Raw genomic sequence first — 50,331 nt, 5'->3', positions numbered from 1 at the left:
GCTCCGCCTTCTTGCCCCCACCGACACGCCGAAACCCCGACGTCTTGACACCAGCCCGCCCAGCCTAACTACACGGCATTGGGGCTAGTCTCTGGCTTGAGGACTAAAGGGGAAGCCATGCGATTCGCTGGAACGGACAGCTGGATGATTCGTGAGGACATCGGATGGGCGCCGACCGCGGTCCTCTACATCCGTGACGCGCTGGGATTGCCGACTGACCGGCCGTTCCATGTGCCGCGCGTGGCGTACCCCGTGCCGGCATCCTGTGAAGGCGACGGTCCGGTTGCCGCGGAGCTGGCCGAGGATTGGGCGGCCTGGTTCGCCGACGTGCTGGCCCATGACGAATCTGTTGCCACGGACCCGCGCGAATTCCTCGGCGTGTCCGGATACTCCCCGGCCTTCCAGCACGCCGTCGAGGATAGGCTCGACGCCGCGTACGCCTGTGCCGACAACCTCAAGGGCCGGTACATCGACGACTTCTTGCGGGAGTCTCACGAGCAACGGCTGCTGCTCAACCGGCTGGTGAAATCCGTGGAGAAGTCGGTTCGGCACCGGGCGGCACCGTTCGACCTTCGGCTGGTCACAATAACGGTGGAGGGGTCCTGGCTGCGGAGGGTTGGACGGCAGTTCGTGCTGATGAGCACCGAGCTGCGGCATGACCCGGAACGGCTGTCTGAGTCCCTTGGCCCCATCCTGACCGAACTGGCGTCGACTCGGTGATCGCTCGACCATGCCGTGTTGGCCACCAACAAGCCCGTCGCCGTCATCATGGGCATGGAATCGGCCGAATTTGGGTGATGGGAATGCGAGCGGACGATGAAGCCCATGCAACGGCCGTGGCGCGCTTGGAATCGCACTTACGCCAAGGAAGGCCCACGCAAGCGGACGGACTTCTACCAGAGGACGCGGATGCCGGGCAAGGTGGAAAAGGCGGCATCCGCGCTGACCAGTGGCAGCGCCTCGATCATGCACTGGGCGGCAATCATCCGGTCGAACGGGTCCCGGTGCTGCCAGTCCAGCGACCCGGCGGCCAAGGCATGTTCGGCCGTGATGTCCATTGTCTGGACGCCCATCCGTGCCAAGTGGCGCGTGTAGCCCCGGACCAGCACGTCGGCCTGCGGCAACTTGCCAATCCGCGCCTTGGTGGCAATCTCCCAGGCCGATGCGGCCGAGGCCGTGAGTTCCGTCCGGCGGTCCGCGAGCACGGTTGCCATCCCAGGCGAAAGCCTGGACGGATCCGTCAACATCCACAGCAGCACATGGGTGTCGATCACGAGCCGCTGCGTGGTCACTGCTGCCACGCGGCCAACTCGTCCGCCGGCAGAGCATCGAAGAACGAGGCCGGGAGATCGTAGGGAACGAATCCCCACTCACGCGCCGGGTTCTCGTCGATGGGTGTCAGCCGGGCCACCGGCGTTTTCCCGCGGGTGATGATGAGTTCCGCACCCTTTTCGACCTCGGACAGTAACGCCGAGAGATGCGTCTTGGCCTCTTGCACCTTCACTTGCCTCACCATTTTCTCAGTCTATGCCGACCAACCAGGGTTGACCAGGTTCTGATTTCCACCATCGCCGCCGGGCGGGCGCCTACCGGTGCAGCGGCTCGGGCGTCCTGGTGGTGACGGTGCGCTTGGCCGGGCCGAGCTGCAGGAAGAAAGCGGCCACGATGACCACGACCAGCAGCGCGATGGCGAACCGCAGGCCCGCCAGCGTGTTGCCCGTGGCGCTCTCGGCGAAGCCCATGGCCGTCGGGCCGAAGAACCCGCCCGTGATGCCGACCGTGTTCATCAGTGCCAGGCCGGTGGCCAGCGTGACGCCGCTCAGGCGCGTGCCGAGGACGGAGAACATGATCGGCTGGATCACGAACCAGAACAGTCCGGCCAAGGCGAAGCTGACCAGACCCACGATGGGGCCGCCCACCACGCCCAGGGTGGTGCCGATCGCCATGGCGAGCAGGCCGGCGACGACCAGGCCCTTCGTGCGGGACGGCGTCGTGGCGCGCGGGGTGATCAGCAGGGCGCCGATCGCGCCGAAGAACCACGGGATGGCGGCCAGCATGACGGTCCGGTCGCGGAAGATGCCCAGGAACGAGTGCGTGCCCGAGGCCGCGACGGCGTCCTCCTGCTCAGCGGCGAGCCGGGTCTCGATCTCGGTCGCCTCCGCGGCGGACAGCCACTTGGCGTCGCGCGGCCGGTTCGGCCGGGCAAGTCAAGCGGTTCCGCAGATCAGGGCGGTGTTGCCGCCCAACACCCCCCCTGAGCTGCGGAAACGAGCGCCAGAGTGATCCGGGCGGGGAACGGCACTGCCCGGATCTGCGGAACCGCGCCACCCCCAGGCGACAACAGTGGGTTCTGTCGTCGGATTCCGCCCTCGAGCGAGCCTGACACACACCGAGGGAGTGGGTGTTCCCGGGCCCTCAGCGCGGCAACCGAAGGTTGCTTCCACACTGGCACTCACATGGATAGCCACTTTCTTCTATTGTGGCCAGTGTCGCCACTCACCGACGGACGGCGAAGAGCCAGTGCAACCGGCCCGCGTCTTGGAGCGGGGTCGTGTTCGCGTTGGGGGCGCTCGAGGATCAGCCGGGAATGCGGTCGACGTCGCGCCGGTGTGCGACGTCGACGACGATGACCGTCCGTTGGTCGTCGTCGATGCGATAGATCACCCGGTAGGTGCCCCGGCGTGCACTGTGGCGATCCTCGAGTGGTTTGTGGAGCCGTTTCCCGGCGTGATGCGAAGGGTGTAACGGCCTGAGCCGGTATTCACGCGCCAATCCTGCGACGCTGCATCGCTGCCGTCAGATCGGCTTCGGATTCAACCTGCCCGGCAGCCATTTCGGCGTCGGAGGCGGCCATCCGCTGCCTCGTTTCGGGGTCCGAGAGGATGGCGAGGGTCTCCTCGAGGGACTCCAGGTCCTCCGGGGCCAGGAGTATGGCCGACGGTTTGCCGTGAACGGTCAGGGTGATCCGCTCATGATGGCGGCTGACCCGATTGACGACCTCCGACAAGTGGGCCTTGATCTCGGCCAATGACATGGACACGTCCATGGTCATAAGTCTGACCCTAATTCTCCGGAGCGTCCACGGGGTTCGCCAGGTTACAGGACTTCGATGCGGGCGCCGTGGCCGCCGGACCGGGCGAGCCGGACGTCCCGGGTCAGCAGTGGACACTCGAGTGCCTCGGCCAGGGCGATGTAGGCGGCGTCATAGGCAGAAACGGCCGAGCGGAGCTGGAGGGCGCGCCGCCGCAGCGCGTCGGCGGACGGCCACCGTTGGATGGAAAGATCGTCGAAGTCGGTCAGCAGGTCATGGGCCCTGGCCGCGCCCATGTGTCCGCCCAAGGTCAGCCCCCTCAGCGCGGACACCACCTCGTAGTCCAGCAGGGTCGGCGCATGCAGGTCCTCTCCGGCCAGCCGTTCCCGCAGCGCGTCGGTCCCCGGCACGGCGGATAGCGCGTCGACGACCGCTGCCGCATCCACGACGATCATGTCCCGTCCCGCGCGTCCTCGCGCTCGGCCCGGGCGTCGGCCAGCACGCCAACAGCCGATGCGGTGGCCCCTTCCGTGCGCCGGGCCGCCCGCTCCAGGACGTTTGCCACCGTCGGGCGGGCCACTTCCCGGGACAGCAGGTCCAGCAGATAGCTGTTCAACGATTCGCCCCGCGCCGCGGCTCGCGCCTTCAGCTCACGGCGAGCTTCGTCTGGCACATTCCTGATCTGCAACAACACACCCATATATTCAGACTAGAGCAATTTATATGCAGAGTGAATGTATCGGTTCTCATCCGGCCACGCGGCGGGCCGTCTGTTCGAGGATCTCCCGGCAGGCCAGGATGGCCGGGCGGCTCAAGCTGGCCCGCCGGGCCGACGTGAACACCGTGCGACGGGGGAGCCCGGGCAATTCCAGCAGCGTCAGCGCCGGGGGACGTCCCGTCCACACCAGGTCCGGCATCAGGGCCACGGCGTTGCCGGATTCGATCAGCCGGATCTGCGCCTGCAGGTCGGCCGTCTCATAGCGGACGTCCGGTTCGAACCCGGCCTGCCGGCAGGCCTGCTCGGCCCAGTGCCGGGACGCCGCCCCGCGCGGCTCCATGACCCACGGCAGCGTGGCCGTGTCCTCGATCCTGGTGGCCTGGCTGGCGAGCGGAACGGCCAGCCGGATCGCATCGGTGGTCAGCGTGACCCGGTCCAGCTCCGGGTGGTGCGGCGCCGCATGACCCGGGTACTGCTCGGCCACCACCAGGTCGAAGTCGCGGGCCCACGTGTCGTGCAACGCCGTCTCGGGCTCGCGCTGGGTCATCTCGATCCGCACGTCCGGGTAATCCCGGGCCATGGACGTAAGCATGTCCGGCAACAGCGCGAGCGCCGCGGACTGGAACACCGCCAGGCGGACCGTGCCCGTCACGGTGGTCAGCGACGCGGACAGGTCGGCCTCCGCCCGTTCCAGCGTCTCGAGGATCTCCGCCGTATGCGCCACGAGGATCTCCGCCTGCGGGGTCAGCTGCACGCGCCGGCCCGACTTGCGCAGCAGCTCGACGCCGGCCTCCTTCTCCAGCAGGGTGAGCTGTTGGGACACCGCCGACGGGCTGTACTGCAGGGCGGCGGCCACGTCGGCCAGGGTCCCGCGGACCTGTAATTCGCGCAACAGGCGCAGGCGTCTGACGTCCAGCACGGCCGCCTCCAAAACATGAGTAAAAGTGAACAATATTGGTCAAAAAACATCGCTTTTACTAATTGAACAGCGGTTCCATACTGGAAGCAAGAACGGCGCCCGCCGACCAGCCAGCCCCAGTAGAAATGAACGCCACCGCCGCCATGACAAGCACCGCCAGCACCACTCCCGCCGCCAACATCCCCGTCCCCGGCGACGCCCTCGCCGAAGACACCATCGCCCTCGTCCGGCACTGGCTCACCGAGGCCGCCAAGATTCCCGTGGACGTCTCCGCCCAGCGCCTGGCCGGCGTGCTGAAGGATCCCAACGGGCTGGACTTCACGGTGGGCTTCGTCGACGGCGTCGTCCGTCCCGAGGATTTGCGGGTCGCCGGGCGCAACCTGGCCGCGCTGGCGCCCAAGGTGCCCGCGTTCCTGCCCTGGTACATGCGCGGGGCCGTCCGGCTCGGCGGCGTCATGGCGCCCGTGCTGCCGCGGCTCGTCATCCCGATCGCCCGCAGGGTGCTGCGCGACATGGTCGGCCACCTCATCGTGGACGCCACCGAGGCGAAGCTGGGGCCTGCCATCGCCAAGGTCCGGCAGACCGGCGTCGACCTCAACATCAACCTGCTCGGCGAGGCGGTGCTGGGCGAGCACGAGGCGGCCCGCCGGCTCGAGGGCACGCTGAAGCTGCTGGCGCGCGACGACGTCGACTACGTCTCCATCAAGGAGTCCTCCACGGTCGCCCCGCACTCCGCATGGGCGTTCGACGACGCCGTCACCCACATCGTGGAGAAGCTCACGCCGCTGTACACGCTGGCCAACTCCTTCACCAAGCCCAAGTTCATCAACCTGGACATGGAGGAGTACAAGGACCTCGGCATGACCCTCGCCGTGTTCAAGCGCATCCTCGACAAGCCGGAGTTCCTCACGCTGGAGGCCGGCATCGTGCTGCAGGCGTACCTGCCGGACACGCTCGCCGCCATGATCGACCTGCAGGAGTGGGCCGCCGCACGCCGGGCCCGCGGCGGCGCGCCCGTCAAGGTCCGCGTCGTCAAGGGCGCCAACCTGCCCATGGAGCAGGTCGAGGCGTCCATCCACGCCTGGCCGCTGGCCACGTGGGGCACCAAGCAGGACTCCGACACGAACTACAAGCGCATCATCAACTACGCGCTCACGTCCGAACACATCGACGCCGTGCACATCGGCGTGGCCGGCCACAACCTGTTCGACGTGGCGCACGCCTGGCTGCTGGCGAAGTCCCGCGGCCTGGACCCGGCCGCCGGCGGGCTGGAATTCGAGATGCTTCTCGGCATGGCGACGGGGCAGGCCGAGGCCGTGCGCCGCGACGTCGGCAAGCTGTTGCTCTACACCCCGGTGGTCCACCCCGGCGAGTTCGACGTCGCCATCGCGTACCTGATCCGCCGGCTGGAGGAGGGCGCCAGCTCCGAGAACTTCATGTCCGCCGTGTTCGAACTCTCCGCCAATGAAGCGCTGTTCGAGCGGGAGAAGAACCGTTTCCTGGCGTCGCTGGCCGCCATGGACGACGCCGTGCCGTCGCCCAATCGTGTGCAGGACCGGACGGTTGCACCGTCACCGACTGGTTCGTCTCCGGCTGCGCCTGACGGTTTCGCGAACACGCCCGACACCGACCCGGCCCTGGCCGCCAACCGGGCGTGGGGCCGCGACATCCTGGCCCGCATCCCGTCCTCCACGCTCGGCAACGACCTGGTGGAGGCGTCCCGCGTGCCGACCCTGGACGCGCTGAACGGCCTGGTGGAATCGGCCGTCACCGCCGGCCGAGCGTGGGGCGCCCTGTCCGGCGCCGCGCGTGCCGCCGTGCTGCACCGGGCCGGCGACGCACTGGAGGCGCACCGCGCCGCGCTCATCGAGGTCATGGCGGCGGAGACCGGCAAGACCATCGACCAGGGTGATCCCGAGGTCAGTGAGGCCATCGACTTCGCCCACTACTACGCCGAACGCGCCAAGGACCTGGACACGGTGGACGGTGCGTCGTTCGTGCCGGCCGGGCTGACCGTAGTCACCCCGCCGTGGAACTTCCCGGTCGCGATCCCCGCCGGGTCGACGCTGGCAGCGTTGGCCGCGGGCTCCGCCGTCGTCATCAAACCGGCCACCCAGGCGCGCCGCAGCGGCTCGCTCATGGTGGAGGCGCTGTGGGAGGCCGGCGTGCCGCGCGACGTGCTCACGCTGGTCCAGCTGGAGGAACGCCAGCTGGGGCAGGCGCTGGTGTCCCACCCGGCCGTCGAGCGCGTCATCCTCACCGGCGGCTACGAGACGGCCGAACTGTTCCGCAGCTTCCGCCCGGACCTGCCGCTGCTGGCCGAGACGTCCGGCAAGAACGCCATCATCGTCACGCCCAGCGCCGACCTGGACCTGGCCGCCAAGGACGTCGTCCAGTCCGCGTTCGGCCATGCCGGGCAGAAGTGCTCCGCCGCGTCGCTGGTCATCATGGTCGGATCTGTGGCGACGTCGGCCCGGTTCCGCAACCAGCTCATCGACGCCGCGTCCAGCCTGTTCGTTGGGTACCCGTCGACCGCGACGACGCAGATGGGGCCGATCATCGAACCGGCCGCCGGCAAACTGCACCACGCGCTGACCACCCTCGGCGACGGCGAGGCGTGGGCCATCGAGCCGCGCCAGCTCGACGCCACCGGGAAACTGTGGTCCCCCGGCGTGCGCACCGGCGTCGCGGCCGGCTCTCACTTCCACCTGACCGAGTTCTTCGGCCCCGTGCTCGGCGTCATGACGGCCGCGACCCTGGACGAGGCGATCGCCATGGTCAACGCGATCGACTACGGGCTCACGTCCGGACTGCACTCACTGGATTCGGCGGAGATCGGGCTGTGGCTGGACACCGTCCAGGCCGGCAACCTGTACGTGAACCGCGGCATCACCGGCGCGATCGTCCAGCGCCAGCCGTTCGGCGGCTGGAAGAAGTCGGCCGTGGGCGCCGGCACCAAGGCCGGCGGGCCGAACTACCTGGTCGGTTTGGGCCACTGGACGTCCACGGAATCCACCGCGACGGCGCCCCTCGGCGCTGACGCCGCGCGCCTGCTGGCCGAGTCCGGCCTCGTCGGGACGGAGCGCGCCTTCCTGGAGCGCTCGCTACGCAGTGACGCCGCCGCCTGGGCGTCCGAGTTCGGCGTGGCCAAGGACGTCTCGGGGCTCACCGCCGAGCGCAACGTGTTCCGGTACCTGCCGCTGAACCCGCTGGTCCGCCTGGCCGAGGGCGAATCGGCCTCCAGGCTGCTGCGCGTGCTCGGCGCCGCCCTGCTGGCCGGTTCGACGCCGCAGGTGTCCACCGCGGCGGCGCTGCCCGCCGGCGTGGCGACGCTGCTGTCCGGGCGCGGCATCAGCGTCACCGTGGAGAGCGACGCCGAGTGGCTGGCTTCGGCGCGACGCTTCGGCGCCGGGCGCATCCGCCTGGTCGGCGGCGACGCGTCCGCACTGTATGAGGCCACTGCCGGCCGGCCCGACCTGGCCATCTACCACGGCGAGGTCACCGAGGCCGGGCGCATCGAGATACTGCCGTTCCTGCACGAGCAGGCCGTCAGCATCACGGCGCACCGCTTCGGCACCCCGAACCACCTCTCGGATGGGCTGATCTGACCCGGTGGTCGAGCCTNCGGTGGTCGAGCCTGGGCCCACGGCCGCGAGGGGCCCCGCCCGAGCTTGCGAGGGTGGGGAGCGGCTGGGGAGCGAGACCCCGATTTCGACGGGCTCAATCACCGCCCCGGTGGTCGAGCCTGTCGAGACCTTGATTTCGACAGGCTCAATCACCGCCCCCGGTGGCCCATCGGATACCTTTAGGGCTATGAAGTATGCCGACTCCGTCCTCGACCTGATCGGGAACACCCCGCTGGTCAAACTCAACAAGGTCACCGCGGGGATCGAGGCCACCATCCTGGTGAAACTCGAGTACCTCAACCCGGGCGGGTCGGCGAAGGACCGGATCGCGGTCAAGATGCTCGATGAGGCCGCCAAGGAGGGCAAGATCGCCCCGGGCGGCACGGTCGTGGAACCCACCAGCGGCAACACCGGCGTCGCGATGGCCATGGTGGCCCAGCAGCGCGGCTACAAGTGCGTGTTCGTCGTCCCGGACAAGGTCGGCGAGGACAAGCGAGCCGTGCTGCAGGCCTACGGCGCCGAGGTCGTCGTCACCCCGACGGCCGTCGCCGCGGACAGCCCGCAGTCCTACTACGGCGTCTCGGACCGGCTCGTGAAGGAGATCCCGGGCGCGTACAAGCCGGACCAGTTCTCCAACCAGAACGGGCCGCTGAGCCACTACGAGACGACCGGCCCGGAAATCTGGCGGGACACCGACGGGTTGGTCACCCACTTCGTGGCCGGCGTCGGCACCGGCGGCACCATCACCGGCACGGGCCGCTACCTGCGCGACGTGTCCAAGGAGAGACCGCAGGGCGAAGTGCGCATCATCGGCGCCGACCCGGAAGGCTCCGTCTACTCCGGCGGCACCGGCCGGCCCTACCTGGTCGAGGGCGTCGGCGAGGACATGTGGCCGGCCGCCTATGACCCAAGCGTCCCGCACCAGGTCATCGCCGTCAGCGACAACGACAGCTTCGCCATGACCCGCCGGCTCGCCCGCGAGGAGGGCCTGCTCGTCGGCGGATCGTCCGGCATGGCCGTGGTGGCCGCGCTGGAAGCGGCGAAGGGGCTGGGACCGGACGCCGTCGTCGTCGTTCTCCTGCCGGACAGCGGACGCGGCTACCTGGCGAAGATCTTCAATGACAAGTGGATGCAGTCGTACGGGTTCCTGAAGGTCACCGACGAGCCCGCCATCGGCGACGTGCTCAAGGCCAAGACCGGGCAGTTACCGGACCTGGTGCACATCCACCCGAACGAGACCGTCCGCGACGTCATCAACCTGATGTCCGAATACGGCGTCTCGCAGATCCCCGTGCTCACGGCTGAGCCGCCGGTGGTCATGGGCGAGGTCATCGGGTCCGTGGACGAACGCACCCTCACCGGCAAGCTGTTCCGTGGCGAGGCGAAGCTGACCGACACGATCACCGAGCACATGCAGCCGGCGCTGCCCATCATCGGCTCGCTGGAACCCATCTCCGCCGCGCGCGTCAAGCTGCAGAACGTGGACGCGCTGATGGTCACCTTCGTGGGCGCGCCCGTGGGCGTGCTGACCCGCCACGACCTGCTGAACTACCTCAACGACTAGCGGTGATCGAGCGAGCGGTGATCGAGCCTGTCGAGATCTCGACAGGCTCGATCACCGCAGGCTCGGGTTTCGACAGGCTCGGGTTTCGACAGGCTCAACCACCGGATTACCAAGGAGACACGATGACCCAGGGCTTCAACACGCGCGCCATCCACGCCGGCCAGGAGCCGGACCCCACCACGGGTTCGGTCGTGCCGCCGCTGTACCAGACGTCCACGTTCGCCCAGGACGGGATCGGCGTGCTGCGCAACGGCTACGAGTACGGCCGCGGCACCAACCCGACGCGCGATTCGCTGCAGACACAGCTGGCCGCGCTGGAGGGCGGCGACTTCGGCTTCAGCTTTGCCTCGGGGCTGGCCGCCGAGGACGCGCTCATCCGGGCGCTGCTGGTGCCCGGCGATCACATCGTCATGGGCAACGACGTCTACGGCGGCACGTACCGGCTGATCAACCGCGTCCTGTCGGTGTGGGGGATCAGCAACGCCGCCGTGGACATGGCCGACGACGGCGCCGTGCGTGCCGCCGTCGCCGCCGGTGGCGCCGGGGGTGCGACCCGGATGATCTGGGTCGAGACGCCGTCGAACCCGATGATGAAGATCACCGACATCGCCGCGCTGGCGCAGATCGCCCGCGAGGCCGGCGCCCTGCTGGTGGTGGACAACACGTTCGCCTCCCCGTACCTGCAGAACCCGCTCGCGTTGGGGGCCGACGTCGTCGTCCACTCCACCACCAAGTACATCGGCGGGCACTCGGACGCCTCCGGCGGCGCGATCGTCCTCTCCGACGCCGCCATGGCCGAGAAGATCGGGTTCGTGCAGTTCGCGGTGGGCGCCGTATCCGCGCCGATGGAGGCGTGGCTGACCACGCGCGGGCTCAAGACGCTCGGCGTGCGCATGGACCGGCACTCTTCCAATGCGCAGGAGATCGCCGAATGGCTGCTGACCCGGCCCGAGGTGGAGCGCGTGCTGTACCCGGGCCTGCCGGACCACCCCGGCCACGAGCTGGCCGCGCGGCAGATGAAGCGCTTCGGCGGCATGATCTCCGTCCAGTTCAAGGGCGGGGAGGCGGCGGCGCGCAAGGTGGCCGAGTCCACGCACGTGTTCACCCTGGCCGAGTCGCTGGGCGGCATCGAATCGCTGATGAACTATCCGTCGGAGATGACGCACGCATCCGTGAAGGGCACCGAGCTGGCCGTTCCGGTGAACCTGGTCCGGCTCTCCGTCGGGCTGGAGGACGTGGCGGACCTGATCGCGGACCTGGACCAGGCGCTCAACCGGCTCTAGCCTCAGGTGGAGCGCTGGTACGCCCGGAACGCCCGGGTCGCCACCCACGTCATGACGAGCGCCAAGGCGGCCAGCAGGCCCAGGTGCCACCAGATCGAGGCCCAGTCCGGCGCGGCCGACAACGCCTGCCGGCCCACGATCACCGACCACTCGAACGGGTTGTAGGCGGCCACGTTCTGCACCCACTGCGGGGACAGCTTGGTGTTCATGATGGCCGAGCTGAGGAACATCAGCGGCAGCGTGAGCAGCTGCGAGATGCCGATCAGCGCCTGCTGTTGGCGCAGCAGCAGCGCCACCGCGTTGGACAACGCCCCGAAGACGGCCGTCAGCAGCACGGCGGCCAGCAGCAACAGCAGCAGGCCGGACACGCCGCCGTGGAACCGGGCGCCGGTCAGCCACGCGATGCCGATCACCATGAGCGTCTGCACCACCGTCGTCATGCCCTGGTACAGCAGCGAGGACACCATGAGGGCGCCGCGGTTGGTGGGCGAGGTCAGGAACCTGTCCATCACGCCGCGATCCATGTCCTGGATGTACGTGGTGCCGGCCCACGCGCTGGCGAACAGCGCCATCATCATGACGACGCCGGGCGTGAGGAACTCCAGGTAATTGCCACCTGCGCCGAAGCCCGGGATGTCCACCACGGACTTGAACAGCTGGCCGAACAGCAGCAGCCACATGATCGGCTGGACGAGGTTCATGACCAGGAACACCGGCATGCGCCAGATGCCCCGCAACGAGCGCCCGGTCAGGATGGCGGTGTGCGTGATCGCGGTGCTCATCGCGCCACCTCCGCAAGATCCCCGGCACGCTCCGCGACCGCTTGGCCGGCCTGCGCACTGGCGAACGTGTGCCCGGTGTGGCGCAGGTAGACGTCGTCGAGGCTGGGGCGGGCGACGGCGGCGGAGACGACGCCGACGCCCGCCGTCTCCAGCGCGGCCAGCACGTGCGGCAACGCGCGGGCGCCGTTGTCGGCGCGGGCCCGCAGCACGTCGTCGTCCATGACGATGTCGCGCAGGGTCCCCAGCCGCGCCAGCGCCTCTTGTGCGCGCACGACTGTCTCGGTTACGGCGGCAGCCGGCCGGGCCGCCGCCGTGTCCAGTTCGATCACGACGGAGTCGCCGTGGAGCTCGTTCTTCAGCTCCTCGGGGGATCCGCCGGCCACGATCCGGCCGTGGTCGACGATGGCCAGGCGGGCGGCCAGCTTGTCGGCCTCCTCCAGGTAGTGGGTGGTGAGCAGGATGGTCATCCGCTCGTCGCGGGCCATGCGCTCGATCTCCGCCCACATCTCGGCGCGGGCCTGCGGGTCGAGTCCCGTGGTGGGCTCGTCCAGGAACAGCACCTGGGGGCGGTGCATGAGCCCCATGGCGACGTCGAGCTTGCGGGCCATGCCGCCGGAGTAGCCCCGGACCAGGCGGCGGGCCGCGTCGGTGAGGGCGAACCGGTCCAGCAGTTCGCCGGCGCGGGCCTTCGCGTCGCGGGCGCCCATACCCTGCAGGCGTCCGGCCAGGACCAGGTTCTCCCGTCCGGTGTCCATGGGGTCGGTCACCGGTCTCTGGGCGACGAACCCGATGGCGCGGCGCACCCGCTCGGGGTGGCGCTGGACGTCGATCCCGGCCACCGTGGCCGTGCCGGAGTCGGCGCGGGAGAGCGTGGCGAGGATCTTCACGGTGGTGGACTTGCCGGCGCCGTTCGGGCCGAGCAGGGCGAACACGCTGCCGGTGGCGGCGGTGAAGCCCAGCCCGTCCAGCGCCTTGACGGGCGGCCGGCCGCGGCCGCCGCCGTAACTCTTGTGCAGGTCCACGGCCGCCAGGGCCGTGTCGCTGCCTGACTCGATGATGGTGCTGCCCATGGTGGGCTCCTTGCTGTTGGCCCGGCCGTCGGCCGGGGTTGCCCCGCGCCGGAAACGGGCGTGCAAGTACCATGGAAGTGGGCCTTGAGGCAGCTGTGCACGCAGATCCCGTTCGCGGGAGCGTCTCTTGGTTACGTGGTCCGGGTGTTGGCGCATCCGGGCCACACTTTTATCCGGTCTTCGTCTCGGGTGCCGGATGGGCTTCGAACAGTTGGGCCGCCTCCTTCCCGAAGTAGGTGCCGACGTTGTTGAAGAGTTCCTCGATGCTGTGGCCCTCGCCGGCGAGCCGGTGCATGCGCTCCCACATGGCGAATCCGCCGACGGTCCCGGCCGCGATCCGTGCGGCCAGGTCGGCCACATAGGCGCGTTCCGCGGTGAGCATGGCCCGGTAGTAGTCGGACTCGATCATGAACAGTTCCGGGAAGGTCTCGAGCCCTTGGGCTTTCCGTTCGGCCACCATGAGGGCCAATTCCTCATCCAGGGCGGCGACGCGGGCGGTCAGCAGCCGCAACGCCTCGGCCGGTGGCAGCATGGGCAGCAGGGACAGCCCCGCCTCGAACTGCGGGTATTCCTTGGCCGGCGTGGACAGCAGCTCGCTGAGCCAGGACACGCTTTCGACGCGGCCGGCATCGGTGATCTCGTACACGATGCGCTCCGGCCGGTTGCCCTCGCGTTCCACCCGGTTGTGGGCGATGAGCCCGCGTTTTTCCAACTGCTTGATGACGGCATACAACGATCCGTAGTTGAGCCGGATGCTGTCTTCCTTGCGCCGTTCCCGCAGCGTCGAGGTGATCTGGTACGGGTACATGGGCCGCTCCCACAGGGAGGCCAGCACTGCCAGCGCCAGCGGGTTCGACATCTTCCGGGACATGCTCACCTCCAAGTACTTTATTCAGAGTACTCGTGCGCGGATAGAGGGGCAAGAGGTTCCTGGTCTCCCGTGCGCCGTGGCCGAGTCCGACGTTCCGCGCTGGAAGACCCGCACCGGCGGGCTCGTCACCCCAGCCGCGGCCTGCGGTCCCCGCGGGACGGCGAGCCGTCCCCGGGCAGTGCGCCAGAACGCCATCGACGACAACCGCGACCACGCCATGGCACAGCCGCGCTGGCGGCAGGTGCGGATCTCCCAGGGCGTGCTTGCACACCAAGGCGACCGTGCCGTCGTCGTCCGGTGATTGAGCCTGTCGAAATCACGGGGGTCTCGACGGGGCTCGACCACCGCCGGCGGGGGATTCAGTGGGTGCGCGGTGCGGGGACGCCCTGGCGGGTGCCGGCATCGTAGCGGTACACCGGCCGGCCGCCGATGAACACGGTCAGGGCCCGCTGCATGACGTCGAGCGGGTCGCCGCTCCAGAGCACCAGGTCGGCGTCCTTGCCCACAGCGAGGGAGCCGATACGGTCGGCCAGACCCAGCACCTTGGCGGGGTTGATGGTGATGGCCCGCAGCGCCGTGGCCCGGTCCAGTCCTTCCTTGACGGCGAACGTGGCCTGGTGCACCAGGAAATTGATGGGCACGACGGGATGGTCGGTGATGAGGGAGATCTCCACGCCCGCGGCCGCCAGCTTGCCCGGGTTGGCCAGCGACCGGCCGCGCAACTCCGGCTTCGACTTCGTCGTGAACAGCGGCCCGATCAGCACCGGGATGCCGCGGCCGGCCAGCACGTCGGCGATTCTGTGCGCCTCGGTGCCGTGGTCGATGACCAGCTCGTAGCCGAACTCGTCGGCCAGGCGCAGCGCCGTGGCGACGTCGTCCGTGCGGTGGCAGTGCTGGCGCCACGGGATCTCGCGCCGCAGCACCATGGCCAGGGCCTCCAGGTGCGGGTCGCGGGGCCGCGGCTCCGGCTTCGCCAGCCAGTCCTGGGCCTCCATGAACGCGTTTCGGATGACCAGTGCGGTGCCCAGCCGCGTCGACGGGGTCTGTTTCTTCTCCCCGTACACGCTTTTCGGGTTCTCGCCAAGCGCAGACTTCACACCGCTGGGGGAGCGCAGCACCATCTCCTCCATGTACCGGCCGTGCGTGTGCATGGCCACGGCCTGCCCGCCGATCGGGTTGCCGGAGCCCGGGTTCACGTTCACGGTCGTGATGCCGCCGGCCAGGGCGTCGTCGAAGCCCGGGTCCATGGGGTCGACGGCGTCGATCGCGCGCACGCCGGCCATGGCCGGGTTCGTCATCTCATTGACGTCGCTCGCCGACTCCAGCTCACCCTCCGGGTCCATGCCCAGGTGCACGTGCGCGTCGATGAACCCGGGCAGCAGCCATTGTCCGCCGGCGTCGAGCACCTCCGCGCCAGCCGGGGCCTGCACGGACGCGCCCAGGGCCAGGATCTTGCCGCCCTCCACCAACACGGTCCCGTCGAACGGGGCGCCCTCGATCGGCACCACGTGGGCGTTCGTGATGGCCAGCACGCGCCGTTTCGCGGCCGCGGCGGCGTCCCGGATGGCGGCGCTGATGTGCGCGGCATCGGCGGCCGTGACCGGGCGCGGGATGGGACGGCGGGGTGGCAGTGGGGGTGTCATGATGGCCTTTCGATCGATGCGTGCGCGGGGCGCGCTGCTTCCCAACCTAGCCCACCGCAAATCGCCGGCCCGTAGCGCCGCGCGGCCCGTACGCTGGGCCATGAAGCGCAAGATCGCACTCATCACGGGCGTCGGCCGATTGGCCGGGATCGCCCGCCGCCTGGCCGCGGACGGCTGGGACCTGGCCCTGGCCTACTGGCAGGACTATGACGCCCACATGCCGTGGGGTGTGCGGCCCGACGACGTATCGTCCCTGGTCGGGGAACGGTCGGTGTGCGCGTGCGCACCTACCAGGCGGATTTCACCGACCCCGGAGGCGCCGGCGACCTCATGGCCCGGGTCAATGCGGACATGGGCCCGCTGCAGGGCATGGTGCTCTCGCACGCCGAATCCGTCGATTCAACCCTCCTGGACACGTCGCTGGACAGCTTCGAGCGGCACTTCGCCGTCAATGCGCGCGCCGCATGGCAGCTGATCGCCGCGTTCGCGCGGCAGGTGACGGACGACGGCGGCGCGATCGTCGCGCTGACCAGTGACCACACGGCGTTCAACCTCCCGTACGGCGCGTCCAAGGGTGCGCTCGACAGGATCGTGATCGCTGCCGCCCGGGAACTTGGCGGGCGGGCCATCAGCGCCAACGTGCTCAACCCGGGCCCGATCGACACCGGCTGGATGGACGCGGCGACGCGCGACAACCTGGCCGCCAGGCACCCGGGCGGGCGGCCGGGCACCCCGGCGGATGTGGCCCCGGTGGTCGCGTTCCTGCTCTCGCCCGGCGGCCGATGGGTCAGCGGCCAGCTCATCAAGGCCGACGGCGGCTTCTCGGCGTAGCCGGGCCCCGGCGCAATTCCCCAGATAATTCGCGTTGGGGCCGCCGGAACCTGCATCATCTGGGGAATTGACGGACAGGCAAGGCGACGTCGGCCGCGGGGAGCAGATCCGCGCCCGCCTGCGACAATGAACCCATGACGCGCGGAGTGTTGCGGATCTTCCTGGGGGCCGCACCCGGGGTGGGGAAGACCTACGCCATGCTCGAGGAGGGGCATGTGCAGGCGGGCGCCGGCGTGGACGTCGTGGCCGGCATCGTCATGGACCACGGGCGTGGGCCCATCCGGGCACTGGCCGCCGGGCTGGAACGGGTACCCACGGCCACGGTGGACCATCGCGGCGCCACCTTCGAGGAGCTGGACGTGGCCGCGCTGCTGCGCCGCCGGCCCGCCCTGGCCCTGGTGGACGAGTACGCGCACTCCAACGTCCCCGGCGTGCACAACGCCAAGCGGTGGCAGGACGTCGAGGAACTGCTGGCCGCCGGCATCGACGTGTACTCGACCGTCAACGTCCAGCATCTGGCATCCCTGGGCGACGTCGTGGAAACCATCACCGGCGTCCGGCAGCAGGAGACCGTGCCGGACGACGTCGTGCGCCGGGCGGACCAGATCGAACTCGTCGACATCCCGCCGGAGCTGCTGCGCCAGCGGCTGGCCGACGGGCTCGTGTACCGGCCCGACCGGGTCGATGCGGCCATGGCCAACTACTTCCGCCTGGGCAACCTGACGGCGCTGCGCGAGCTGGCGCTGCTGTGGCTGGCCGACCGGGTCGAGGAGGGCGTGGCCCGGTACCGGCAGACGCACGGCATCGAGGCCAGCTGGCCCACGCGGGAACGCGTCGTGGTCGGGTTGACCGGCGGCGCCGAGGGGGAGGTGCTGCTGCGCCGGGCCGCGCGCATCCTCAGCCGGGTCAGCGGCGGGGAATTGCTGGCCGTGCACGTGCCGCGCTCCGACGGCGTGGCCGGCGATGCGCCGCAGGCCCTCGAATCGCAACGCCAGCTCGTCACCGACCTGGGCGGCACCTACCATTCGGTCGGCGGAGACGACCCGGCCGCCGCGCTGCTCGACTTCGCCCGCAGCGTCGGGGCCACGCAGATCGTCATCGGCCTGTCCCGGCGCCGGGCGCTGCCCGGTGTCCTGTCCGGGGTCCTGGCCGGCCCCGGCATCGGCTCCCGCGTGGTGCGCGACGCCGGCGACATCGACGTGCACATGGTCCCGCACCCGCTGGCCGGTTCCGGGCTGCCGCGCCGCGCCCGCGCCACCCGGAACGCCCGGCGCCTGGTGGCCGGGTTCGGGCTGTCGATCGTGCTGCCCGCGCTCATGCAGGCGGCCGCCGGCGGCCTCACCCTGCCGCTGGCCATGCTGCTGCAGTTCGCCGCCGCCATCGCCGTCGCGCTGGTCGGCGGATTGTGGCCGGCGATCGTCGCGGCCGTGTGGAGCAGTATGCTGTTGAACTACTATTCCGCCCCTCCGGTGGGCACGTTGACCATCTCGGACCCGCAGAACCTGCTGGCGCTGGGCATCTTCCTGGTCGTGTCGGTGGCCGTGGCGCTTGCCGTGGACCGCTCGGCGCGGCGCTCGCGGGAGGCGGCCCGGGCGGGGGCCGAGGCGGCCACGCTGAGCGAGCTGGCGCGCGGCATCCTGGCCTCGCAGGACACCGTGCAGGTGTTCCTGGAAACCGTGCGCGAGCACTTCGGCATGCGCGCCGTGGCGTTGTTCGCCCGCCAGGACGGCGACGCGCCCGCCTGGCGGCTGGAGGCCGCGGCCGGGGAGGACCCGCCATCCTCCCCGGCCGCCGCGGACACGCTCGAGGACGTGTCAGAGCACTGGGTGCTGGGATTGGCCGGGCCGATCCTGCCCGCCAGCGACCGGCGGCTGCTCGGCGCGTTCGGCGCCCACCTGATGGCGCTGGAGCAGCGCGAGGCGTTGGACGCCAGCCGGCGGCAGAACCGCCAGCTGGCCCAGGACAACACGATCCGCACCTCCGTGCTGCGGGCCGTCTCGCACGACCTGCGCACGCCCCTGGCCGGCATCAAGCTGGCCGTGAGCAGCCTGCGCCAGGACGACGTCGAATTCGCCCCGTCCGAGGAGGCCGAGTTGCTGGCCACGATCGAACACTACGCGGACCGCATGGACGCGCTGGTGGGCAACCTGCTCGACATGTCCCGGCTGAGCGCCGACCTGGTGTCGCCGGTGCTCGGGCCCGTGCGGTGGGCGGACGTGCTGCCGGAGGCGCTGCGCGGCGTGCCGGGGGACCGGATCCGGCGGGACCTGCCGGCCAACATGCCGCCGGTGGAGGCGGACGCCGGCATGCTGGAACGCGTCATCGCGAACGTCGTGGAGAACGCGCTGAAATACGCGCCGGACTCGGAGATCGTGCTGGTCGGCTCGGTCGGCGGCACCGGCAGCGCCACGATCGACGGGCGCCCGGCCAGCGAGCTGCGCATCGTGGACCACGGCAAGGGCGTGCCGGCACGCAACGTGGTGGCCATGTTCCAACCCTTCCAACGACTCGACGACGTCTCGTACGGCCCGCAGGGCGGCACCGGCGTGGGGCTCGGGCTGGCCGTGGCGAAGGGGTTCACCGAGGCGATGGGCGGGGCTTTGGAAGCGGAGACGACGCCGGGCGGCGGGCTGACCATGATGATCCGGCTGGCGCTGTCCACCGGCGTGACGGGTCGGAGGGAGGCATGAGCACGGTGCTGGTGGTCGACGACGAACCGCAGATCCTGCGTGCGCTGCAGATCAACCTGCACGCCCACGGCTACCAGGTCATTGCGGCCCCCGACGGGACCACGGCGTTGCGCGCGGCGCAGACGCAAGCCGTTGACGTCGTCGTGCTTGACCTTGGCCTGCCGGACATGGACGGGCTCGACGTCATCGCCGGGCTGCGCGGGTGGACGAGCGTGCCGATCATCGTGCTGTCCGCCCGGCACGGCTCGCACGACAAGGTCGAGGCGCTCGACGCCGGCGCCGATGACTACGTGACGAAGCCGTTCGGGCTCGACGAACTGCTGGCGCGGCTGCGGGCGGCGACGCGGCGATCCGGTGCGCATGCCGTGGAGTCCCCGACCGTGACGACGGCCGAGTTCGAGGTGGACCTGGCGAACAAGCGGGTCACGCGCAACGGCTCGCCCGTCCGGATGACGCCCACCGAGTGGGGGATCCTGGAGCTGCTGGTGCGCAATCCGGGCCGGCTGGTCAGCCAGCAGCAGTTGCTGACCGAGGTGTGGGGGCCGGCGTACGCGCGGGAATCGCACTACCTGCGCGTGTATATGGCACAGCTGCGCCGCAAGCTCGAGAGTGACCCGGCCGAGCCGCGGCACCTGTTGACCGAGCCCGGCATGGGGTACCGGTTCCAGCCATAGGCTTTTCTTGACTAGTCATAAAATGACTAGTAGTGTCTTGGTCATGGCAAAGCGTTCCCCTCTGGCCTTGGCGGTGCTGGCCCTCCTCTCCGAGGCACCTATGCACCCGTACCGCATGCAGCAGCTGCTCACGCTGCGCGGCAAGGACCAGGTGGTGAACGTCAGCCAGCGCGCCAGCCTGTATGCCACGATCGACCGGTTGACCCGGGACGGCCTGGTCGAGGTGCGCGAAACCATCCGCGAGGGCCACCGGCCCGAACGGTCGGTGTACCAGATCACCGATGCCGGTCGGTCCGCCGCGCATGGCTGGATGGTGGAGATGCTGTCCTCGCCGCGGCCCGACTTCCCCGAGTTCCATGCGGCGCTGTCGCACCTGCCACTGCTGGAGCCCGCCGAGGCGACCGAGCTGCTGCGCCGGCGGCACCGGCACCTGGCCGCGGCCATCGAAGGGATGCGGGGCCAGCTCGCCGCGGAGCGGGACACGCTGCCACGGCTGTTGCTGCTGGACAACGAGCTGATCCTGGCGGTCCACGAGACCGAACTGCGCTGGCTCGACACCGTCCTGGCCGACCTGGGCTCGGGGGCAATGACCTGGACCCCGGAAACGTTGGCCGACCTGTCCCGAAAATTTGACCCGCCGGCCACCTGACCGGCGCCCACACCACCCACAAGGATCCGCATGAAATCGTCTGCCCCACCCGTCGGCAGAGCACGCTCGTTCGCCCTGGTCTCACTGTTCCTGGCATCGTTCATGGAACTGCTGGACGCCACGATCGTCAACGTGGCGCTACCTGACATCGAACAATCCCTCGGCGCCAAGAACGCCGAACTGCAGTGGATGGTCGCCTCCTACACGCTGGCGCTGGCCATCGGCCTGATCACCGGATCCCGGCTGGGCGACGTCTACGGCCGCAAACGGTTGTTCATCGCCGGCCTCGTGGTGTTCACCGCGTCCTCCGTGCTGTGCGGGCTCGCCATGAACCCGGAGATGCTGATCGCCTCCCGCGCGTTGCAGGGGTTCGCCTCCGCCGCCATGATCCCGCAGGTGCTCTCCAGCCTGCAGGTCATGTACAAGCCGGCCGAACGTGCCGGTGCCATGGCCGGCTATTCCGCGCTGGCCGGCGTGGCCGCCGTGTCCGGGCCCATCCTGGGCGCCGTGCTGACCGACGCCGACCTGTTCGGCTGGGGCTGGCGGACCATCTTCTTCGTCAACGTGCCCGTCGGCGTGTTCGCCGTGCTGTGCGCAGGCAAGTTCGTGCCCGAATCCCGGGCGCCCCAGCGGCACAAACTGGACCCGTTCGGCGTCGTCCTCCTGGCCGTGGGCATGCTGGCCATCCTGTACCCGCTGACCATGGGCCGCGAGGAGAACTGGCCGCTGTGGACGTTCCTCATGCTGGGCTTCGGCCTGCTGGTGCTGGTCGGGTTCGTGCTGCTGCAGCGCCGCGAGGAGCGCCGTGGCGGGGAGCCGCTGGTGCCCATCTCGCTGTTCCGCAGCAGGTCGTTCGCCGCCGGCATCGCGATGATGTTCCTGTTCTTCATCCCCATGCACGGGTTCTTCCTCATCCAGACGCTGTTCCTGCAGGTCGGCCTCGATTACCCGATCCTGAAGGCGGGCCTGACCATGCTCCCGTTCTCGCTCATGGTGCCCGTGCTGGCCGGGCTGTCCGCGGCGATCCTGGCGAAGAAGATCGGCCGGGTGGTGTTGCAGCTGGGGCCGCTGGTCGTCGCGGCCGGCTTCGTGGTCATCATCGCGACCGTGCACGCCAACGGCGGGGCGGTCACGCCGTGGCACCTCATCGCCGGGTTGGCGCTCAGCGGCGCGGGGTTCGGCATGGTGGTGGCGCCCGTGGGCATCTTCGTGCTCTCCGAGGTCCCGGTGAAATTCGCCGGCCCCGCCTCCGGGCTGTTCAATACGACCGGGCAGTTGGCCGGGGCGCTGGGCGTGGCCGTCGTGGGCACGCTGTTCTTCAACGGGATTTCCGCCAGCACCGCGCACGGCAAGGCCGGCGTGTTCATCGACGGGTTTTCCTCCACCATGTGGCTGATGGCCGGCGGCATGGTGCTGGCCGCGCTCGCCGCCAGCTTCCTGCCGCGGTGGGCGTCCGAGGTCGAGGCGCCCGAGGCGGAGCTGGAGCCCTCACTGTCCGTCTAGCGTCCCCAACTGTGACGCGGTAGGTGCTGAGAATCCGCGGATTTCCAGCACTTACCGCGTCACAGTTGGATTCGGCGAAGGGCGGTGAGGACCGGCACGACGGCGGCGCTCGCCCATGCTTGCGGGCGGCACGATGAGGGGTAGGGGACGGGGACGCCGGAATCCGCCGGCTCGCCCGAGAACAGCTCCGGCAGGCGGTAACCGAACGACTCGGCGGCGTCCAGCAACCCGGCGGCCAGGCGCCGGGCGGCATCCGGGTATCCCTCGGCCAGCAGGCCCCGGATCGCGATCGCCGTATCGTGCGCCCACACCGACCCGCAGTGGTAGCGCAGCGGCCAGTAGCCGCCGTTGTCCGACGCCAGCGTCCGCAGCCCGTGCCCGGAAAAGAGCGCCGGGGACATGAGCCGCTGCGCCACGGACCGGGCCTGCCCGGCGTCCAGGATGCCGGTGCCCAGCACGTGCCCCATGTTGCTGGCCAGCCCGTCCACCCGCTTCCCGTCCCCGTCCAGGGCCAGCGCCAAGTACGGCCCGGAGGCGTCGTCGCACCAGAAAGACGCATGGAACCTCTCGGCCAGCCGGGCGGCCCAGGACCGCCAGCCCGCGGCGCCCGGCCTGCCGAACTCGTCCAGCAGGGAGGCGCCCGCCAGCGCGGCCTGGTACGCGTACGCCTGCACCTCCACGAGCGCCACCGGGCCCTCGGCGCGCCGCCCGTCACGGAACCGGATCGCCGCACCCGAATCCTTCCAGCCCTGGTTGGCCAGCCCGGTCCCGGACGCGTCGAAGTACTTGAGGAAACCGTCGCCGTGGTCGCGCAGCCAGGCCAGCGCCCGTCGGCAGGCCCCTATCAGGGCGCCGACCTCGTCACGCGCCATGCCGGCCAGGAACGCCTCGTGCAGCGTGATGATCCACAGCGGTGTCGCGTCGATCGTGCCGTAATACACCTCCGGCACATGCAGCCCGGCACCGGAATTCTCGCCCGGCAGCGTCAAGGCCGTGCGCCGCACCTCGTGCAGGATCTTCCCGGGCTGTTCGCCTGTCAACGGGTCGACGGCGGCGCCCTGGTAGTCGGCCAGCACGCGCAGGGTGCCGGCCGCCAGCGACGGGTCCACGGGCAGCAGCAGCCGGGCCGCCCACAGCGCGTCCCGGCCGAACAGGGTCAGGTACCAGGGCGCCCCGGCGGCCAGGAACGTGCGCGGACCGGTTGCCTGTGCGGGCGTGCGTCCGGGCACGGGTTCCAGCCGAAACGCGGTGACGTCGTCCAGGGCCCGGCGGGCCAGCCGCAGCGCCCGGCGGTCCGGGATCCCCGCCGCCAGCGAATCCGCCGTGACAGCGGGCCGGGGGCTCGAGGCCGCCCGCATCTTGGCCAGCGAGTCGGCCAGGTCCAGGGACACGGCCACGCCCGCCGGCCGGCCCGGCTCCACGGTGAGCCGCCAGCGTGCCGCGACGCCGCCGTCGTCCGTCACCGACAACCGGGCGCCGGGGGCGGCCAGCGTTACTGCCAGCCCCGCGCCGTCGTCCCACCGCCAGCCGCCGGGGGCCGGCGCCCCGGGCACGAGGGCGGCGGTTGCGCCGTTGCGCACCACGGATTGCCCGGCCAGGTCCGCGGCGAGCAGCAGGGCAAGTTCGACGACGACGGGTCCGTCCAGATCCGACGACAGGGTGAACGCCTCCCGCCACCGGGTCCCGTCGACGCTGCGCCGCCGGTCGAGCCGCAGCAGCGGGTCCTGCTCGGCACCCTGGCGCGACCGGATGACGTACGCGTAGTGCGCCGCCGTGGACGAGGCCGCCACGGCACCGAGCGGCTCGGGCGCCTCGCCATCGACCAGGATCCGGGCGCGGCACAGCACGCGGACGTCGCCGAAGTGCACGCCGGTCACGCCGCGGCCGGTGATATTGCCGTCCCGGCCGGACCAACATTGCAACGGGGCGCACAGGGTGACGTCGAGGTCGTGCAGCAGCGGCTGCCGGGGCACGGAGTCCATGGCACGAGCGTACGGACCGCACCCGGTCGGCTTCCAGTACCGTGGAGGGGTGAACCACTACCAGCGGCCCACGCGGGGCACGGTCCTGGCCGTCTGCCGTGTGCACCAGCTGTTGCCGTTTTCCGGCAGTCCCGGCGTGACGGCGATCGACAAGCGTCCCGTCGACGGGCCGGTCAGGGTGCTGCCGCTGGGCCTGTTCGGCGACGTGCAGGCCGACAGGGAGAACCACGGCGGCAGTGACCAGGCCGTGTACGCCTACTCGCAGGACGACGCCGACTACTGGGCCGGGGAACTCGGCCGCGACATCCCGCCCGGGCTGTTCGGCGAGAACCTGCGCATCGACGGGATCGACGCCACCGGCGCGGTGATCGGCGAGCGGTGGCGGATCGGCGCCGACGTGTTGCTGGAGGTCACCTCGCCGCGGGTCCCGTGCGCCACCTTCGCCCACCGCATGGGCGAACCGCAGTGGGTGCGCCGGTTCACCGAGATCGGCCTGGTCGGCACATATCTACGGGTGCTCGAACGCGGCACGCTGGCGGCCGGGGACCCGATCGTCGTGGAGCACCGGCCCGCGCACGGCATCACCGTGGGGAAGTTCTTCTCCGCCCCGACCGTGGCCGATGTGCGCACGCTGCAGGGCCTGCATGACGCCGGCGAACTCACCCTGGCCGGGCACTACTGGCCGTATTTCGAACGGATACTGCGCCGGGACGCCTGAAGGCCGGGATGCGGGCGGCCTGAACGCCGGGCACGGTCGCCAACCTGTACCCCTGTTGCCGTCGCCACGGTGGCCCTAGGATCGAGGGAGTCGCACCGACAAGCGGACCCCCACGGTCACCTCGAAAGGACCCACCATGGCCGACGCGTCACCCGGATCAGCAATTCACAGGACGCCACCTGCGCCCCAACCGCATGACCGGACGGGGTTGGGCACGTGAGCGAGCACGCAACCTCGACGGTCGGCGACAGGGTCGCCTACGATCGCTTTGGCGCCGGACCGGCATTGATCTTCATTGCCGGGGCCGGGCCGTTTCGGGCGATCGATCCGTGGACCACGGAAACGGCGCAGGTGGCCGCCCGCCACGGCATCACGGCCATCGTCTACGACCGGTTGGGCCGTGGCGAGAGCCGGGTCGACGGACGGATTGACCTGGACCGTGAGCTGGCCGCCGTCGCGGCCCTGGTCGAGGCGGCCGGCGGCAGCGCCGTGCTGTGCGGGCATTCCTCCGGCTGCTCCATCGCCCTGGCCGCGGCCGCATCCGGGCTGCCCGTCGACGGGCTGGCCTTGTGGGAGGCGCCGCTGGGTCCCGAGGGCGGGGGCGCGCGTGAATGGGCGGACGAGGTGGACCGCCGGATCAGCGCCGGTGATCTCGAGGGCGCCCTGGTCCACTACATGAAGGACATGCCGCCGGAGTTCCTGGCGAACGCACGTACGTCGCCGGTCTTCCCGACCATGGTGTCCCAGGTGGTCAGTCACCGGCCCGACGCCGAGTCGCTCGCCTGGGCGGAATCGGCGCCCCTCGCGGAGCTGTTCTCGGGGATCAACGTGCCCGTGCAGGTGATGACGGGTGAAGAGACGTACCCCGTCATGCTGACTGCCGCGGAGGCGATCGTCGCGGCGATCCCCGGCGCCACGCACAAGCGGATGCCGGGGGCGAACCACACGTGGGATCCGGTTCCGATGGCGGCCGAGCTGGCCGCGTTCGTGAAGGCGCCCCGGTAGCCTCGTCCGGCGCCTGTGGCCAACCTCACCCGTGATCGCCGAGCGAAGTGCGCGGGGGACTGTAGCCTATGCCCTACACTTTAACTATCCCCCACTCCGGTATCTCCTTGATTTATCTTCCTGCCCAATATTTGAGGCAGGAGTGGCGAAGTGTATGGGGCCCGCGCATCTGACGGCGGGCAAGAACGTTCATAGGGGATTGCCGGCAAAGAAATCGCCAAGCGGCGCCGACACCCGTCGGCGCCCGGTCCGTGAGAACGGAGCCATGGCGCGGAAGTCCGGCCCCGGGATGCCTATTGCGGCTGGATTTCCTTGTCATGCGGCACCTTGCCGCCCGGCCCTATGAATGAGGACATCATTTCCATGCCCGAATTGCCCGAAATGCCCGAAAACCACACCGACTCCGCCGAGGAGCAGGAAACCACTTTCGCCGACCTCGGCATCGACGCCCGCGTGCTGTCCGCCCTGAGCGACGTCGGCTACGAGAAGCCCTCGCCCATCCAGGCGGCCACCATCCCGCTGCTGCTCGAGGGTCGCGACGTTGTCGGCCTGGCCCAGACCGGCACCGGCAAGACCGCCGCGTTCGCCGTCCCGGCCCTGTCCCGCATGGCCGAGCTGGCCGAAGTGAACGGCCCAACCAAGGCCACCCAGGTCCTGGTGCTGGCCCCGACGCGCGAACTGGCCCTGCAGGTTGCCGAGGCGTTCACGTCCTACGCCAAGTACCTCGACGAGTTCACCGTGCTGCCCGTCTACGGCGGCTCGGCCTACGGCCCGCAGCTGGCCGGCCTGCGCCGCGGCGCCCAGGTGGTCGTCGGCACGCCCGGCCGCGTGATCGACCACCTGTCCAAGGGCTCCCTGGACCTGTCCAACCTGCAGTACCTGGTGCTGGACGAGGCCGACGAGATGCTGCGCATGGGCTTCGCCGAGGACGTCGAGCAGATCCTGTCCCAGACGCCGGCGGAGAAGCAGGTGGCCCTGTTCTCAGCCACGATGCCGGGCCAGATCCGCCGCATCTCCAAGCAGTACCTGAACAACCCGGCCGAGGTCACGGTCAAGTCCAAGACCACCACGGGCGCCAACACCCGCCAGCGTTACCTGCAGGTCATGGGCCCGCACAAGCTGGACGCCATGACCCGCGTGCTCGAGGTCGAGGACTTCGACGGCGTCATCGCGTTCGTGCGCACCAAGATGGCCACCGAGGACCTGGCGGACAAGCTCAAGTCGCGCGGCTTCCAGGCCGCCGCCATCAACGGCGACATCCCGCAGCAGCAGCGCGAGCGCACCGTCGAGGCGTTGCGCAACGGCAGGATCGACGTCCTGGTCGCCACCGACGTCGCCGCCCGCGGCCTGGACGTGGAGCGCATCACGCACGTCATCAACTACGACATCCCGCACGACACCGAGTCGTACGTGCACCGCATCGGCCGCACGGGCCGCGCCGGCCGCTCCGGCGACGCGATCCTGTTCATGACCCCGCGCGAGAAGTACCTGCTGCGCGCCATCGAGAAGGCCACGCGCCAGCCGGTGGAGCAGATGCACCTGCCCAGCGCCGAGACCATCAACAACCTGCGCCTGGGCAAGTTCGCCGAACGGATCACCGAGACGCTGGCCAGCGAGGATGTCTCCAAGTTCCGCGACCTCATCGCCGGCTACGAGGAAGAGCATGACGTCCCGGCCGCGGAGATCGCCGCCGCGCTGGCCGTCATGGCCCAGGGCGGCCAGCCGCTGCTCGTCCAGGACTTGCCGGCCGCGCCGGAATTCCAGAAGCGCGAACGGAACAAGGACGGCTTCGGCTCGCGCGGCCCGTCGCGGACGCTGACCGAGGGCAACGCCACGTACCGCATTGCCGTGGGCCGCCGCCAGCGCGTGCTCCCCGGCTCGATCGTCGGCGCCATCGCGAACGAGGGCGGGCTGTCGTCGTCGCAAATCGGCGGCATCGACATCCGCTCCGACCACAGCCTCGTCGAACTGCCGGCGGACCTGTCGAAGGACCAGTGGCAGGCCCTGAGCCGGACCCGCATCGGTGGCGAGCTCATCAACCTGGAGCTGGACAACGGCCGGCGCCCGTCCGGCGGCGGGTTCAAGGGCCGCGGCCAGGGCGGCTTCAAGAAGAAGTTCGACGGCGACCGCGGCGGCTACCGCGGTGGGAACGACCGTGGAGACCGGGGCTTCGAGCGCGGCAATGACCGTGGCTTCGACCGGGGCGATCGCGGCCAGGGCCACACGGGCCACGGCGGCGGCGACCGCCGCCCGCGCCACGGCAGCGAGGCCGGCAGCCGGGACTTCAACCGCAAGGGCAAGTGGTAACCACCACTTCCAGCTGACAGACAAGGGTCTGGCAAGCTCGACCACCGGTGGTCGAGCTTGGGCCCACGGCCGCGAGGGGCCCCGACCGAGCTTGCGAGGGTGGGGAGCGGCTGGGGAGCGAGACCCTTGTCTGTCCACGTAGGAGATAAGGAGGGCAGCGATGGCCTGGACCGTTGAGCACGCACTGACGGAGGTCCGGCCGGGCATCTTCTTCGTCGAGGGGCCGGCCGCCAACTGGGTCATCGCGACCGAGCCCGGCTCCCGGCGCTTCACGCTCGTGGACACCGGCTATCCCGGGGACCGGGACGGGCTGCTGGCCTCTTTCGCGGCGCTGGGCCGCGACGTGGCCGATTGTGCGGGCCTGCTCGTCACGCACGGGCATTCGGACCACATCGGCTCGGCCGCGTTCCTGGCCGCGCAGGGTGTACCGGTGTTCGCGCACCAACGCGAGCTTGCCAATGTCCGCCGGGAGATCACCGAACAGGTCACGATCGCGGACCTCGGTTGGCGGCTGCTGTACCCTCGGGTGGCCCGCTGGGCCGTCCACGCCCTGCGCGCCGGGGGATTGGCCGGCGTGGCCACGCCGGCCGTCCGGGCATTCGGTGACGGCGTGACCCCGGCCGCCCTGCCGGGTGCGCCGGAACCCATCCTGACGGGTGGCCACACTGCCGGGCACACGGGATACCTGTTCCGCGCGGCCGGCGTGCTGGCCAGTGGCGACGTCGTCATCGGCGGCCATCCGCTGAGTCCGTGGTCCGGACCGCAGTACCTGCCCCGCCAGTTCCATGCCGACCCGGCCGGGGTTCCTGCCGCGGCCCGGGCGCTTGGGACCGAATCGGTGGGGTGTGTGCTGCCCGGCCACGGGCCGTGGCTGGATGTCCCGAACGGGCTGGCCGTGGGGGACGTCCAGCCGGCGAACTACCGGCCGTTCACCGGCTGAGGGGTCGACGCGGGGCGCCGGCGGGTGTAGCGTGGGGCCACTATTACGTATGGCGTAGTACCTGGTGCGTATTGCGCGGGGACGAAGGTGGTGGTGTCCATGGCCCGTCGCAGGGACAATGCCGAGTGGTCGGACCCCGGCCTGTTGGTCCTGGGCAGTCTGGCCGGCGGCCCCCGGCACGGCTATTCCATGACGGCCGACATCGCGGCCAACGCCGGCATCGAGCTCGGCCCCGGCACGTTGTATGGGGCGCTTGCCCGGCTGGAGGGCCAGGGGCTCATCGTGGCGCTGCCCGCGGACGGTGCCCGCCGGCCCTACGCCATCACGGCCGCGGGCACGCAGACGCTGCGCGCCAGGCTCGCCGCGCTCGACAAGTTCAGCAAGGTGGCCGGCGCCCGGCTCAGGGCGGCGACGGCGTGAGCGCCTCGGCGTGGTGGGCGCGACGCGCACTGGCGAGCTATCCGCCGTCGTTCATGGAACGCTACGGCGACGAACTGCGTGCGCTGGTGGAAGACTCCGGCGCCGACGGCGCCATGGTGGTCGACCTCTTCGCCGGTGCCGCCAGGCAGTGGATCCGTGGCCCGCGGGCTTGCGCGGCGGGCGGTGAGCCGGCCCGGCGCCGCGTCCAGGCGAGCGTCAGCATGGTCTGGGTGGCGTGGTGCGCCGGATTCCTTGTCTCGGCGGCGGTGAACCGCTGGCTGCTCGACCCGAGGCCGGCCCATGTGGCCACGGGGGTTGCGGGGCTGCTGGCCGTCGCCGGGTGGGCGGCCGCGGCCGGATGCGTCGTGGCGTTCGTGGCGGCGCTTCCGATCCTCGCGTCCGTGGTCCGCGCCAGCCGGCGGAGCCGGGACCAGGGCCGGGGATGGGCCGTGTGGCGCCCCCTGGTGCTGCTCGCGGTGCTGCTGGGCCTGGATGTGTCCGGAGCCGGGGTCCTGGCCCTGTGGCGGACCGCATATCCGGCGCAACCGCCGGCAGAGGCTTTTCCCGCCGGATTCGGCGCGGCCACGCTGGCGTGGGCCGTGTCGATGCTCGCCACACTCATCGTCGCGGGGCTGGCGCCGGTGGAAGTCATCCGGCGTGCGCGGCCGGACGCGCGGGCGCTGCGGCCGGCCGGATACCTGGCGTTACCTCTGGGCATACTGCTAGCCGTTACGGCCGCCGCGACCGCCGGGGCCGTGGTGCTGCTGGCCGTCTCCGGCGAGTTTGGCGCCTTCGACGTGACCGTGGCGGCACTGGTCGTCGGCGTCGCCGCCGGGGCCGCCGCCGTCGCCCTGGCCAGCGCTTCACGGGGTATGCCGAGCGTGGCCCGCCCGGCGGCGTAGAACCCCGGGATTCCGCGGCAATCGGGGGTGCGGCGGGGTATGCCCCGGCCGATTTCGCATCCGAGAAAACCGCTGGTAAAGTATTCTCTCGTTGCCCCCCTAGCTCAGTGGTAGAGCGCGTTCTTGGTAAGAACGAGGTCACCGGATCGATTCCGGTGGGGGGCTCTGAATGGAAGGGTCCGTGTCAAGGCGGTTTTGGCCGGCGAAGCACGGACCTTGCCCATTCGTGGCGGTGTAGCTCAGTTGGTTAGAGCGCACGACTCATAATCGTGAGGTCGGGAGATCGAGCCTCCCCACCGCTACCGACGCAGGTCAGGGGCCGATTGGCTCCTGGCCTGCTTTCGTTATGTGGCCCCAACCCAACGTGTGCCCAACGAACTCAGCCACCAGGTTTGCCTATCGGTTCCAACAGCCAGTCTGTTAGAATTGCCGATAATTACAACCTGGCTGTAAGGACTGATATGTCTCCCGCTCTCAAGAACCCATACCGGCCCGGGGCCGCCCTTCAGCCGCTGTTCCTGGCCGGCCGCGACAAGGAGAGGCGACGCTTCGCAGCCGCGCTCGCCGCCGCTCCTGAGATTCCGGCGAGCATCCGGCTGACGGGACTTCGTGGCGTAGGCAAGAGCGTCCTTTTGAAGAAATTCGAAGAGGACGCTGCAGGGCTTGGATGGTCGGCGAGCCGCATGCAGTTGGAACCTCGGCACAACACTGAGTCTGCAATCGCGGAGAGTTTGGCCGCCAAAGCGCATCAGATGGTCGCCAAACTCGACCGGGGAGTGCGCATCCGCGAGAGCATTCGCGATATCGCGGCCGCAGTTGTGGGCAAACTTTCAGTCTCGTGGGAGGATGTCGAGGTTTCCCTCGACTTGGGCAAGAACTCCAACCAGAAGGATCTTGCGACAGCGCTATACAACGTAGCAGAGGCCGCCGTGGCGAGTGGCGGCGCCGGTTATGTGCTACTTCTCGACGAGGCCCAGGTTATTCACGATGACAAAACGCGTGGCGGTGAACACCCTCTGTCATTGTTGGTGGCAACGGTCAATGCGCTGCAAGAAAGCGGTCTTCCGCTAGCACTGGTTCTCTGTGGACTTCCCACGCTCCGGGCGAACATACAAAAAGCGCGCACCTACAGTGAGCGGATGTTCCGTGGTGAAGATATAGGCAGCCTTGACATGGAAAGTGCCCGCAACGCATTCACGCGTCCCCTTGAAGGAACTGGGATTGAACCGTCCGATGATCTGATCGACCGTGTTATTCATGAGGTAGAGGGCTATCCATACTTTATTCAATTGTGGGGCGCTGAGCTGTGGGATGCCGCGAGTGGGGTGGGAGCGGTATCGCTTTCTCAGGAATTGCTGGACGCGGTTGAGGCGGACATTTATGAACGTCTCGACAGAGACTTCTACGACAGCCGCATGGACACGCTGACACCGTCAGAGTCCGACCTGTTGTCGCGCACCGGACTGTGCAACTATCCTCCGCTCAAGACGTCAGATATTCATGTGCATTCGGGCAAGACTGAAGGAAATGTCAACGTCTTGATGGGACGATTGGCGGAACAGGGGATTGTATTCCGAATTCAAAAAGGACAGTATGAATACACGGCGCCGAAGTTTCACGAGTATCTGGGCAGACGGGCGAAGAGGCTGGAAAATGGGGAAGCCAGCCGGCGTTGACCGATCTGGACCTCTAGGAGCCAGGACATGGCGCCGGGCTTCTGCGAAATTGTTCGCGAGTGCCCAGCGCCATGAATGGTGCGATGATCTGGATTGGGCTGTCAAAGCAGGGGAACCCCTGGCCAGCATGTGAATATTCAGGCCCACATGCTTCCAGCAGTTCCCTGGCTCCTGACACAGTGAGCCGAGCAGGCCCCGGCCAGTCGTGCTCCAGCCGGGGCCTTCGTCGTATTCGATTGGGCGGAAACGTCTACGCATCGGTAACATCGGAATTTCATCCGCATTGTCGGTGCGGGACACACTCATCGTGGGGGATGCGTTGGCTGCAGGCGGAAACTTGGACCTACGTGACGTCGTGCTCCGACACCGGGACGGCACAGTCCTTGACGGCCCCGACTCGGTGCGCACGATTGATGTGCTCGGGCGTATTGTTCCGGCCAATGACGGAGACTTCGCCGCGCGCATGCGCATGTGGGCCTGGGATCAGCTTGTGGTGGCGGTGGCCAGCGGCGACGGCAGCACCGTTTACCGGGAGGATTCGCACCTCGGTGATGCCTTCGACAAGTACGTCCTCGTGGTGTTGGTGCACGCCGGCACCTTGACCTACACCCAGCGCGGGCACACCGGCACGGTCGGCCCGGGGCATGTGGTGACGTACTTGCCGCGAGAAACCTTCGAATTCCGGGCAGTGGATGGCGGCGAGGGAACACTGCTGCACGTCCCCATCGACTACGTCGAAAGCCGCGGCGTGGACGCCGACGCGCTGGCCGGCGCCGGGTGGCACGGCGGACCGCTCGTGGCCGGCATCCGCGAACTCGTCAAGGGCACCGGTGAAATCCCCGGCGACGGCGCAGCCATCCCGGCGGCGGCCGTCGAAAACGCCATCCTGGAACTCGTGGTCGCCATCTTGCTCCAGCACCAGGGCGCGTCCGGCCGGCGGGACTCCGCCACCGACGAGCACCGCCTGCGGGTCCTGGAACTCATCGATGCACGGTTCCGGGACCCCTATTTCGGTGTCAGCGAATTGGCCGCGGACCTGGGCGTCAGCCGGCGGTACGTGTACAAGCTCTTCGAGGGACGCCCGGTGTCGGTCGCGGCCATGCTGCGCACACGCCGGCTCGGCCACGCGAAACTGCTCCTGCGGCAGCCGCGGTCCGACGCGACGCTGTCCCGGGTGGCCAAGGAATCCGGGTTCGCCAGCGCCGACGCCTTCGGCCGCGTGTTCCGGACCCGGCTCGGGCTGTCCCCCTCCGAATACCGGGCCGAATTCCAGGCCGGGACTCCCGACGGGCACGGCCGGGCCGGCGCGCCGGAAGACTGACCCGGCTGCCGTCGTCGTCCGGCGACGCGTGACGGTTCCCGGCCAGGAGGCATTCTGCGCACCGTCAGGCGTCGCTTTGCGCCCGCGGCCACTTTCGACGCATCGCGGCAGGTACCGGTCTATACCCTCGATGATGGGGCCGCCGTGTGCCCTCCGCGGCGACGCCTCATCATGGCGTCCGTTCGCGCGCAGGCGTTGATCGACGAAGTGAGGGTGAATGCGGTACCGGGGGAGACAACGCTTCAGGGCGTTGGTGGGATCGTTGACGGCCATGAGTCTTGCGGTTCTGGGGGTGGGGGCCGGAACGGTTGCGAACGCGGCCGGCGCTGACAGCAAGCCGACGGCTACCATCACAAAGACGAATGACCTGGGCGCCGCGGCCCTGGTGCCGGGCACGGCGTTCAACTACGAGATCGTGGTGACCTGCTCGGGCACCACGGACGAGTGCGTGGACTTCACGATCAAGGACACGCTCCCCGAGGGGCTGGTGGTCGACCAGGCCTCCCTGCCCAAGGACACCGACACCCGGAAGGTCACGTTTGACCCGGTCACGCGCGAGCTGGTCATCGCGCTGCTCCAGCCCCTGGACTCGCCCGTCGGCGCGGTGGGCCTGAAGACGGGCACCCCCATCACGTTCGAGATCGGCGTCTCGCTGCCCGCGGACAGCCAGGTCGCGGATGGCACGAAGATCTCCAACACCGCCTCCGCTTCCGGCGGCAACTTCGACCCGGTGCAGGACACCAACGTCATTGACGTCTCCGTGCCGAAGGTCGTCAACCCCATCGCCACGAAGGTGTGGAAGGACGGCTCGGCCGTCGCCGGATCCGGGGAGGCGAGCACCATCACGCTGGGTGTCCGCAACGGGTCCTCGTCGTCCGCCGCCATCGAGTCGTTGACAATCACCGATGACAACCCGGACACGTTCGAGAACTTCAACTTCACCGGCGCATCGGTCACCGCGTTCCCCAAGGGCGCCGACACGGCCACGTTGCGGGTCAAGGTCGGCAACGCCTGGGTGGCGGGTGCGACGATCACGGCCGCGGGTGCACTGGCCCTGCCCAACGGTGCCAATGCCGCCGACGTGGTGGGTGTACAGGTGATCTTCACCAATGCGGCCGGCGGACTGCTGCCCTACGACGCCACCGGCGGCTCCGTCGACACGGGCATGAAGTTGCGCGACACGTACAGGTCGACCGGGCAGCCGCTGAAGCCCGCCGGCAAGGTGACTCTCGGTAACTGCGCGACGCCGTCGGCCCATGAGAGCGCACTCGGCGACAAGTCAGGCAAGGACGCTTGCGCGAACTACATCATCCTGCCCGACACCCTGGTGCTCACGGGCAAGAAGACGTTCTTCCCGGACACCGACGGCAACTTCAAGCAGGACGCCGGGGAATACGCCGTGCTGGGTGAGAACTCGCCCGTCTCGGCCATGATCGACGTGGCAAACGGCTCGCCGTTCCCGGTCAAGACGATCACGATCACCGAGCCGGGCCCCACCTCCGAGTTCGACAAGCTGGACCTGCAGACGATCAGGTTCCGTCCCCCGGCGGGCGCCACGTCCGTCACCGTCACGCTGACGAGGAATGGCACCGACGCCACCACGACCTACACGGTGGCCGAACTGGCCGCCTTGCAGAACACGCTCGACGGCGTCGGCGTCACCAAGATGGTGGCCACCTACACGGGGCAGGACGCCGACGGCAACGCCGCGATCGTCGAGGGCGCCACGGCCGGCCTGGACATCCACGGGACGCTGAACAGCAAGGTCACGGCCGAGGACCTGCCCGGCGGCACCAGCCCCGGCATCGCCAACTGTGCCGCCTTCACGGGCGATGCCGGACGCAACGACGGATCCGGAACGGCCACGGGCACCGCCTGCAAGGACCTGTCAATCGAGGCGCCGCGCAACGACGGCACGGGAACCAAGACCGTGGGCCAGACCTCGGTGCCGCCGGGCCAGCCCATCCCGTTCACGCTGAATCTGAAGAACAACGGCAACAAACCGCTGATCACCCCCACCATCGCCGATCCGCCGCCGGCAGCCGACGGGACACCCCAGCCCGGGAACAATCCATTCGATGTCCTCAAGCTGACGTCCGCATCCGTGACGCCGGCGCAGGGTGTCACCCTCGAGATCTTCACCGGCGGCGTGTGGGTCCCCTACGGGGGCGCCACGCCGGCACAGCTGGATGCGGCCACGGGCATCAAGGCGTCCATGGCCGGCAACCTGAATCCGACGCAGCAGCTGACGCTCAAGCTGGTCACGGAGCGGCGCGGCGGCACGGCCAACAACCTGGGCATCCTCAACTGTTTCTCCACCGCCGCCGGCGGCGATTTCACACCCGGCGCCCCGGCCTGCGCACCATCGATCACCACAGGGGATGCCAACGCGGCCGCCTCGCTGAACAAGAACATCTCCCCGGCCACGCTGCCGGAGTTCATCCCCGGCATGCAGCGGCAGGTCGCCAACGTCGCGCTGACGATTTTCAACACCGGCAACTTGAGCGCCAAGACACTGCAACTGACGGATACGGACACGGGATTCTTCGATGCCGTCGACTTCGTGAAGTTCACGGCCGTCAAGATGCCGGCCGGCGCCAACCGCGTCCAGATTGACGCGCTCACCGCGGCCGGCTGGCAGCCGGGCACGCCGTCGAGCGCCGCCAACCTCCCCGCCGGCACCAACGCCGCCGACGTCCTGGGCATCCGGGCCACGTTCTCCAACGGCAGCGGCAACTTCGTGATCACGCCGTGCCCCACCGATCCCACCTGCCGCGGCACTCTGAACTTCGGCGTGAGCCCGCGCGCGGCGCTGCGCAGCGATGCGACGAAGCATGTGACCGGCACGTTGGCCAATACCGCCGGCGGCTCGTTCCAGACGGTCATCAACACCGATCCCACGCCCATCGGTGACGTCACCTCCGGGCTTGAACTGGTGCCCGGCGACGCCGCGCTGACCGTCAACAAGACGCAGGACACGTCGCTGGCGCCCGGCGAGACGGCGCCGTTCTATTTGAAGGTCACCAACAGTGGGACCGCGAACCTGCCCAACGTGGTGGTCAAGGACCTGCTGCCGGCCGGATTGGCCTTTGACGAGACGTTCAAGGGCGACAACGGCCAGCCGTTCAAGGTGACGGGTGTGCAGGTTCCGGCCGGCACGCCGACCCCGCCGACGCCCGCGTTCACCCCGGTCGTCAACGGCGAAAAGATCGACATGCTCGTCTGGGACTTCGGCAAGAACGCGGACGGGTCGCCATTCGTGCTCACGCCCGGCTCCACGTTCACCATCGAGATCCGGGCAGGGCTCGCCCCCGGCGTCACGGCCGGCCAGATCTTGACGAACACCATGGGCGCCACGTCCTCCCACCCGAAACTGTCCTGCAGCCCCGCCGCGGAGACCGCGGCCAGGTTCGGCGACGGCACGTACTGCACCGGCACCGCCACGGTGAAGGTCACCACGGGTGCCGCGTTCCAGGCCCGCAAGTGGGTGGCCGGCACGCCGAGCCTGGGCTGGTACAACACGCTGACGAAGCAGTCCGTCGCCGTCGGCGGCCCAACCTGCCCGGTCACGACCGGCACGGCCGGCGCCAAGTACACGGCCTACCCGTGCATCGCCATGGTCAACCCCGGTGACACGTTCCAGTACCTGCTGCGCGTCGTCAACGCCGGCACCGAAAGCGGCACGGACATGCGGATCGTCGACCGCCTGCCAGGCCCGGGCGACAAGACGGTTGTGGGCAACCTGGACCGCGGTACGCAGTGGGACACGGCCCCGACCCTGGCCACCGAGCCGACGCTCACCGGGGACGGCGCCACGATGGCAACGCTGTACAGCACCAAGGACGCGATCTGCACCGACGACCTTAAGATGGGCGGCGCCGGCTCCAACGCCGCGCAGTGCCCCGCGTCCGCGTGGAACGCGCCGTTCGGGCCGAATGTCACGGGCCTGCAGTTCCGGTTGACGTTCAATCCCAAACTGGCCCCCGGCAAGGGCGTGGAAATCGCGTTCACCATGAAGGCGCCCATGGACGTCACGCAGAAGGCCGATCCCACCATCGCCTGGAACTCCTACGGCCACGCCGAGACCACGGACAAGAACGGCAGCGCGCACGTGCTGCCGCCCACCGAACCCATCCAGGTCGGTGTGGCGCTCGCGTACGGAAGCCTCCAGCTGCAGAAGAAGATCGGGGACAATCCGAGCAAGCTGCCGCTGGCGAACCTGGGCTTCCCGTTCCACGTCACGTGTGCGATCACACCCGTGGGTGGTGCGAAGACGACGGTGCTCGAGGCGACCTACCAGGTCAGCTCCGCGGCGCCGGTCGGCGTGACGGGCATCCCCGCCAACGCGGACTGCTCCGTCTGGGAGGAGGACGCCAAGGGCGGTTTCACGGACCATGGCAAGGACCACCCGGTCACCGTCACGATCAAACCCGGCCTGGGTGTCCCGAGTGTCGAGACGGTGGCCATCACGAACGACTTCCCGGACGCCGTCGTCGAACTGACCAAGAAGGTGACCGGTGACGGTGCCGGCTTCGCGCAGCCCGCATACCCGATGAACCTGTTCTGCGCCTTCCACGGGACGCCGGTTGCCGGCTACAACCCGAAGCCGGTCCTCGTCCCGGTGGCGGAGCCCCGTTTCGTCACGGCCGTGCCACCGGGCAGCGACTGTCATGCGGTGGAAACCGACGACGGCGGCGCCACGGAGGTCACGTACCTGCCGGCCGGGGACAGCGCCGGAGCAGGATCAGGCCCGGTGACCACCACGGCCGGCACACCCCAGCACATCGCGGTCACGAACGACTTCCGCACAGGCTCGCTCGTCATCAGCAAGGAGGTGACCGGCTCCGGCGCCCCCGAACTGGCCCAGGGCCCGTTCACCTACCACGTGGTGTGTTCGTTCAACGGCAAGGACGGCGCCATCGACAAGTCGATCACCATCCCCAAGGGTGCGGGTGGCCAGGACTCCTTCCTGTCCGCGCCGCTGACCGGCCTGCCGGCCGGAGCGGACTGTCTCGTGACGGAGACGGACAACGGCGGTGCCGACTACACGCCGGGCCCCGTGACCGTCGCCATCAAGGACGGAGGACGGGAAGTGGCCGGGTTCACGGGTGCGGGCGCGAACACGTTCTCCGCCGGGACCATCGGCCTGGCCAAGGAGCTGAAGGGCGATGCCGCCGGCGAAACCTACGCGAAGGACGCCGTGTTCAGCGTCCTCGTCACGTGTGAGCGCGACGTGACCGGACCGGATGCCAAGCCCCTGCGCACCACGGTGTTCTCCCGGGCGGTGGGCATCAGGGGCGGGCAGGTCATCGCGGGGCTGAACGGTGCCGACGGCAAGCCGGTCAAGCTGCCCGTGGGCACGCACTGCTTCGGTGTCGAGACGAACACCGGTGGCGCCACCACCAGCACCGTGGACCACAACACGTTCGACAACGCCGCGGTCGTGACGAAACTGGGTGACCCCTCGACGATCCAGGCGCTGTCCATCACCGCCGTCAACACCTTCGACTACGGCCGGCTGGCCGTGACGAAGAAGGTCGACGGCGCCGCCGCCGGCTTCGTGGGCAAGCGAGAGTTCACGCTGTCCGTGACCTGCGCCCTGCCGCAGGGCGGGTCCGTGGCGACAGCCGTGGTGACCGATCAACGGATCGTGCTCAAGGGCGGTGAGTCCGCCACCGTGGAAAAACTGCCCGTGGGTGCGCGGTGTGACGTGACGGAGACGAACACCGGTGGTGCGTCCGGCGTCGTCGTCGACTACGGCACTGGTTCTGACGGCACTGGTTCTGACGGCACTGCGGCGAGCCTCGCCGTCGTCGGCGGCAAGACGCCGGCCGCCGTGATGGTGACCAACACCTTCGACGCCGGGCTGCTGACCGTCACGAAGATGGTCGTCAACGGCAACGCCGGCCCGTACAGCTTCACGCTGGCCTGCACCACCGGCCAGGGCCCCGTGGTGCTGGCCGCCGCCGACGCCGCGTTCACGCTGAAGGACGGCGAGTCGAGGACCATCAGTGTCCCGAATAGTGCCGACTGCGTCGTGGCGGAGACGTTCGTTCCGGACGGGGATGCCGTCAGCTACACGACGTCGGCCGGCGGCAGGGACGGGAAGGTGGCGGTCACCGGCACCGCGGCCGTGCACGTCACCAACACGTTCAAGGCCGCCCCGCTGCCGCCCGCCGGGGGCGGCGCCGGGTCCGGCCTGGGCTCCACGGGTGCGGCGGGCATCGGCGCACTCACCATCGGCGCCCTGGCGGCGTTGATCGCCGGACTGGTGCTGGTACGCCGGAACCGGAGGACGCGGCGGGGCTAGCCGGGCTCATGGTCGGCACGGGTGCGGCGGCGGGAGTTCCCACGGGGGACGCCCGCCGCCGCACGGTACACTCGCCGGACGGTACACTCGCCGGACGGAGGTGGTCCCGTGCCGATCGACAATGACATCTACAACCGCCTGGGCCGGTCATGGTGGGATGGCGACAACCCGCTGAACCTGCTCCACGGCAGCATGACCGCGGCCCGCTTCGGCTATTTCCGGCAGGTCCTGGCCGGGCGCACGGGCCACGGCCCGGCCCCCGCCCGGGCCCTCGACGTCGGATGCGGGGGAGGGTTCCTCGCCGAGGAATTCGCCCGCGCGGGCTACCACGTTGTGGGCGTGGACCCCTCGGAGGTGTCACTCCAAGCGGCACGCCGGCACGCCGTCGAACACGGCCTCGAGATCGACTACCGGGCCGGTGCGGGCGAACGGCTGCCCGTGCGGACGGGCGGATTCGACGTCGTCTACTGTGCCGACGTGCTCGAGCACGTCGCCGACGTCGACGCCGTGATCGGGGAATGCGCCCGGGCCCTGAAACCGGACGGCGTGTTCCTGTTCGACACCATCAACCGCACCCGGGCCAGCAGGCTGCTGGTCATCAAGGTCATGCAGCAGTGGCGTTTCACCCGGGTCCTCGACACCGCCCTGCACGACTGGGACATGTTCATCACGCCCGACGAACTGGCGGCCGGCTGCGCCCGCCACGGCCTGCGCATCGGCGAACTGGCCGGGCTGGCGCCCAGGACCCGCAACCCGCTGCGCATCCTGGACTTCGGCCGGGCCCGCCGCGGCGCGATCTCGTATGGGGAACTCGGCCGCCGGCTGGACTTCGGCCGGGTGCGGAGCACGGCCGTTTCCTACATGGGCTTCGCCGTGGCCGCCGGGCCCCTCACGAACCGCACCGATCCCTTGACGCCGACCGGGCCCGGGTGTCCACTGGGGTGAAAACGCGGGGCAGGGGGCGGGTCATGGCGGCAGCACGGCAACACGTCCAGGCGGACACGGAACTGGCGCGCGACCGGCCCGTCTCCCGGGTGGAGGACGGGTTCGGCCGGTGGGCCAACGCGACCTTGGCGGCCGTGCTGGCCGGTGCGTGGCTGTCCATGGCCGAACTCGACAGGCTCATCGGCGCCGCCGTGACCGCGGACGGCCGGGCCGGCACCGCCGCCGGGTTGCAGGGGCTCTCGCCGGGCGCCGGGCAGCAGAACTGGCCCGCCTGGCGCGACCTGTCGAGCGGGTTGCGCGGCCAGGTCGCCGGCCTGCTGGGCATCTACGCCCTGTTCGACCTGCTGTTCGCCGTCGCGTACATCACCCTGTTCTGGCGGTTGTTCGGCCGCCGCCACCTGGTCCGCACGTTCCTGGTGCTCGTGATGCTGGCCGAGTTCACCGAATCCGTGTGTGTCTGGATCGGCGCGGTCGCGCTGGCCGGCGCGCGCGGGCTCGGCGGCCCGGGGACCGCGTTGTCGGCCCTCATGGTGGCCGCGACCTGGGTCAAATGGGCGGCACTGGCGGGCGTCGTCGTCGCACTGTTCGCCGCGCCCGCCGTTCGCGCCCGCGTGTTCCGCGGCCTGCGGCGCACGTGGCAGGCCCTGTTCTTCCAACGCATCAGCGCGGCCGTGCTGCTGATCTTCGCCGTCCTGGCCCTGCTGCCCATCGCCGGGGTCAACGACCAGCTGCCGGACACGCTGCGCTTCTGGGCCGGCGCCGGCCTCGGTGACGGCCAGTTCTGGTGGACGACGGCGGCGGTCGCCGTGGTCGCCATCGGCCTGTTCAGCGTGGGCCGGCGCCGCAGCGAGCTGGCCTGGAACCTGTTCGCCCGGAAGGAGGCGATCCCCAAGCACAGCCCGAACTATTGGTGGTGGACGTACGGGCCGGGCGTGCTTGTGGCCGCGCTGCTGGTGGTGTTCGTCATGGGCGGGACGGTGAACTGGCCCAACTTCCAGTTCTGGTTCTTCCTGGGCCTGCCGTTGGGCCTGGCCGCGTTCAGCCTGGTCCTGCGGGTCCTGCTCGGGGCGGGCCTGCCGGCCGTGCCGGGGCCGGCGGACTTCGGCCGGGCCCTGGACGTGTGGCGCTGCGGGGACCTGTTGGCCACGGGATTCCTGGCCGTCGCCGGGCTGGCGCTGGTGCGTTCCTTCACGGCGCCGCTGTCCCTGGGGGTGGCCGTGCCGCCCGGCCAGGCCGTGGACACGGGCTGGTCGGCGTTCTTCCTGGTGCTCGGCTGGTTGCTCGTGCTCGGCGCGTTCCCGGTGGGCAGCATCCTGGTGCGGGTCGTGTGGGACAAGGCGCTGCTGCCGTCCCGGCCGCCGAACGACCGGACGATGGCGGTCTCGGTGGCCGTGACCATCGGCTGCGCGCTGATCCTCGGCGCGTTCCTGTTCTTCCCGGTGGCGGTGTCGCGCACCGTGGGCGTCGTGGGCACCGCGATCTTGGCCGTGGGTTCGTGGGCCGTCGTGATCGGGTTCCTGGTGGTCGGCATGCAGCACCAGCGGCCGTTGCCGCTTTTTGAGCGGCTGGGCCTGCGCGCCAACCCCATCCTGTCGCTGATCGTGCTCGTCCTGGTGGTCGGCTCGTACAACGGCGGCCCGCCGGCCCTGCACGCGGTCCGCCAGCTGACCGCCGGTGCTCCGGCGCCGGCCGCGGCAGGCTTCCAGCGCCAGGACCTGGCGGGCCGGTTCACGCAATGGCTGGCCGGCTCCGGCGCCTGCACGCTGCCGGTGGGCGGGAACGGTGCCGGCGTCCCGGGTGTCCGGCCGCTGCTGCTCGTGGCCGCGGCCGGCGGCGGCATCCGGGCGGCCACGTGGACGGTCGGCGCGTTCGGCGAACTGGCCGGCGCGGGCGCCTGCGGCGGCAGCGCCGTGTTCCTCTCCAGCGGCGTCAGCGGCGGCTCGCTCGGGCTGGCGCTGACCGACCTGTACGGGCCCGGCGCGGGGGACAAGGTGGCCCGGATCGCCGACGCGCAGGTCCTGGCCGCGGACATGGCCGGCCTGGCGGTCGGGGACATCGTCGGTTCGGGGGCCGGGCTCATGGCGCCCACGGCATTCACGGATCCCGCCACCGGCCTTCGCCAACGGACCTGGAACGACAGGGCCGGGCTGATGGAAAACCTGTGGCAGGGACAGGCGCCGCTGCTGGCCGGCCCGTTCAGCGGCACGGTGCGCGGGCCGGCCGGGGCGCTCATCCTCAACTCGACGGCCGCCAACAACGGGTGCCGGCTGCTGCTGAGCCAGCTGGACCTGGGCAACGCCATTGCACCGAACGTGGCGTCCGACTGCTCCGACGCCCGGGGCCGGCCGGTGTCCATCGACCTGTTCGGCAACGGCCAGTGCCCGCTGGACCTGCGCTGGTCGACGGCGGCCATGCTCTCGGCCCGGTTCCCGATCGTCTCCCCGTCCGGGCGCATCCCGGCGCCCGGGCCGCGGGGGTGCAGCGAGGCCGCCGGCTACCAGGCCATCGACGGCGGGCTCTCCGAGACGTCCGGGCTGGGCACCATCAACGACGTCTGGCCGCAGCTGGCCCAGCTGGTCCTGGCCCACAATACCTGTGTGCTGGCCGGCGCGGTTCCGGCCGCTCCGGCATGCGCAGCCACGGCCCGGGACTTCGTGGTCCCGGTGATCGTCTACCTGCAGAATGCGCCGGCCAAGGACGCCATCGCGGCCGCGCCCCGAGAGTTGAGCGAACTTGTCGTGCCGGTGGCCGGGTTGCAGGCACGCGCCCAGCAGATCGCACCCCAGACATGGCTGCAACGGCTCGAATCGTCCGCCGGCGTGTGCCCGCTGGCGGACACGGGCGGCCCCTGCGGCCGGGCCACCGATGTGGTGCGCCAGGCACTGAACGGGCGCGCCGTCGTCGTCGTTGCCCCCGACACCGTGCCGGCGCTGGACCCGCCGCTGGGCTGGGCGCTCTCGCCCATGAGCCAGGCGCAGCTGGCCAAGGCCATGGCCGCGGCGGCGGCCAAACGCACGGGGGGCGGGCAGGCGCCGGGGTTCGGCAACCTGCTGGAGCTGCTTGGCCGGGCCGGGCACTGACGCATTCGGCCAGCGTCCGGCCCCATCCGTTGTGGGGTGGCACAGGGGCATGGCCGGGCGGGGCCGTTATACGGTAGAGGCATGTCTAGCATTGATGCCGCCCCCGAGACCAAGCCCGCCGCCAAGCGCACCATCCCCGCCGAGATCGCCCGGTCCTGGCTGCTGGTCCCCGCGACCCGTCCGGAGCTGTTCGACGAGGCCGCCGCGTCCCGCGCCGACGCGATCGTGCTGGACATCGAGGACGCCGTGGACCCGTCGAACAAGGCCGGTGCGCGCAACGACGTGGCGACCTGGCTGGACAACGGCGGCAAGGCATGGGTGCGGATCAACGACGTGCACTCGGCCTTCTGGGCCGATGACGTCGCCCGGCTGCGCAACAACCCGAACCTGCTCGGGGTCATGCTGGCCAAGACGGAGACCGCCGAACAGGTCAAGGAGACGTTCCACCGGCTCGACGGCAAGACCCGCGTGCTGGCCCTGGTCGAATCGGCCGTCGGCATCGAGGAGGCGAACAACATCGCCCGGGCCGAGGGCGCGTTCCGCCTGGCGTTCGGCTCCGGCGACTTCCGCCGCGACACCGGCATGTCCGCCGACCGGGAGGCCATGGCCTACCCGCGCGCCAAGTTGGTCGTCGCCAGCCGCGTCGGCAACCTGCCCGGCCCCATCGACGGCCCGACGGTCGGCACGAACCACCCGATCCTGCGCGAACAGTCGGCCATCACGGTGGCCATGGGCATGACCGGCAAGCTGGCCCTGGCCATCGACCAGACCACCATCATCAACGAGGTCATCAGCCCCACCCCGACCGACGTCGCCTGGGCCACCGACTTCATGAACGACTTCAACGCCCGCGGCGGCGTGATCCGTGACGGCTCCGACCTGCCGCGCCTGGGCCGGGCCGAGAAGATCATGAAGCTCGCCACCGCCTACGGCGTCCAGCCCGCCGTCTAGGCCGCGCCGGTGGTCGAGCCCGTCGCCGGTGGTCGAGCTTGTCGAGGCCGGTGATTTCGACGGGCTCAATCACCGGGGGTCGAGCTTGGGCCCACGGGCGCGAGGGGCCCCGGCCGAGCTTGCGAGGCCGGGGAGCGCCCGGGGAGCGAGACCCCGCCCGGGGAGCGAGGCCGGTGATTTCGACGGGCTCAATCACCGGGGGTCGAGCTTGTCGAGACCCCGCCCTGGTGCGCGGCGTCACGTGGGACCCTGCCGGGCCCGCACTGTCGCTGACCGCGGACGACGGCGACACCCGGCTGCCGCTGTCGGCCGGCGGTTGGCTGCGGTTCGCCGTTGCCGCCGGCCCGCGCCGCTGCCTGGGCTACTCCCGCGTGCACGGGCCCGACGACACCGACCACACGCCCTGCCCGGAGCGGGCCGCCGCCGTTCGTGGCTACCAGTGCGGGCCGTGCTTTGCCCGGGACGACTTCCGGTTCATGCACGACTTCCACCGCAGCGGCCAGGCCCCGGCCGGGCTGCGGGCGTACCTGGCACAGCCGCACTGGCTGTACGTGGCCACGTTCGCCGACGGCGCCACGAAGGTCGGCACGGCATCGGCCCGCAGCAAGTGGACCCGGCTGGCCGACCAGGGCGCCGTCGTCGCCGCCTACGTGGCGCGGGCCCGGGACGGGCGGGTTGTGCGGCTGCTCGAGGACCTGGTCAGCGAACGGGCCGGGCTCACCCAGTTCGTGCGCGGCACCGCGAAGTTCGCGTCCCTGCTGGCGCCCCGCCCGGCGGACGACCTCGCCGGGCTCAATGCGGCCGCGGCCGGCCGTGTCCGGGACCTGCTGGCGGCCGGTGCCCCCGGGATCGAGGCGACGGACGGGTTCGATGTCGTGACCGAGGCATGGGCCCGGCCGGTGCTCGCGGCCGCCGCCTGCGGGCCGGGACCCCGCATCGCCTACCCCCGGCCGCTGTCCGAGGGGGAGCACGGGATGCGCATCGACTCGATGTCCGGCGCCAATGCGCTGGTGTCGATCGACGGCGTTGCGTCTGACGGGGCAGGGTCTGACGGGACAGGGTCTGACGGGACGGCGTCTGACGGGGCGGGGCCGGTGTTCCTGGCCGGGCTCGGGGACCTGAGGGGCCGGGTCATCCGGTTCGGCGATTTCGTCACGCCCGTGCCCGCCTTCCAGGAGTCCCTGTTCTAACCGGTCCGGGCCGTTCCGGCACCCAGCCAACGCCCAGCCGGTCCCGGATAGACTTGACCCCGTGCTCAACGAATTCTGGGAAACCGCCCCGGCCGCCTACAAGTACACGGTGTTCGCCGGCATGGCGCTGACATTCATCGGCATCGCGCTGGTCGTCATCGGTGCCATCACCGGCACGGCCACCAACACGATCGTGGCGTTGCCGGTCATCGGCGTCGGCCTGGCCACGCACATGACGTCCATGGCCCTGCGCGGCCGGGCCATCCGCAAGCAGCTCAGGGAAGCCGCCAAGAAGTAGGCCGGCCGCCCGGTCAGCGGGCCAGGTTCTTGCGGGCCGGTACCGACCGCAGCGTGCGCAGGCACAGCAGGGCCGCGACCAGCATGAGCGCCACACCCGTGACCGCCACGATGACCGACCCCGCGTCGAATGCGTGCTTCGCCGAGACGAGCAGGGCGTTGGCCGACTCGCCCGGCAGCCCGGCGGCCGCGTCGATGGCACCGCCCAGGGTCTGGCCGGCGGACGCCCGGTCGGCGCCGCCCAGCGCGGACGGCAGCACGATGTTGGCCCGGTACACGGCGGCCAGGATGCTGCCCAGCACCGCCGTGCCCAGCACGGACCCCACCTCGTAGGCGGTTTCCGAGATCGCCGACGCCGCGCCCGCCTTGGCCGGGGGAGCGGCGCTGAGAATCAGGTCGTTGGAGATGGTCTCGGACACGCCCACGCCGGCGCCGAGGACGGCGAACGCGAGGATGACGCCCGCCACGGACCCCGAGGTGTTCAACCAGACCACCAGGAAGCCGGCCGCGTTCAGTAGCAGCCCGCCCACGGCCAGGTACGCCGGCCGCACCAGCTTCGACAGCGGCGCGGCCGCCAGGCCGGTCGCGATCGAGATGACCAGCCCCGGCACCAGCACGTAGGCCGCGGCCGTGGGGGACATGCCCAGCACCAGCTGCAGGTGTTGGGTGATGAAGTACAGGAATCCGACCAGCGCGAACACGCTGAGCAGGTTGACCAGCACGCCGCCGGTGAACACCTTGTTCGTGAACAGGCGCACGTCGAGCATGGGGGCGGTGCGGCGCAGCTGGCGGCGCACGAACAGCACACCCAGGCCCAGGCCGAGCAGCATCAGGGACGCGGTCACCGCGGTCAGGCCCGTCTGGGCCGTTTCCTTGATGCCGAATACGAGCGGAACCATGGCGCCGAATGACAAGACGATGCTGGCCGGGTCGATCCTGCCCGGCCTCGGGTCCCGCGACTCGGGCAGGAAGAACGGGGCCAGGACCAGCAACAGCACCAGCACGGGCACGGCCATGAGGAACACGGCGCCCCACCAGAAGTGCTCCAGCAAGAATCCGCCGACGATCGGGCCGAGGGCCGCGCCGCCGGAGAAGCAGGCCGCCCAGATGGCGATGGCCAGGCTGCGCTGGCCCGGGTGGGTGAAGATGTTGCGGATCAGCGACAGCGTGGACGGCATGAGCATGGCGCCGAAGACGCCCAGGAGCGCTCGGTAGCCGATCAGGGCCTCCGCCGTCGGGGCGAACGCGGCCGCGGCGGACACGAGGGCGAAGCCCACGCCGCCGATCAGCAGCATGCGGCGGCGGCCGAACCGGTCGGCCAGGCTGCCCATGGACACGAGCAGGCCGGCCAGGACAAGCGGGTAGACGTCGATGATCCACAGCAGCCCGGCGGCCGACGGCTTCAGCGCCAGCGAGATGGAGGGCACCGCAAAGCTGAGGACCGTGTTGTCCACCGACACCAGCAGCACCGGCAGCATGAGCACGGCCAGTGCGACCCATGCGCGTGCCCCGGCCTTGGCGGGGACGGCGGCAATGGGCGAGGTTGGGGTGCGGAAGTTGGTGGACATGCCAACTATTCTATACCGTCCAGCCGGTATAGTAAACCGTCCGGACGGTGCACTTCGTCACTTCTTGTAGCGCCCACCGGCCTCCCCAAGCTCGCTGNCTCCCAGAGCTCGCAAGCTCGCTCCGGGTCCCTCGGGGCCGTGGGCCCTCGCGGCGGGGCCCTTGCCGCCGTGGGCCCACGCCGGGGCCCCTCGGCCGCTAGGCTTGGAGCCATGACGACCCCACCACCCGCCCGCGATCGAATCCTGCAGGCCTACGAGGATTTGCTGATCAACGACGGAGCCCGCGGCGCCACGCTCGACGCCGTTGCCGCCGCCGCGGGTGTGTCCAAGGGTGGGTTGCTATACCACTTCAAGAGCAAGGAAGCGCTGACCGCCGGGCTGATCGCTAAGCTGCGCGAGTTGGCCGAGGCCGATTTCGAGGGCATGCGCAACGACCCGGCCGGGCCCTCCGACTACTACGTGCGCACGTCGGTACTGTCCGGCAGCACGTTCGACCGGGCGCTGCTGGCTGCCATGCGGCTGGCCCAGGAGGACGACAGCAACGTCCGGGCCGCGTTCACCGACATCCACGCCGAGTGGTACCGGCTGTTGCTGGCCGACGTCGGTGATGCCGGCGTCGCCCGCGCCATCATGCTCATCGGCGACGGGCTCTACTACAGCGCCGCCCTGTACGGGCTGCCCTCGGACGGCACGCTGCCGGCCCGGAACGCCGGCGACGTGAGCGTGGCGTCGCTGCTGGACATCGTCGAGGACCTGCGCGCCCGCGCCCGCGGCAACTGACCCCGGGCAACCGAACACGGGCCGCTGGACACGGGCCGGGACGATAGTCTGATCTGCATGACAATCAACCCCGAACTGCAGGGGCGCAGCTACCCTGCCGGCGACGTGTACAGCGTGGGCCGTGAATCCGTGCGTGATTTCGCCCGCGCCGTCAAGGCCACGCATCCGGCCCACTTCGACGTGGCCGCGGCCCGGGCGCTCGGTCATGCCGACCTCGTCGCCCCACCCACCTACGCCATCATCGTCGCCCAGCGCGCCGATGCCCGGCTCATCGAGGACCCGGGATCCGGCATCGACTTCTCCCGGGTGGTGCACGCCGAACAGAAGTTCACCCACCACCGCGCCATCACCGCCGGCGACGAGCTCGTGGCCGAACTGCACGTGGACGCCGTGCGCGCCATGGGCACCGGCGCCATGATCACCACGCGCGCCGAGATCGCCACCGTCGACGGGACGCCCGTCGCCACGACCACATCCGCCATCCTGGTCCGCGGGGAGGGGCAATGATGAAGCTTGCAGACTTGTCCGTGGGCCAGGAGATCGGCAGCCGCGCCATCGAGGTCTCCCGCGCCGACCTGGTCCGGTATGCCGGTGCGTCCGGCGATTTCAACCCGATCCACTGGAATGAGCGCTTCGCCCGGGAGGTCGAGCTGCCCGGCGTGATCGCGCACGGCATGTTCACCATGGGCGCCGCCGTCCAGCTGGTCACCGACTGGGCCGGCGACCCGGCCGCCGTCGTCGGCTACCAGACCCGGTTCACGAAGCCCGTCCCGGTAGACGACGCCGACCCCGGCGCCGTCATCGAGGTCACCGGCGTGATCGGCGCACTCGACGCGGCGGCGTCCACGGCCCGGGTCGACCTGACGGTCAGCGCCGGCGGGCAGAAGGTGCTGGTCAAGGCCCAGGCGCTCGTGCGTGTGGGGTGATACGGTGACTTCCCAGACCCAGGCCCCCGTCCAGCTCGCCGACCTGACCACCCTGGGTGTCGGCGGCCCGGCCCGAGCCCTCGTGCGGGCGGACAGCGAGGCCGCGATCATCGACGCCGTGCGGACCGCGGACGCCGCCGGCGAGCCGCTGTTGATCGTCGGTGGCGGCTCCAACCTGGTCGTCGCCGACGACGGCTTCGACGGCACCGTGGTGCAGATCACCAGCCGGGGGTTCCACGCCTCGTCGGCGGACGCCTGCGCGGGCGCGTCCGTCGTCGTGCAGGCCGGCCACGACTGGGACGACTTCGTGCACCAGAGCGTGCTGCACGCCTGGAGCGGGCTGGCCGCGTTGTCCGGCATCCCGGGGCTGGCCGGGGCCACGCCCGTGCAGAACGTCGGCGCGTACGGCTCCGAGGTGGCCCAGACCGTCGCGGCCGTACGCGTCTGGGACCGTCGGGCCAACGCCGTGCACACGTTCTCGAACTCGGAGCTGCGCTTCGGCTATCGCGATTCCATCATCAAGGAAACCACCGTCAACGGGTCCCCCCGGTACGTGGTCCTGACGGTGGAGTTCCAACTGCCGCTGGGCCGGCAGGGCGCGCCCGTGCGCTACGCCGAACTGGCCCGCACGCTGGGCGTCGAGGTGGGGCGCCGGGCGGATTCCCTGGCGATCCGGCGCGCCGTGCTGGCCCTCCGCGCCGCGAAGGGCATGGTGCTGGACCCGGCGGACCGCGACACGTTCTCCACCGGCTCGTTCTTCACGAACCCGATCGTCGACTCCGGGGCGGCCGTGCCGGCGGGCGCGCCCCGCTACCCGGCCGGCGACGGGCGCATCAAGCTCAGCGCGGCGTGGCTGATCGAGCACGCCGGCTTCGCGAAGGGCTTTGGGTTGGCGGACGACGGCGTCGCGTCCGGTCGCGCCGGCCTGTCCACGAAGCACACCCTCGCCATCACGAACCGCGGGTCCGCGACGGCGGCCGACGTGCTGGCCGTCGCCCGGGCCGTGCAGGCCGGCGTCCGCGACGCGTTCGGCATCACGCTGCACCCGGAACCGGTGCTGGTCGGCTGCGCGCTCTGACCCGAATCCGCGAGTAGTGGTTCTTTGAGGCGGAAATCCTGGTTGGGCGGAAATTTCGGCGGATTTCAGGTCCCATGCATA

General features: G+C 70.1%; 41 protein-coding genes, 2 tRNA genes and 1 pseudogene. 30 read left to right on the top strand and 14 right to left on the bottom strand.

All coding sequences use genetic code 11. The annotated features are described in order from the left end of the window. The first annotated feature begins 117 nt into the window (after window positions 1-117). Entirely contained in the window at window positions 118-720 is a 603-nt protein-coding gene (locus EJC77_RS13435) for a hypothetical protein (RefSeq protein WP_125613476.1), read from the top strand. A 173-nt stretch (window positions 721-893) separates the two neighbouring features. On the opposite strand, the gene EJC77_RS13430 is transcribed toward EJC77_RS13435, so the two are convergent. The 8 genes from EJC77_RS13430 to EJC77_RS13395 form a co-directional block, all read right to left on the bottom strand. Next, window positions 894-1,301, bottom strand: a complete 408-nt coding sequence (locus EJC77_RS13430; protein ID WP_240630245.1) for a type II toxin-antitoxin system VapC family toxin — start codon at window positions 1,299-1,301, stop codon at window positions 894-896. After that, the gene (locus EJC77_RS13425; RefSeq protein WP_125613474.1) at window positions 1,289-1,516 is read right to left on the bottom strand and encodes a type II toxin-antitoxin system Phd/YefM family antitoxin; all 228 of its coding nucleotides are present in this window, start codon (window positions 1,514-1,516) and stop codon (window positions 1,289-1,291) included. The genes EJC77_RS13430 and EJC77_RS13425 overlap by 13 nt, the downstream gene beginning before the upstream one ends. A 70-nt stretch (window positions 1,517-1,586) precedes the next feature. Continuing rightward, the gene (locus EJC77_RS13420; protein ID WP_125613472.1) at window positions 1,587-2,057 is read right to left on the bottom strand and encodes an MFS transporter; all 471 of its coding nucleotides are present in this window, start codon (window positions 2,055-2,057) and stop codon (window positions 1,587-1,589) included. Window positions 2,058-2,577: 520 nt separating this feature from the next. Beyond that, complete coding sequence (locus EJC77_RS13415; RefSeq protein ID WP_125613470.1) at window positions 2,578-2,772, bottom strand: type II toxin-antitoxin system RelE family toxin; 195 nt, start codon at window positions 2,770-2,772, stop codon at window positions 2,578-2,580. Then, window positions 2,762-3,052 carry a type II toxin-antitoxin system Phd/YefM family antitoxin gene (locus EJC77_RS13410; RefSeq protein ID WP_125613468.1) on the bottom strand — a complete coding sequence of 97 codons (291 nt, stop codon included), beginning with the start codon at window positions 3,050-3,052 and terminating at the stop codon, window positions 2,762-2,764. The genes EJC77_RS13415 and EJC77_RS13410 overlap by 11 nt, the downstream gene beginning before the upstream one ends. Window positions 3,053-3,096: 44 nt before the next feature. After that, a complete protein-coding gene (locus tag EJC77_RS13405; RefSeq protein WP_125613466.1) occupies window positions 3,097-3,486 on the bottom strand; it encodes a type II toxin-antitoxin system VapC family toxin in 390 nt (129 codons plus the stop codon). Then, window positions 3,483-3,731 (bottom strand): FitA-like ribbon-helix-helix domain-containing protein, encoded by a 249-nt coding sequence (locus EJC77_RS13400; RefSeq protein ID WP_125613464.1) that lies wholly within the window; start codon window positions 3,729-3,731, stop codon window positions 3,483-3,485. The genes EJC77_RS13405 and EJC77_RS13400 overlap by 4 nt, the downstream gene beginning before the upstream one ends. Window positions 3,732-3,777: 46 nt before the next feature. Further along, complete coding sequence (locus EJC77_RS13395; RefSeq protein WP_125613462.1) at window positions 3,778-4,668, bottom strand: LysR substrate-binding domain-containing protein; 891 nt, start codon at window positions 4,666-4,668, stop codon at window positions 3,778-3,780. Between the two features lie 143 nt (window positions 4,669-4,811). On the opposite strand from EJC77_RS13395, the gene EJC77_RS13390 reads away from it, so the two are divergent. From EJC77_RS13390 to EJC77_RS13380, 3 genes are all read left to right on the top strand, one after another. Continuing rightward, a complete protein-coding gene (locus tag EJC77_RS13390; protein ID WP_125613480.1) occupies window positions 4,812-8,276 on the top strand; it encodes a bifunctional proline dehydrogenase/L-glutamate gamma-semialdehyde dehydrogenase in 3,465 nt (1,154 codons plus the stop codon). A gap of 205 nt (window positions 8,277-8,481) precedes the next feature. Then, entirely contained in the window at window positions 8,482-9,858 is a 1,377-nt protein-coding gene (locus EJC77_RS13385; protein WP_125613460.1) for a cystathionine beta-synthase, read from the top strand. Window positions 9,859-9,980: 122 nt separating this feature from the next. Beyond that, window positions 9,981-11,141, top strand: a complete 1,161-nt coding sequence (locus EJC77_RS13380; RefSeq protein ID WP_125613458.1) for a cystathionine gamma-synthase — start codon at window positions 9,981-9,983, stop codon at window positions 11,139-11,141. 2 nt (window positions 11,142-11,143) lie between these two features. Here the strand turns inward: EJC77_RS13380 and EJC77_RS13375 are convergent, their stop codons facing one another. The 3 genes from EJC77_RS13375 to EJC77_RS13365 all read right to left on the bottom strand — a co-directional run bounded on the left by EJC77_RS13375 (window position 11,144) and on the right by EJC77_RS13365 (window position 13,864). Then, on the bottom strand, window positions 11,144-11,923 hold the full coding sequence (locus tag EJC77_RS13375; RefSeq protein ID WP_125613456.1) for an ABC transporter permease: 780 nt from the start codon (window positions 11,921-11,923) through the stop codon (window positions 11,144-11,146). Further along, the gene (locus EJC77_RS13370; RefSeq protein WP_125613454.1) at window positions 11,920-12,993 is read right to left on the bottom strand and encodes an ATP-binding cassette domain-containing protein; all 1,074 of its coding nucleotides are present in this window, start codon (window positions 12,991-12,993) and stop codon (window positions 11,920-11,922) included. Before EJC77_RS13370 ends, EJC77_RS13375 begins: the two co-directional genes overlap by 4 nt. A 169-nt stretch (window positions 12,994-13,162) precedes the next feature. Next, window positions 13,163-13,864: a PadR family transcriptional regulator gene (locus tag EJC77_RS13365; RefSeq protein ID WP_125613452.1), complete on the bottom strand. Its 702-nt coding sequence runs from the start codon at window positions 13,862-13,864 to the stop codon at window positions 13,163-13,165. Window positions 13,865-13,940: 76 nt separating this feature from the next. Here EJC77_RS13365 and EJC77_RS13360 point away from each other — a divergent pair, with 76 nt between their 5' ends. Next, the gene (locus EJC77_RS13360) at window positions 13,941-14,165 is read left to right on the top strand and encodes a hypothetical protein (RefSeq protein WP_125613450.1); all 225 of its coding nucleotides are present in this window, start codon (window positions 13,941-13,943) and stop codon (window positions 14,163-14,165) included. Window positions 14,166-14,223: 58 nt separating this feature from the next. On the opposite strand, the gene EJC77_RS13355 is transcribed toward EJC77_RS13360, so the two are convergent. Further along, complete coding sequence (locus EJC77_RS13355) at window positions 14,224-15,507, bottom strand: amidohydrolase (RefSeq protein ID WP_125613448.1); 1,284 nt, start codon at window positions 15,505-15,507, stop codon at window positions 14,224-14,226. Between the two features lie 100 nt (window positions 15,508-15,607). On the opposite strand from EJC77_RS13355, the pseudogene EJC77_RS13350 reads away from it, so the two are divergent. The 5 genes and pseudogenes from EJC77_RS13350 to EJC77_RS13330 all read left to right on the top strand — a co-directional run bounded on the left by EJC77_RS13350 (window position 15,608) and on the right by EJC77_RS13330 (window position 21,854). Further along, window positions 15,608-16,338, top strand: a pseudogene (locus EJC77_RS13350) (SDR family oxidoreductase). A 134-nt stretch (window positions 16,339-16,472) separates the two neighbouring features. Then, complete coding sequence (locus EJC77_RS13345; protein ID WP_125613446.1) at window positions 16,473-19,028, top strand: DUF4118 domain-containing protein; 2,556 nt, start codon at window positions 16,473-16,475, stop codon at window positions 19,026-19,028. Next, entirely contained in the window at window positions 19,025-19,702 is a 678-nt protein-coding gene (locus tag EJC77_RS13340) for a response regulator (protein ID WP_125613444.1), read from the top strand. The genes EJC77_RS13345 and EJC77_RS13340 overlap by 4 nt, the downstream gene beginning before the upstream one ends. A gap of 43 nt (window positions 19,703-19,745) precedes the next feature. Continuing rightward, window positions 19,746-20,351 (top strand): PadR family transcriptional regulator, encoded by a 606-nt coding sequence (locus EJC77_RS13335; protein ID WP_125613442.1) that lies wholly within the window; start codon window positions 19,746-19,748, stop codon window positions 20,349-20,351. A 30-nt stretch (window positions 20,352-20,381) separates the two neighbouring features. Beyond that, window positions 20,382-21,854 (top strand): MFS transporter, encoded by a 1,473-nt coding sequence (locus EJC77_RS13330; RefSeq protein WP_125613440.1) that lies wholly within the window; start codon window positions 20,382-20,384, stop codon window positions 21,852-21,854. A 59-nt stretch (window positions 21,855-21,913) separates the two neighbouring features. On the opposite strand, the gene EJC77_RS13325 is transcribed toward EJC77_RS13330, so the two are convergent. Beyond that, window positions 21,914-23,836 carry a glycogen debranching N-terminal domain-containing protein gene (locus EJC77_RS13325; protein ID WP_125613438.1) on the bottom strand — a complete coding sequence of 641 codons (1,923 nt, stop codon included), beginning with the start codon at window positions 23,834-23,836 and terminating at the stop codon, window positions 21,914-21,916. Here EJC77_RS13325 and EJC77_RS13320 point away from each other — a divergent pair. The 16 genes from EJC77_RS13320 to EJC77_RS13245 all read left to right on the top strand — a co-directional run bounded on the left by EJC77_RS13320 (window position 23,835) and on the right by EJC77_RS13245 (window position 45,899). Continuing rightward, window positions 23,835-24,554: an MOSC domain-containing protein gene (locus EJC77_RS13320; protein ID WP_125613436.1), complete on the top strand. Its 720-nt coding sequence runs from the start codon at window positions 23,835-23,837 to the stop codon at window positions 24,552-24,554. The genes EJC77_RS13325 and EJC77_RS13320 overlap by 2 nt on opposite strands. A 216-nt stretch (window positions 24,555-24,770) precedes the next feature. After that, window positions 24,771-25,559: an alpha/beta fold hydrolase gene (locus EJC77_RS13315; protein WP_125613434.1), complete on the top strand. Its 789-nt coding sequence runs from the start codon at window positions 24,771-24,773 to the stop codon at window positions 25,557-25,559. A gap of 381 nt (window positions 25,560-25,940) precedes the next feature. Next, window positions 25,941-27,866 (top strand): DEAD/DEAH box helicase, encoded by a 1,926-nt coding sequence (locus EJC77_RS13310; RefSeq protein WP_205787296.1) that lies wholly within the window; start codon window positions 25,941-25,943, stop codon window positions 27,864-27,866. Window positions 27,867-28,026: 160 nt separating this feature from the next. Beyond that, a complete protein-coding gene (locus EJC77_RS13305; RefSeq protein WP_125613430.1) occupies window positions 28,027-28,806 on the top strand; it encodes an MBL fold metallo-hydrolase in 780 nt (259 codons plus the stop codon). Between the two features lie 99 nt (window positions 28,807-28,905). Next, window positions 28,906-29,226, top strand: coding sequence for a PadR family transcriptional regulator (locus EJC77_RS13300; protein WP_125613428.1), 321 nt, complete (start codon window positions 28,906-28,908; stop codon window positions 29,224-29,226). After that, window positions 29,223-30,128 carry a hypothetical protein gene (locus EJC77_RS20415; protein ID WP_164520414.1) on the top strand — a complete coding sequence of 302 codons (906 nt, stop codon included), beginning with the start codon at window positions 29,223-29,225 and terminating at the stop codon, window positions 30,126-30,128. The genes EJC77_RS13300 and EJC77_RS20415 overlap by 4 nt, the downstream gene beginning before the upstream one ends. Before the next feature lie 93 nt (window positions 30,129-30,221). Continuing rightward, window positions 30,222-30,293: transfer RNA gene (locus EJC77_RS13290), tRNA-Thr, on the top strand. A gap of 63 nt (window positions 30,294-30,356) precedes the next feature. Next, a tRNA-Met gene (locus EJC77_RS13285) sits at window positions 30,357-30,430 on the top strand. 159 nt (window positions 30,431-30,589) lie between these two features. Beyond that, the gene (locus EJC77_RS13280) at window positions 30,590-31,804 is read left to right on the top strand and encodes an AAA family ATPase (protein WP_125613426.1); all 1,215 of its coding nucleotides are present in this window, start codon (window positions 30,590-30,592) and stop codon (window positions 31,802-31,804) included. A gap of 337 nt (window positions 31,805-32,141) precedes the next feature. Next, window positions 32,142-33,125: an AraC family transcriptional regulator gene (locus EJC77_RS13275; RefSeq protein WP_125613424.1), complete on the top strand. Its 984-nt coding sequence runs from the start codon at window positions 32,142-32,144 to the stop codon at window positions 33,123-33,125. Window positions 33,126-33,396: 271 nt separating this feature from the next. Continuing rightward, entirely contained in the window at window positions 33,397-39,435 is a 6,039-nt protein-coding gene (locus EJC77_RS13270) for a DUF5979 domain-containing protein (RefSeq protein WP_164520412.1), read from the top strand. Between the two features lie 108 nt (window positions 39,436-39,543). After that, a complete protein-coding gene (ubiG, locus tag EJC77_RS13265; protein WP_125613420.1) occupies window positions 39,544-40,380 on the top strand; it encodes a bifunctional 2-polyprenyl-6-hydroxyphenol methylase/3-demethylubiquinol 3-O-methyltransferase UbiG in 837 nt (278 codons plus the stop codon). Window positions 40,381-40,403: 23 nt separating this feature from the next. Further along, complete coding sequence (locus EJC77_RS13260) at window positions 40,404-43,460, top strand: hypothetical protein (protein ID WP_125613418.1); 3,057 nt, start codon at window positions 40,404-40,406, stop codon at window positions 43,458-43,460. A gap of 81 nt (window positions 43,461-43,541) precedes the next feature. Further along, window positions 43,542-44,411, top strand: a complete 870-nt coding sequence (locus tag EJC77_RS13255; protein WP_125613416.1) for an HpcH/HpaI aldolase/citrate lyase family protein — start codon at window positions 43,542-43,544, stop codon at window positions 44,409-44,411. A 173-nt stretch (window positions 44,412-44,584) separates the two neighbouring features. Further along, complete coding sequence (locus EJC77_RS13250; RefSeq protein ID WP_240630244.1) at window positions 44,585-45,601, top strand: DUF2797 domain-containing protein; 1,017 nt, start codon at window positions 44,585-44,587, stop codon at window positions 45,599-45,601. Window positions 45,602-45,662: 61 nt separating this feature from the next. Further along, window positions 45,663-45,899, top strand: a complete 237-nt coding sequence (locus tag EJC77_RS13245; protein ID WP_125613414.1) for a DUF3188 domain-containing protein — start codon at window positions 45,663-45,665, stop codon at window positions 45,897-45,899. Between the two features lie 13 nt (window positions 45,900-45,912). Here the strand turns inward: EJC77_RS13245 and EJC77_RS13240 are convergent, their stop codons facing one another. Next, window positions 45,913-47,466, bottom strand: coding sequence for an MFS transporter (locus tag EJC77_RS13240; protein WP_125613412.1), 1,554 nt, complete (start codon window positions 47,464-47,466; stop codon window positions 45,913-45,915). A gap of 210 nt (window positions 47,467-47,676) precedes the next feature. Here EJC77_RS13240 and EJC77_RS13235 point away from each other — a divergent pair, with 210 nt between their 5' ends. The 4 genes from EJC77_RS13235 to EJC77_RS13220 are packed head-to-tail and all read left to right on the top strand — an operon-like array spanning window position 47,677 to window position 50,250. After that, window positions 47,677-48,246 (top strand): TetR/AcrR family transcriptional regulator, encoded by a 570-nt coding sequence (locus EJC77_RS13235; RefSeq protein ID WP_125613410.1) that lies wholly within the window; start codon window positions 47,677-47,679, stop codon window positions 48,244-48,246. 57 nt (window positions 48,247-48,303) lie between these two features. Beyond that, the gene (locus EJC77_RS13230) at window positions 48,304-48,753 is read left to right on the top strand and encodes an FAS1-like dehydratase domain-containing protein (RefSeq protein ID WP_125613408.1); all 450 of its coding nucleotides are present in this window, start codon (window positions 48,304-48,306) and stop codon (window positions 48,751-48,753) included. Then, window positions 48,753-49,172, top strand: coding sequence for a MaoC family dehydratase (locus tag EJC77_RS13225; RefSeq protein ID WP_420820318.1), 420 nt, complete (start codon window positions 48,753-48,755; stop codon window positions 49,170-49,172). The genes EJC77_RS13230 and EJC77_RS13225 overlap by 1 nt, the downstream gene beginning before the upstream one ends. A gap of 4 nt (window positions 49,173-49,176) precedes the next feature. Further along, window positions 49,177-50,250 carry a UDP-N-acetylmuramate dehydrogenase gene (locus tag EJC77_RS13220; protein WP_125613403.1) on the top strand — a complete coding sequence of 358 codons (1,074 nt, stop codon included), beginning with the start codon at window positions 49,177-49,179 and terminating at the stop codon, window positions 50,248-50,250. Window positions 50,251-50,331 lie beyond the last annotated feature (81 nt).

The sequence above is a fragment of the Specibacter cremeus genome (assembly GCF_003946885.1).
Taxonomy (GTDB): domain Bacteria; phylum Actinomycetota; class Actinomycetes; order Actinomycetales; family Micrococcaceae; genus Specibacter; species Specibacter cremeus.
The sequence above is the reverse complement of the archived record's forward strand: the minus strand, read 5'-3'. Positions and strand labels throughout refer to the sequence as shown.

Coding starts and splice junctions, on each gene's coding strand:
- EJC77_RS13330 (WP_125613440.1), top strand. CDS start 20,382: ATGAAATCGTCTGCCCCACCCGTCGGCAGAGCACGCTCGTTCGCCCTG.
- EJC77_RS13370 (WP_125613454.1), bottom strand. CDS start 12,993: ATGGGCAGCACCATCATCGAGTCAGGCAGCGACACGGCCCTGGCGGCC.
- EJC77_RS13270 (WP_164520412.1), top strand. CDS start 33,397: ATGAGTCTTGCGGTTCTGGGGGTGGGGGCCGGAACGGTTGCGAACGCG.
- EJC77_RS13230 (WP_125613408.1), top strand. CDS start 48,304: ATGACAATCAACCCCGAACTGCAGGGGCGCAGCTACCCTGCCGGCGAC.
- EJC77_RS13410 (WP_125613468.1), bottom strand. CDS start 3,052: ATGACCATGGACGTGTCCATGTCATTGGCCGAGATCAAGGCCCACTTG.
- EJC77_RS13405 (WP_125613466.1), bottom strand. CDS start 3,486: ATGATCGTCGTGGATGCGGCAGCGGTCGTCGACGCGCTATCCGCCGTG.
- EJC77_RS13305 (WP_125613430.1), top strand. CDS start 28,027: ATGGCCTGGACCGTTGAGCACGCACTGACGGAGGTCCGGCCGGGCATC.
- EJC77_RS13240 (WP_125613412.1), bottom strand. CDS start 47,466: ATGTCCACCAACTTCCGCACCCCAACCTCGCCCATTGCCGCCGTCCCC.
- EJC77_RS13310 (WP_205787296.1), top strand. CDS start 25,941: ATGCCCGAAAACCACACCGACTCCGCCGAGGAGCAGGAAACCACTTTC.
- EJC77_RS13300 (WP_125613428.1), top strand. CDS start 28,906: ATGGCCCGTCGCAGGGACAATGCCGAGTGGTCGGACCCCGGCCTGTTG.
- EJC77_RS13355 (WP_125613448.1), bottom strand. CDS start 15,507: ATGACACCCCCACTGCCACCCCGCCGTCCCATCCCGCGCCCGGTCACG.
- EJC77_RS13425 (WP_125613474.1), bottom strand. CDS start 1,516: ATGGTGAGGCAAGTGAAGGTGCAAGAGGCCAAGACGCATCTCTCGGCG.
- EJC77_RS13380 (WP_125613458.1), top strand. CDS start 9,981: ATGACCCAGGGCTTCAACACGCGCGCCATCCACGCCGGCCAGGAGCCG.
- EJC77_RS13375 (WP_125613456.1), bottom strand. CDS start 11,923: ATGAGCACCGCGATCACGCACACCGCCATCCTGACCGGGCGCTCGTTG.
- EJC77_RS13255 (WP_125613416.1), top strand. CDS start 43,542: ATGTCTAGCATTGATGCCGCCCCCGAGACCAAGCCCGCCGCCAAGCGC.
- EJC77_RS13345 (WP_125613446.1), top strand. CDS start 16,473: ATGACGCGCGGAGTGTTGCGGATCTTCCTGGGGGCCGCACCCGGGGTG.
- EJC77_RS13390 (WP_125613480.1), top strand. CDS start 4,812: ATGACAAGCACCGCCAGCACCACTCCCGCCGCCAACATCCCCGTCCCC.
- EJC77_RS13335 (WP_125613442.1), top strand. CDS start 19,746: ATGGCAAAGCGTTCCCCTCTGGCCTTGGCGGTGCTGGCCCTCCTCTCC.
- EJC77_RS13280 (WP_125613426.1), top strand. CDS start 30,590: ATGTCTCCCGCTCTCAAGAACCCATACCGGCCCGGGGCCGCCCTTCAG.
- EJC77_RS13435 (WP_125613476.1), top strand. CDS start 118: ATGCGATTCGCTGGAACGGACAGCTGGATGATTCGTGAGGACATCGGA.
- EJC77_RS13225 (WP_420820318.1), top strand. CDS start 48,753: ATGAAGCTTGCAGACTTGTCCGTGGGCCAGGAGATCGGCAGCCGCGCC.
- EJC77_RS13400 (WP_125613464.1), bottom strand. CDS start 3,731: ATGGGTGTGTTGTTGCAGATCAGGAATGTGCCAGACGAAGCTCGCCGT.
- EJC77_RS13260 (WP_125613418.1), top strand. CDS start 40,404: ATGGCGGCAGCACGGCAACACGTCCAGGCGGACACGGAACTGGCGCGC.
- EJC77_RS13325 (WP_125613438.1), bottom strand. CDS start 23,836: ATGGACTCCGTGCCCCGGCAGCCGCTGCTGCACGACCTCGACGTCACC.
- EJC77_RS13340 (WP_125613444.1), top strand. CDS start 19,025: ATGAGCACGGTGCTGGTGGTCGACGACGAACCGCAGATCCTGCGTGCG.
- EJC77_RS13420 (WP_125613472.1), bottom strand. CDS start 2,057: ATGCTGGCCGCCATCCCGTGGTTCTTCGGCGCGATCGGCGCCCTGCTG.
- EJC77_RS13320 (WP_125613436.1), top strand. CDS start 23,835: ATGGCACGAGCGTACGGACCGCACCCGGTCGGCTTCCAGTACCGTGGA.
- EJC77_RS13235 (WP_125613410.1), top strand. CDS start 47,677: ATGACGACCCCACCACCCGCCCGCGATCGAATCCTGCAGGCCTACGAG.
- EJC77_RS13385 (WP_125613460.1), top strand. CDS start 8,482: ATGAAGTATGCCGACTCCGTCCTCGACCTGATCGGGAACACCCCGCTG.
- EJC77_RS13365 (WP_125613452.1), bottom strand. CDS start 13,864: ATGTCCCGGAAGATGTCGAACCCGCTGGCGCTGGCAGTGCTGGCCTCC.